We start from the raw sequence: 54,430 nt of genomic DNA on the forward strand, positions 1-54,430 counted from the left end.
AGCACGATCAGGTCGGGCTCTTCCTCGACCAGCAAGAGCAGCGCCTCGTCGCCGTCCTCGGCCAGCACGACGCGGAAACCTTCGGCCTCGAGGTTATAGCGCAGCACCTCGCGCTGCGCGCCCTCGTCCTCGACCACCAGCACGCAGGCATCGCCTCGGCCCATGTCAGGCCCCGGCATCGCGCAGGACGCTTTCGCCCTTGGGGCGGTTGTCCTCGGGCAGCTCGCCCGTGGCCAGATAGATCACCTGTTCGGCGATGCCGGTGGCATGATCGCCCATGCGCTCGATGTTCTTGGCGATGAAATGCAGGTGCATGCAGGCGGAGATGTGGCGCGGATCCTCCATCATGTGGGTGAGGAATTCGCGAAACAGCGCGTTATACATCTGGTCCACCTCGAGGTCGCGCTTGCGCACGTCGTCGGCCAGCGCCGCGTCGCGCTGGATGTAGCTGTCGAGCGCATCCTTCATCATCGCCTCGACCGTGCCCGACATGCGCCTGAGCGCGATGCCTGCGCCCTCGATCGGCGGCAGGTCGGCCAGCACGGTGCTGCGCTTGGCGATGTTCTTGGCGTAATCGCCCACGCGTTCCAGGATGCCGGCGATCTTGATCACCGACAGCACCATGCGCAGGTCGGTGGCGCGCGGGGCGCGCAGCGCGATCAGCCGCGCCGCGCCCTCGTTGATCTGCAACTCCAGCGCGTCGATGCCCTTGTCGCGGCGGCGAACATCCGCAGCCAGTTCCTCGTCACGGCCGTCCAGCGCGCTGGCCGCGTCATGGATGGCGCTTTCGACCATGCCGCCCATCTTGACGACCTGGGCCTGCACGGCCTCGAGGTCGCGGTCGAAGGCGGACAGGATGTGGCGTTCGTTGTTCATGTCTGGTCCTTTCCGGCCTAACCGATGCGGCCCGAGATGTAGCTTTCGGTGCGCGGGTCGCGCGGGCGGGTGAAGATGTCGTCGGTGTCGCCGTATTCCACCAGATTGCCGAGATGGAAGAAGGCGGTCTTCTGGCTGACGCGCGCCGCCTGCTGCATGGAATGGGTGACGATCACCACCGAGAATTCCGTGCGCAGCTGGTCGATCAGCTCCTCGACCTGGCCGGTGGCGATGGGATCAAGTGCCGAGCAGGGCTCGTCCATGAGCAGCACCTCGGGCTGGGTCGCCACGGCGCGGGCGATGCACAGCCGCTGCTGCTGGCCGCCCGACAGCCCGGTGCCGGGGTCCGAGAGCCGGTCCTTGACCTCGTTCCACAGCGCCGCGCCGCGCAATGACCGCTCGACGATCTCATCGAGCTCGGTGCGGTTGCGGGCCAGGCCGTGGATGCGCGGGCCGTAGGCCACATTGTCATAGATCGACTTCGGGAAGGGGTTGGGTTTTTGAAACACCATGCCGACCTTGGCGCGCAGCTGCACCGGGTCCACGCGCCGGTCATAGATGTCCTCGCCGTCCAGCGTGATCAGCCCGTCCACGCGGCAGATGTCGATGGTGTCGTTCATGCGGTTGATACAGCGCAGGAAGGTGGACTTGCCGCAGCCCGAGGGGCCGATGAAGGCGGTCACGGTCTTGTCGAGAATCTCGATGTTCACGTCCCTGACGGCGTGTTTCTCGCCGTAATGGACCTGCACATCGCGGGCCGAGATCTTGCTTTCGGTCGAGTTCACGGCAGGCTCCTGCTTGTTCGTCCTGTTCATGTCGGGTCTTTCCGGCGGCGCTACCAGCGGCGTTCGAACCTGCGGCGCAAGAACACCGCCAGCAGGTTCATGCACATCAGCAGCACCAGCAGCACGATGATCGCCCCCGAGGCGCGCTCGATGAAGGCGGGGTCGGCGCGCTGCGTCCAGTTGTAGACCTGGACCGGCAGCGCCGTGGCCGGATCGAACAGGCCCTGCGGCGGCGCGGCGGGGAAGTTCTTGACGAAGGCCACCATGCCGATCAGCAGAAGCGGCGCGGTTTCCCCCAGGGCCTGCGCCAGGCCAAGGATCACCCCGGTCAGGATGCCGGGCGTGGCCAGCGGCAGGACGTGGTGGAACACCGCCTGCATCCTCGAGGCCCCCACCCCCAGCGCCGCGTCGCGGATCGAGGGCGGAACCGCCTTCAACGCCGCGCGGGCCGGGATGATGATGCGCGGCAGGGTCATCAGCACCAGCACCAGCCCGCCGACGATCGGCGCCGACTGCGGCAGGCCGGCGAAGTTGATGAAGGCGGCCAGGCCGAGGATGCCGAAGACGATCGAGGGCACCGCGGCGAGGTTCGAGATGTTCACCTCGATGATGTCGGTCCAGCGGTTCTTGGGGGCGAATTCCTCGAGATAGATCGCGGCGCCGATGCCGATCGGCACCGCCAGCAAAAGCACCACCAGCATCATGTAGAGCGAGCCGAGGATGGCGATGCCGACGCCGGCCGCCTCGGGGCGCTGATCAGAGGCGTCGGGGCTGGTCAGGAAGGCCGGATTCCAGCGCATGGCCAGCATGCCCTCGGCCTTCAGCGCCTCGGCAAGGGCCAGCTGCGCCGGCGAGGTATTGCTGTCGCGCGCCGCCGATTCCATCGTCACCCGGCCCTTGAAATAGCCGTCCACCCGGCCGTTCACCAATACGCGGACGCCGATGGTCTGGCCGACCAGCCCGGGATCGGCCAGAACCTTGCGGCGCAGCTGCGCCGGCGCCTCCTTCGAGATCAGGCCGGTGACATCCTTCTCGGTCAGGCCCTCGACCGCGATGCCCTTCTGCACGATGACCGCCGCAAGCGACTGCGTCAGGATCTTGCCATAGGTCAGGGTCAGGACCTTCTTCATCTGTTCGGGGTCGCGCTGGCCGCCCGGGTCAAGCTGCGCCGCATCCAGCGTCACCGGCAGCTCCAGGAATGTCTGGCGGAATGCGCCGATGCCGCCGGTCAGGATGGTGGCCAGAAGCGCCAGCAGCATCAGCATCGAGACCACGATGGCGGCCAGCCCATAGGCGCGGAACCGCGCCTCGGCGGCATTGCGCCGGCGGGTGCGGGCGTCGGGCACCAGAAGCGAGCCGGTGGCCTGCGCCGGACGGGCGGCCGCGGCGGATGCGTCGGTCATTCGTATTGCTCCCGGTATTTGCGCACGACGTAGAGGGCGATGACATTCAGCCCCAGGGTCAGGATGAACAGCGTCAGGCCCAGGGCAAAGGCCACCAGCGTTTCGGGCGCGGCGAAATCGGTGTCGCCGGTCAGCTGGCTGACGACCTTGACGGTGATCGTGGTCATGGCCTCGAAGGGGTTCAGGCTCATCTGGGCGCTGGCCCCGGCGCCCAGAACCACGATCATCGTTTCGCCGATGGCGCGCGAGGCGGCCAGCAGCACGGCGCCGACGATGCCAGGCAGCGCGGCGGGCAGCACCACCTTGCGCACGGTCTCCGATTGCGTCGAGCCGAGCCCCAGCGCCCCGTCGCGCAAGCTTTGCGGCACGGCATTGATGATGTCGTCCGAAAGCGAGCTGACGAAGGGGATCAGCATGATGCCCATGACCAGCCCCGCCGTCATCACCGACGAGGCCGAGCTGCCCAGGCCCAGCGGCTGGGCGAAATGGTCGCGCAGCAGGGGCCCCACCGTCATCAGCGCGAACAGGCCGTAGACGATGGTCGGGATGCCGGCCAGCACCTCGATCGCCGGCTTGGCGATGCCGCGCAGCCGCGGCGCGGCATATTCGGACATGTAGATCGCGGCGAACAGCCCGATCGGCACCGCGACCGCCAGCGCGATCGCCGAGATGTAGAGCGTGCCCCAGAGCAGCGGCACCATGCCCAGTTGCGAGCCGCCGCCGAAGCGCGGCGACCAGGTGGTGCCAAAGAAGAAGTCCTGCCAGCGATACTGGCGGAAGAAATGCGCGGTCTCGAACAGCATCGACAGCACGATGCCGACGGTGGTCAGGATGGCGATGGCCGAGCACAGGATCAGCAGCGCCCGCACCATGCTTTCGACGCTGTTGCGGGCGCGAAAGCCGGGCGCGGTGCGCGACAGGGCAATGCCCAGCCCGGCCAGCGCCAGCAGCAGCGCCAGCACCGCCGGCAGCGTGCCCTCGGCCCCCGGGCGCAGAAAGCGCCAGAGCGCGATCAGCAGCAGTGCCGGCAGCGCCGTCAGCAGCGCCGCGTTCCAGCCGTAATAGCCGGGACGCGAATGCAGCCGCCTTGCGTCGCCCCCGGCCAGCGCGAGGGCGCGGGCGCGGGTGACAAGATAGCCGGCCGCGGCCAGGGCCAGAACGGTCAGCAGGGTCCAGGATAAAGGCATCGGCGCCCTCGCATGTGGTGTCGGGCGGACGCGCGGGACCCCCGCGCGCCCGGAGGTCATCGGCTGATGGTCACTTCATTGGCCACGGCCCGCTGCGTCGCCGCCAGGTCCGGGTCCGAGACCAGGCCATAGGCGGCCAGCGGCCCCCCGGAGCCGGCGATCTGGTCCGAGACGAAGAATTCGGCGAATTCCTTCAGGCCGGGGACCAGGCCGAAATGCTGCTGCTTGACATAGATGAACAACGGCCGCGACACCGGATATTCGCCCGAGGCGATGGTTGCGGTCGCCGGCACCACGCCGCCGAAACTGGCGACCTTCAGCTTGTCGGTATTGTTGTCATAAAATGACAGGCCGAAGACGCCGATGCCATGCGGCGCCGACTGGATGCGGGCCAGGGTCTCGGTATAGTCGCCGTCGATGTCGACCGAGCGGCCGTCGCCGCGCAGCATCAGGCAGGCGGCCTCGGCCTTGTCCTCGTCGCCCGTCTCGGCGGCGAAGGCGGCCAGCGCCCCCGAATCCCGGCAGCCCCGGGCGATGACCTTTTCCTCGAAGACCTCGCGGGTGCCGTGCTTGGTGCCGGGAATGAAGGCGAGGATCGGCTGCGCGGGCAGATCCCGGCGGATCTGGTCCCAGGTCAGGTTCGGATTGGCGACCAGCTTGCCGTCCCGAAGCACGCGCGCGGCCAGCGCGTCATACCAGTCGGCGGCGGTGAAGGCGAAATCCTTGCCGGCAAAGGCGCTGGCAAAGACGATGCCCTCATAGCCGATGCGGATCTCGATGACCCCGGTCACCCCGGCGGCGGCGCAGGCGGCCAGTTCACCGTCCTTGATCGGGCGCGAGGCATTGGCGATGTCGACGGTGTTCAGCCCCACCCCCTTGCAGAACTTCTTCAGCCCGGCCGAGGAGCCGCCCGATTCGACCACCGGATAGGGAAAATCCGTGTTGTCGCCGAACAGTTCCGCGACGATCGTCGCATAGGGCAGGACGGTGGATGAGCCCGAAACCTGGATCTGCTCGCGCGCGGTGGCAGAGGTGGCGGCGGTCGCCAGCACGGCCAGCGCCGCAAGCCTGGGTTTGGCGGATCTCATCGGATCTCTCCTGACATTTCCATCTGGCCGCTTTCGACCTCTGCCCTTCCTGGGGCCGGGATGCGACAGTCATGCAAAGCCAATGTAACAGCCGCGCGACATTCGCGGCCAGCCGGAAACTTTCCGCGCGCTCTAGCCGATGCGGCCACGCCGCCCTCCGGTCTGCGCCCGGTCGGCCAACAGGTGGTCAAGGATCACGCAGGCCGCCATGGCCTCGGCGATGGGCACGGCGCGGATGCCGACGCAGGGATCGTGGCGGCCCCTGGTGATCAGGTCGATCTCTTCGCCCCGCTGGTTGATGGTGCGGCGCGGGGTCAGGATCGAACTGGTCGGCTTGACGGCAAAGCGCACAACGATGTCCTGCCCGGTCGAAATGCCGCCCAGAATGCCGCCGGCGTGGTTGGACAGGAAGCGCGGCCCTTCATTGCCCATGCGGATCTCGTCGGCATTCGCGGTGCCGGTCAGGCCGGCAGCACCCATGCCCTCGCCGATCTCGACGCCCTTGACGGCATTGATCGACATCATCGCCGCAGCGAGATCGGTGTCGAGCTTGGCATAGACCGGCGCGCCGAGGCCCGGCGGGCAGCCCTGGATCAGCACCTCGATGGCGGCGCCGACGCTGTCCTGGCCCTTGCGGATCGCGTCGAGATAATCGGCCCATTGCGGCACCGCCGCGGCATCGGGCAAAAAGAACGGGTTGTTGCCGATCTCGGCAGCGTCGAAGCGCGTGCGATCCAGATGCAGATCGCCCATGCGGATCATGTAGCCGGTGATTGCAAGCCCGGGCAGCATGTCGCGCAGCACCGCCCGCGCCACGCCGCCGGCCGCCACCCGCGCCGCGGTTTCCCGCGCGCTGGAGCGGCCGCCGCCGCGATGATCGCGGATGCCGTATTTCAGGTGATAGGCGATGTCGGCATGGCCAGGCCGGAACGCCTGCGCGATCTCGCCGTAATCCTTGCTGCGCTGGTCGGTATTCTCGATCAACAGCTGGATCGGCGTGCCGGTGGTGCGGCCCTCGAAGATGCCGGACAGGATGCGGACCTGGTCGGGTTCCTGGCGCTGGGTGGTGAACTTCGAGCTGCCGGGCCGACGGCGGTCGAGGAACTGCTGGATGAACGCCTCATCAAGCGCCACGCCGGGCGGGCATCCATCCACGGTGGCCCCCAGCGCCGGCCCGTGGCTTTCGCCCCAGGTGGTGAAGGTGAAGATCCGGCCGAAGCTGTTGAAGCTCATGTCGCGCGCCCCTTTTTGCCTGCGATAACCGCAGCGCCCCGGCGGGGCAATCCCCGGCCCCGGGCGAGGGCCGTGAATGTAGCCCGCCGCAGGGGAAAACGAATCGGCCAGACATGAAAAAAACCTTTCTTGTTCAGATGGATGACCGGATTTCACGGCGCTTTCACGGCGCCAGGCGCATATTTCCCCCGCGAGGCAGTCTTGCGCCCCGTCAACAGCAGTTTTGATGACGACAGGAGGAAGCAATGCCCATTGGAACCAACGGCAACGACACCATGGTCGGCACCGCCGCCAGCGAGGTCTTTCTGGCCCTGGCCGGCAATGATTACGTCTATGGCCTGGGTGGCAATGACACCATCGATGGCGGCGCCGGCAACGACTATCTTTCGGGCGGGACCGGCAATGACTCGATCACCGCCGGCAGCGGCACGGATACCGTGCATGGCTGGGAGGACAACGACATCATCCGCTCGAGCGGGGCCGGGCGCTATTACGGCGACAGCGGCAACGACTATATCTATGCCGGGCTGGGCGTGGCCGAGACACTGGACGGCGGCACCGGCACCGACTGGCTGAACACCGCCACCTTTGCCGGCAACTACAATGTCAACCTGACCACCGGGGCAACGAATTTTGCCGGAGAGAGCTTCGTCAACTTCGAGAACCTCTTCTCGGGCGCGGGCAATGACACGCTGACCGGCACGGCCGGCGCCAACTATATCTACGGCATGGACGGCAATGACCGTATCTATGGCATGGCCGGCAACGACTATCTTTATGGCGGGGCCGGCAATGACTATCTGGAGGCCGGAAGCGGCTCGGACACGTTGCGCGGCTGGGACGGCAATGACACGCTGCGCTCCAGCGGCGCCGGGCGCTATTACGGCGACGCCGGCAACGACTATGTCTATGCCGGGTTGGGCGTGGCCGAGACACTGGACGGCGGCGCCGACACCGACTGGCTGAACACCGCCACCTTCGCCGGCGATTACAATGTCAACCTGACTACCGGGGTGACGAACTGGGCGGGCGAGAGCTTTGTCAATTTCGAGAACCTCTTCTCGGGCGCGGGCAATGACACGCTGACCGGCACGGCCGGCGCCAACAACATCTATGGCATGAACGGCAATGACCGCCTCTATGGCATGGCCGGCAACGACTATCTGTTTGGCGGGGCCGGCAATGACTATCTGGAGGCCGGGAGCGGCTCGGACACGTTGCGCGGCTGGGACGGCAATGACACGCTGCGCTCCAGCGGCGCCGGGCGCTATTACGGCGACGCCGGCAACGACTATGTCTATGCCGGGTTGGGCGTGGCCGAGACACTGGACGGCGGCGCCGACACCGACTGGCTGAACACCGCCACCTTCGCCGGCGATTACAATGTCAACCTGACTACCGGGGTGACGAACTGGGCGGGCGAGAGCTTTGTCAATTTCGAGCATCTCTACTCCGGGGCCGGCAATGACAGGCTGTATGGCTCGGCGGTGGCCAATTACATCTTCGGCAATGACGGCAACGACTACATCCTGGGCGGCGCCGGCAATGACACGCTGCGCGGCTGGGTTGGCAACGATGTGCTGATCGGCGGATCCGGCAACGATCTGCTGACGGGCGACAACGGCAATGACACCCTGATCGGCGGCAGCGGCGCGGACAATCTGATGGGCATGGCGGGCGCCGACATGTTCAGCTTTGCCTCGGTGCTGGATTCCACCGTCGGCCCGGGTATCGACGTGATCAACGGCTTTGATGGCGCGGGCATTGCCTTTGGCGACCGCATCAATCTTGCCGCGATCGACGCCAACCTGCTGGCGGCCGGGAACCAGGCCTTTGTCTTTACCGGGCAGCTGCCCGGCGGGGCGGGCACCGTCTGGCTCAGCAATATCGGCACCGAAACCGTGCTGCGGGCCAATATCGACGGGGATGCGGCGGCCGAGATGACCATCCGCATCGCCGACGGCGCGACCGTCGCCGGCCAGTATGTCGCGGCAGATTTCCTGCTGTGACCCCCTGCCATCGGCGTGCCCCCCGCGGGGCGCGCCTTCGCGACCCCGGCCGGGGGGCCATCCGGCCATTTCGCAGGAACGCTTCTGCTGGCCGCCGCGCAGGCCGCGATACCAGGGTTGCGCGGGCGCGCCAGGCCCAGCCATTTTCAGTCGGGGGCGGTGTCGTTTCGGCGACGCCGCCCCGATTTCATCCCGGGCGCGGCGGCCCCTCGCCCGCGCCATTCCGCGCCATTCCTTGCGAAATCCGGCGCATGGCCTTAAATGGGCCTTTCCCTTTGACCTTGCACGGCTTCGAAGCCGGGGAACCGCGCCATGTCCGATCTGCAGACGCCCTATTACCTGATCGACCTTGCCGCCCTGCGGGTCAACATGGAGCGCATCCGCCAGCTGCGCGAGCGCTCGGGGGTGAAATGCCTGCTGGCGCTGAAATGCTTTGCCAGCTGGTCGGCCTTCGATTTCATGCGCCCGTTCATGGATGGCACCACCTCGTCCTCGCTGTTCGAGCTGCGGCTGGGACATGAGGAATTCGGCGGCGAGACGCATGCCTATTCCGTCGGCTGGGCCGATCACGAGATCGACGAGGCGCTGGGTTACTGCGACAAGATCATCTTCAACAGCCTGGGCCAACTGGACCGTTTCGGGGCCAGGGCGGCTGCGCGCGGCATCCGGATGGGGCTGCGGCTGAACCCGCGCTTTTCGACCAGCGGATTCGATCTGGCGGATCCGGCGCGGCCCTTCTCGCGCCTGGGGGAATGGGATCTGCCGCGGCTGGAATCGGCGCTGGACCGCATCTCGGGGGTGATGATCCATTATAATTGCGAGAACGGCGATTTCGACCTGTTCGACGCGCAGCTGTCCCGGATCGAGGCCGAGTTCGGCGGCTTCATCGGCAAGCTCGACTGGGTCAGCCTGGGCGGCGGCATCCATTTCACCGGCGAGGGCTATCCGCTGGAGCGCCTGGCCGCGCGGCTGAAGGATTTCCAGGCGAGATTCGGGGTGCAGCTGTTTCTTGAGCCGGGCGAGGCCAGCATCACCCGCTCGACCACGCTGGAGGTCACGGTGCTGGACCTGATCCATCACGGCAAGGACGTGGCCATCGTGGACGCCAGCATCGAGGCGCATATGCTGGATCTGCTGATCTATCGCGAGACGGCGAAGCTGCCGCAGGAGGGCGATCATGCCTGGCAGATCGCCGGCAAGACCTGCCTGGCCGGGGACATCTTCGGCGAGGGGCGCTTTCGCCGGCCGCTGCAGGTGGGCGACCGGCTGAGCATCGCCGATGCCGGCGGCTATACCATGGTCAAGAAGAACTGGTTCAACGGCGTCGCCATGCCCGCCATCGCCATCCGGGACGAGGATGGAACGATCCGCGAGGTTCGCCGGTTCACCTATGACGACTACAAGTCCAGCCTGTCCTGACCCCGACCGGACCAGCCAACCCATCCCCCGCCCTTGAAAAGGAGACTGAATTGGCCAAGAACGTGCTCATCATCGGCGCCGGCGGCGTCGCCCAGGTGGTCGCGCACAAGGTGGCGCAGAATGCCCGGGAATTCGGATCGCTGCATATCGCCAGCCGCACTGTCGCCAAGGCCGAGCAGATCATCGCGAGCATTCGTGACAAGGGCCACAAGGTCGAATTCGCCGCGCATCCGCTGGATGCGATGGACAGCGCGGCGGTGGCGGCGCTGATCCGCAGGCTTGACGCGGGGATCGTCATCAACGTCGGCTCGGCCTTCGTGAACATGACCGTGCTGCAGGGCTGCATCGAAACCGGCGCCGCCTATCTGGACACCGCCATCCACGAGGACCCGGCCAAGGTCTGCGAGCCGCCGCCGTGGTATGCCAATTACGAATGGACGCGCCGCGAGGATTGCGCGAAGGCCGGTGTCACCGCGATTCTGGGCGTGGGTTTCGATCCCGGCGTGGTCAATGCCTTTGCCCGCCTGGCCGAGGACGAGTATTTCGACCGCATCGATTCGATCGACATCGTGGACATCAACGCCGGCAGCCACGGCCGCTGGTTCGCCACCAATTTCGACCCCGAGATCAATTTCCGCGAGTTCACCGGCACGGTCTATAGCTGGCAGGGTGGCGAATGGCGCACGAACCGCATGTTCGAGGTCGGGCGCGAATGGAACCTGCCGGTGGTCGGCAAGCGCACCGCCTATCTCTCGGGCCATGACGAGGTGCACAGCCTGGCCGCGCGCTACCCGCAGGCCGATGTGCGCTTCTGGATGGGTTTCGGCGAGCATTATATCAATGTCTTTACCGTGCTGCAGAACCTGGGCCTGCTGTCGGAAAGGCCGGTGACCACCGCCGAGGGGCTGGAGGTCGTGCCGCTGAAGGTGGTCAAGGCGGTGCTGCCCGACCCGGCGAGCCTTGCCCCCGACTATGAGGGCAAGACCTGCATCGGCGATCTGGTCAAGGGCACGCTGCGCGGCAAGCCGGGCGAGATCTTTGTCTATAACGTCGCCGATCACAAGGCCGCCTATGAGGAGGTGGGCAGCCAGGGGATCAGCTATACCGCCGGCGTGCCTCCGGTCGCGGCGGCGATCCTGGTCGCGCGCGGCCTTTGGGACGTGAAGCGGATGGTGAACGTCGAGGACCTGCCGGCGCGCCCCTTCCTGGAACTGCTGGGCACGCTGGGCCTGCCCACCCGCGTCATCGACGCCACGGGCGATCACCCGCTGTAACCCGCCCCCCGCTGCGGGCGGGGGGCCGCGCCCCCTGCCCGTGGCGGACGTTGCTTGCCCGCTTGCGGCAACGGGCGCGAATCGCGCCGATAATGGCTGCGCCTTTCGCATCGAGACAGGAGCAAGCCATGCCGAACAAAGCCACCGTCAGGGGCGTCCTTGTGGACGCGACCCTCGCCCCGATCGCCGAGGGCAAGATCATCGCCACGCTGCAGGGCTCGGACGTGTTCGACGGCGGCATCAGGGTGGTGACGCAGAAGGTGGAGGCGACCACCAACGCCCAGGGCGAATGGGCCATGGAACTGATCGTCAACGCCGAGGGCGACGGCGCCGGCACCACCTGGAGCATCGAGGGCTACAACCAGTATGTGGCCAAGGTCTTCGAAGTGAAGTCGCTGTTCATCGCCACCTCGCTGGACACCACGCTGGGCGAGTTGGAAAAGACCAGCGCCCTGAACCTGCGCGCGGCCCGCGAGGGCGGTCTGGCGCGGCTGATCATGACCGACGACCATGCCGAATATGCCGCCCTGCCCGACAGCCAGCGCCGCGACAGCGACATCGTGCTGGTGCGGGGAATCTGACATGGCGCTGAACATCCTGAACGACATCGACGCCCGGCTGTTCCAGGGCATCTCGCGCGCCTATCAGGGCGGGCGGCGCGTCAGCCTGCTGGCCGCGGACGGCAGCGAGCTGGTCGCGGGCGAGCAGCCCTCGGCCCCGGTCATCGGCGAGCAGCCGGCGATCCTGCCCGCCGGTGCCGCGATCGGCAACAGCATCAGCCTGCATCTGGGCGCGGCCTCGGGGGTTCCGGCGCCGACGGCAAGCTGGGACCTGACGCGCGACGGCATCAGCATCCGCGACCAGGTCGACGAGTTCCTGGCGCTGGAACTGACCGAGCCCGGCCGCCATGTGCTCTCCGTCACCTGGACCAATGACATCGGCGAGCCGGTGGCGGCGGTCCCGACGGAACTGCTGGTCGTGGTCGAGGCGCCCGCGCCTGCCATCGACTACGCCGCGGTGACCCTGGCCTATTTCGATGCGAACACGCCCTTCGAGGGCAGTGCCGGCGACGTGACCGCGATCAACGCACTGGGCAGCGGCGGCTGGCGACTGGCCAAGACCGGCACCGGCGCCCCGATCCAGCGCAGCGACGCGGGCTTCGTGCTGGCCGACGGCGCCTTTCTGCAAAGCCAGGTCCTGTCCGCTCTGCCGGCCAGCGACGGGCATTTCGTGGTCGCGGAACTGACGCTGGACGCCTATGGCTCGGCCCCGGGGCAGATCGTCGAGGGCCAGGGCGACCGCATCCGGCTGCGCAACAATGCCGGCAATCTGCAGGCCATCGGCCAGGTCGGCGCGCTGCCCGTGCATGCGCTTGGCACGGCAAGCTATGGTAGCCGCGTGGTGATCGCGGCGATGATCGACGATGTGGCGGATCTGTTCATCTCGATCGGCGCCAGCGGCAGCGAGACCGCGACCGCGGTGGCCGTGACCGACCCGGTGCTGGGTCGCTTTGCGCTGGGCCGCTATCTGGTCGGGACGCTGCACCGTCTGGCGGTGGTCGGTCGCCCCGAGGGCGGCAACTGGCCGGTGACCATGCAGCAGGTCCACGCGGATTTTCTGCAGGGGGCGTGACGGCCCCCGCACCATCCGTCACCTCGCTCGAGATCATGCCGGTCTATGGCCAGAGCGAGAATCGCCCGATCCCCAGCGCGCTGGCGACGCTTCTGGACAACGCCAGCATCGGTCAGGTCCATTTCACCGCCGGCATGGTGACGGCCAGCGGCGGCGCCATCGGTCCCGAGGGCGCGGGCGTCGCGAGCATCGACCAGAACCAGCCCGCCTCGGGCTTTGCCGATGCGCGCGGTCGCGGCCGGGTGTCTCCGGCATTCGCGCTGCAGCAAAGCCGCGCCGCCGCCTGGCGCGACGCCGGCGAGTCCGCGCGCGGCGTGGTCATCGCCGACCACGGCTTTGGCGGCCGTCGCATCGAGGAATGGCAGCCCGGGGATACCAGCCCGCTGGGGCGCAACCAGCTTTACTGGATGCGCGAGGCGGCACGGCTTGGCGCGGCGCAGGGCATTTCCGTCACCTGCCCGCATGTCCTGCTGTTTCAGGGCACCTCTGCCAAGGACCAGCCGGGGCCGGACTATCGCGCCGCCTTCGAGACCGCCCATGCCGCCACCGTGGCCCAGGCCACGGCGCTGTTCGGCACCGCCCCGCGGCTGATCGTGGTCGCCAATGGCGCCGACGTGAACTCGACCGGCGATCTTTATGCCATTCCCACGGTGCAATATCGCCTGGCGCTGGACCATGAGGGCATCGTCGCGACCTGGCAGCGGCTGTATCCGATCCACGACCGCAACGTGCATATCGCGGATCGCGCACAGATCCTGATCGGCGAAACCTGTGCCTGGGCCGCCGCCGAGGTCGAGGCCGGGCGCAGCTGGAACATCACCTATCAGGTCGCCAAGAGCGGAAGCAGCGTCGTGGTCAGCTTTGCCCTGCGTCCGGGCGAGACCCTGCTGGAGCGCACGGATCTTTACGACAGTTTCGGGGGGGCCGCGACCTGCCCGCATTACGGCTTCGAGGCCGATGGCGGCATCACCGCCGCGGTGGCGGATCCGGCGGGCAATACGGTGACGCTGACCCTGGCCTCGGCCGGTGCGCAATGGTTGCGGCTGGCGCATCAGGTGCAGGACTGTTCGGCCCTGACCGACGCGGGCGGCCAGACCATGTCGGCGCATCGCAGCACGCTGTTCGGCAGCCTGAGCCGCGCCAGCCGCTTTGTCGCGAACGAGACGCTGTGGCGCCCGGTGCCGGGTTTCCGCGGCAGTTTCAGCGGCGAGCAGTTCATCCCCGATGCCGGCGGCTGAGCTGCCCCCCGGGGCGCCGCCGCGCTGCATCAGATGTCAGGGAAAGTGGTAGCGGAGGAGGGATTTGAACCCCCGACACAAGGATTATGATTCCTCTGCTCTAACCAGCTGAGCTACTCCGCCACGGGTGCGCTGGGATTTACGGCGCATGCCGCAGGGCGTCAAGGGGGGCAGCCGGGATTTCGCGCAGTTTTTTCCGCCTGCCCGCACGGACCGGGCCGATGCGGCGGGGTTGCGGGCTATGCGCTTGAAACTGCCCGCAGATCCCGCGCGGCATCAGGCGGTGGTGATCGCCATGCCGTGCCGACCGGCGAGATCGGTGAAGAATTGCCAGGCGACCCGGCCCGAGCGCGATCCGCGCGTCGCCTGCCATTCGATCGCCTCGGCGCGCAGCCGGTCCTCGGCGATCTCCAGCCCATGGGCGGCGCAATAGCCCTGGACCATGGCCAGGTATTCGTCCTGCGAACAGGGGTGAAAGCCCAGCCACAACCCGAAACGGTCCGAGAGCGAGACCTTTTCCTCGACCGCCTCGCCGGGATGGATGGCGGTCGAGCGTTCGTTGTCGATCATGTCGCGCGGCATCAGGTGGCGCCGGTTCGAGGTCGCGTAAAGGATGACATTCGACGGCCGTCCGGCGATGCCGCCGTCCAGCACCGCCTTGAGCGACTTGTATTGCGTATCGTCATGGCTGAAGGACAGATCGTCCGAGAACAGCACGAAGCGCCGCTCGGCGGCCCGGCCCAGGATCGCCAGCAGGCGCCCGACCGAACCCAGGTCCTCGCGCGCGATCTCGACCAGCACCAGCGGCAGGCCGGCGCGCACCGCCTCGGCATGCACCGCCTTGACCAGCGAGGACTTGCCCATGCCGCGCGAGCCCCAGAGCAGGGCGTTGTTCGCCGCATGGCCGCGGGCGAATTGCAGCGTATTGGCCAGCAGCGTGTCGCGGGCGCGGTCGATGCCGATCAGCTGTACCAGATCGACGCGGTCCACCCGGGCCACCGGCTCGAGCCGGTCGGGGTCGGGCTGCCAGACATAGGCCGTGGCCTCGGAAAAGCCGGGCAGCGGCGCGGGCGCCGGCGACAGGCGTTCAAGCGCTTCGGCGATGCGGCGCAGCTCAGTTCTGGGCATCGAACTGCTCCTCGAGGTCGCGCTTGCGTTCAATGCGGCGCACGAGGAAGATCGAGATCTCGTAAAGCCCGTAGATCACCGTGAACAGCACCACCTGGCTGATGACATCGGGCGGCGTCACCATCGCCGCCAGCACGAGGATCACCACGATGGCATAGCGCCGGACGCTGGCCAGCCCCTCGGAGGAGACCAGCCCCGCCTTGCCCATCAGCGTCAGCGCCACCGGCAACTGAAACGACAGGCCGAAGGCCAGGATGAACTTGGTGGTCAGCGCCAGATATTCCTCGACCGAGCCCTGGAACACGATGCCCGCCCACATGTCCTTGGCCGCCTGCGCCGCCTCGGAGGCCGGGGCGCCCTCGGGCGGCAGCACCGGCCCCTGCTGGAATCCCAGGAAGAAGTCGAAGGCCCAGGGCAGGATGATGTAATAGGCAAAGGCCGCGCCCAGCACGAACATCACCGGCGAGGCGATCAGGAACGGCAGGAAGGCGTTTCTTTCGCTGCGGTAAAGCCCCGGCGCCACGAAGCGCCACAGCTGATAGCCGACCACCGGGAAGGCCAGAACGAAACCGCCGAAGAAGGCGATGCGCATGGCAACGAAGAACCCTTCCTGCAGCTTCAGCAGGATCAGGCCGCAGGCCTGGTCGCGCTTTTCCAGCGCCTGGCAGATCGGCCGGGTCAGGAAATCGAAGATCGGATTCCAGACGAAATAGCACAGCACCATCGCCACCACGAAGGCCAGCACCGACCAGATCAGCCGGGTGCGCAGTTCCGCAAGATGCTCGATCAGCGGCGCCGAGCTTTCGTCGATGTCATCCGGCTTGGCTTGATTTGTCGCCACGAAGCGGCCTTTCCAGTCAGTCTTGTCCGGCGCGGTCGAGACGGCGCACGGCATGCAGCCGCCGCCGTCCGCCGGCGGTATCCGCGCCCTCGTCCTCCGGCGCCGGATGCGGCGCGGCGATGCCGGGCGCGGTTTCCACGGGCGGCGCGGGGGCGGCAGGGTCGGCGACGGGCGCCTTTTGCGCCGCTTCCTCGCGCGGGTTCAGCGGGTCCCATTTCTCGAAGCGCTCGGTGGCGCGTTCCAGCGCGTCAAGCCCGAGGGCGCGTTTCGAGGTGAGCGCGTTCACATCCTTCAGCGTCCTGGCCGCGTCGTCCAGCCCCGAGGCCTTGGCCGCGTCCTCCATGGCGCTGCTGAACTCGCGCGCCATGGACCGCGCACGCGCGGTGATCCGCCCCAGCGTGTGAAACAGCTTGGGCAGATCCTCGGGTCCGATGACGATCAGCGCCACGACGCCGATCAGCAGCAGCTCGCTCCAGCCGATATCCAGCATGTCCGACCGGCCGGCGGATCAGGGCTTGCCGCTGTCGCCGGGCGTCACGTCGCGCATGGCGCTGTCGGCGTTGACGCGGGCGCGGTCGGCCTCAAGTTGGGCACGCTCGGCCGCGATCTCGGCGCGGGCGCGTTCGATCTCGTCGGCCGGCTTCAGCTCGACCTCCTTGGTTTCGCGCGTGGCGGCGTCGATATCCTCGGCGCCTTCCTTGACGCCCTTCTTGAAGGCGGTGATCCCCTTGCCCACCTCGCCCATCAGGGACGAGACCTTGCCGCGCCCGAACAGGACCAGCACGACGATTGCGATAAGCAAAAGGGCCATGGGTGAAGGTGCGTGCATCTGTTTACCTCCGTGGCAGGGCCGCAGCCTTGCGATAGCATTTGACCGACACGATATAGGTGGTGATCGCCCGCTTCGGAACCCCCAAACGCGCGATGGCGCGCCGGGCAGACGGGTGCTTTCCACCGCCGGCGTTCCAAGCGATAGTCGCGGCCATGGACAGCACCCAGATCATCAGCGCTTTCGTGACTTTTTTCGTCGTCATCGACCCGATCGGGCTGGCGCCGCTGTTCATCGCGCTGACACGCGACATGACGCCGCAACGCCGGCGCCGGATCGGCCACCGCGCGCTGTTCATCGCCGCGGTCCTGCTGACGCTGTTCGGGCTTGCCGGCGAATCGATCCTGGTGGGCATCGGCATCTCGCTGCCGGCCTTCCGCATCTCGGGCGGGGTGCTGCTGTTTCTGACCGCGCTCGACATGCTGTTCGAGCGGCGCACCTCGCGGCGCGAGGGCCAGACCAGTGACGAGGACCCTTCGGTGTTTCCGCTGGCCACGCCGCTTCTGGCCGGTCCGGGGGCGCTGGCGACGATGATCCTGCTGGTGGGCCAGAACGAAAGCCCGGTGCATACGCTGATGATCCACCTGGTCATGCTGGCGGTGCTGGCGATCGTGGCGCTGCTCTTTGCCGTCGCCGGTCCCATCGCGCATGTGCTGGGCCGGACCGGGACCATGGTGGTGACGCGGCTGTTCGGCATGTTGCTGGCGGCGCTTTCGGTGCAGTTCATCATCGACGGGCTCAAGGGCTCGGGGCTGGTGTGATGGGGGATGCATTCATCCGCGTCGCCTATCTGCTGCTGCTGCTGGTGGCGGTGGGCGGCTTTCTGCTGGTCGAGCTGCGCGCCCGCCCCGGCCGCACCCTGCGCATGGCCGCGGCCTGGGGGCTGATCTTTCTGGGCGCGGTGGCGCTGGCCGGGCTCTGGGGCGACATCCGCCAGGCCATCACCCCCGAGGCGCGCATCCTGGACGGCGGGCGCATCGAGGTGCCGCTGGGCAATGACGGCCATTACCACCTGACCGCGCAGGTGAACGGCACGCCGGTGCGTTTCGTCATCGACACCGGCGCCAGCAGCCTGGCGCTGGGCCCGCGTGACGCCGCCCGTATCGGCATCGACCCCGAGAGCCTTGCCTATGCCGGTGAGGCGCGCACCGCCAACGGCGTGGTGGCGACGGCGGCCGTGCGGCTCGATTCGGTAGCCATCGGCCCGATCCGGGACCAGAACGTGCCGGCGGTGGTGCTGCGCGCCGATCTTGAGCAGTCGCTGATGGGCATGTCCTATCTGTCGCGCTTTGCCCGCGTCAGCATCGAGCACGACCGCCTGATCCTGGAACGCTGAGGCGTCACTGCCGGCGTTCCCAGCGGCCGTCGGTCTCGGACCAGTATTCCGCCGCGATGCCCTCGGCCTTCAGCTCGCGCCATTGCGCGCGCGCGCGTTCCAGCGCCGCGGGGTCGTTGCCGTCGAACAGGATGCAGGCGCGTTCCAGCGCCCGGCATTCCCCGCCCGAGACCGCGGCCCCGTCCAGCGCGATCAGGCACAGGGGATCGTTCGCCGCCGCCTCGCCCTCAAGCGTCAGCAGCACCGGCTGGCGCGCGTCATGCGCGCCCCCGGCCAGGCCGTGCGGCACAAAGCCCTCGCCCAGCCAGAGGCTGTCGTCCAGGTCCTGCCGCCGCGCCCGGTCCCTGCCCCGCAGCTCGACCCGCCAGCCCGACTGCAGGCTCTTGCCGATCAGCATCGGCAAGAGCTGCGCCGGACCCGAGCGGGTCAGGTGATAGAACAGGGCCGCGCCCATCAGGCCCCGGTCTCGAAACGATCGCGCACCAGGCGGTCAAGCGCCATCACCCCCCAGCCCGAGGCGCCCTTGGGCGCCAGCGCCGTCTCGCCGGGCGGCAGCGCCACGCCGGCGATGTCAAGATGCACCCAGGGCGTGCCCTCGCGGATGAAACGCTGCAGGAACTGCGCCGCGGTGATCGCGCCCGCCGGGCGGCCGCCGATGTTCTTCATGTCGGCCAGGCGCGATTCCAGCAGCTTGTCATAGGCCGGGGCCAGCGGCATGCGCCAGGCGCCCTCGTCCTCGGCGCGGGCGGCCTCCAGGAACTGCCCGGCAAAGCCGTCGTCGTTCGAGAACACGCCGGCCTTCTCATGGCCCAGGGCGATGACCATGGCGCCGGTCAGCGTCGCGAGGTTCACCATCGCGGCGGGGTTGAAGCGCTCCTGCGCATACCACAGCACATCGGCCAGCACGAGGCGGCCCTCGGCATCGGTGTTGATCACCTCGATCGTGTCGCCCTTCATCGAGCGCACGATGTCGCCGGGACGCTGGGCGCGACCGTCGGGCATGTTCTCGACCAGACCGACCAGGCCCACGACATTGGCGCGCGCGCGCCGCAGCGCCAGGGCGCGCATCACCCCGGCGACGACGCCGGCGCCGGCCATGTCCGAGGTCATCGCCTCCATGCCGTCGGCGGGCTTGATCGAGATGCCGCCGGTGTCGAAGACCACGCCCTTGCCGACCAGCGCCAGCGGCGCCGCGTCGCCCGCGCCGTTCCAGCGCATGATCACGACCTTGGACGGGCTTTCCGAGCCCTGCCCCACGCCCAGCAGCGCGCGCATGCCCAGCTTCGCCAGTTCGGCCTCGTCCAGCACCTCGACATCGAGGCCCAGTTCGCGCATCGCCAGCAGCCGGTCGGCGAAATCGCCGGTGGTCAGCACATTCGCCGGCTCGTTGACCAGATCGCGGGTGAAATACACGCCCTCGGCCACGGCGGCGCCGCGTGCGGCCTCGCGCGCCAGGGCCTCGGGGTCCTGGTGCATGATGCTGACGCGGCCACGGGTGCCAACGGCCGCGGCCTCGGCGTCCTTGCGGGTCTTGTAGGCGGAAAACTCATAGGCGCGCAGCGCAAGGCCCAGCGCCAGTTCGGCAGCGCGCGGGTGGTTGCCGGCCAGCACCGTCAGCTCGGACTTGCCGTGGCCGGCGCCGATGCTGGCGCCGGCGGCGCGCGCCGTGGCGACATCGGCACCGCGCTCCAGCGCCACCAGTTGCAGCGCCTCGGCCTTCAGCCCGGCCGGAAAGGCCAGTTCCAGCGCCTTGCCGGGCTTCACCGCCTTCCAGGCATCGGAGTCCAGCGCGCGCACCGCCGCCTCGCGTGCCGCGCGCGGCAGACCGGTCGGCAGCTTGCCGCTTGCGGACACGAGCAGGGCGATGCGGCCCGTCAGCTCGGCCAGCCCGGCCATGTCGGTAGCGACAAAGGAAATTTCGACCGGATGGGTCATGGTCTGGCCTTTCGTGTTGCACCCTTTGGCGGAAATCTAGCCGCGCCCGGACGGCTTGACCAGTGCCGGGTCTTTCCCAAACCCCCGCCAGCGGCTAATCAATCCCCAGCCGAGCCATCGAAAGCCGCCATGCCCCGCATCGACCGCTACATCCTGTCGCAGTTCATGACCCTGTTCGGGTTCTTTGCGCTGGTGCTGGTCTCGGTCTACTGGATCAACCGCGCGGTGTCGCTGTTCGAGCAGCTGATCTCGGACGGGCAGACGGCGCTGGTGGTGCTGGAGTTCACCGCGCTGACGCTGCCGGTGGTGATCTCGGTGGTGCTGCCGATCGCGGCCTTTGTCGCCAGCGCCTATGGCACCAACCGCCTGGCGGGGGAATCGGAACTGGTGGCGATGCAGGCCGCGGGCATGTCGCCCTGGCGGCTGGCGCGGCCGGTGCTGGTCTTTGGCATCCTGGTCGGGCTGATGGTGGCGCTGCTGGTGCATTCCATCGTGCCCATGGCGCGCGCGCGGCTGACCGACCGCCAGGCCGAGATCGCGCAGAACGTGACCGCGCAATTCCTGCGCGCCGGCAGCTTTCAATATCCGGCGCGCGGGGTCACGCTGTTCATCCGCGACATTGCCGCGGACGGGCGGCTGCTGGATTTCTTCCTTGAGGACGCGCGCAAGCCGGGCGACGAGATGACCTATACCGCGACCGAGGCGCTGCTGGTCAGGACCGATGCCGGCCCGCGCCTGGTGCTGATGCAGGGCATGGTGCAGAACCTGCGCCACGCCGACGGCCGCCAAAGCCTGTCGGTCACGCGCTTTTCCGAACTGGCCTATGACCTCGGCGGGCTGATCGACGCCGATGCGACGCGCCAGCGCGACCTGCGCGCCTATCCGACGCTGCGGCTGCTGGACCCCGACCCGGAACTGCTGGAACTGACCGGCGCCACCCGCGACAAGGCCCTGGCCGAGGCGCATGAGCGCCTGGCCCGGCCGCTGCAGGCGCCGGTCGCGGCGATGCTGGGCTTTGCCATGCTGCTTCTGGGCGGGTTCAGCCGCTTTGGCGTCTGGCGGCAGGTGATCTGGGCGGTAGTGGCGCTGATCGTCGTGCAATTCCTGGCCACCGCCGCGGAGAACCAGGTCGCGGGCGATGCCTCGCGCTGGCCGCTGATCTATCTTTCACCCGCGGTCGGGGCGGCGATCGCAGCCATGGTGCTGTGGCTGGCGGCAAGGCCCAGACGGGCGCGCGCGGGCGCGGGCGGGGGGGCGGCATGATCCTGTCGGCCTATGTCGCGCGCCGCTTCCTGCGCATGTTCCTGCTGGTCGCGGCGATCTTTGCCGCCATCCTGTTCCTGATCGACATCGTCGAGCAGATCCGCCGCTTTGCCGATGAGGACATCGGCCTTTCCGGCGCCGCGCTGCTGTCGCTGCTCAACATCACCGCCAGCTTCTATTCCATCTTGCCGCTGATCACCGTGCTGGCGGGAATCGCGCTGTTTCTGGGCCTGGCGCGCAGTTCCGAACTGGTGGCGATCCGCGCCTCGGGGCGTTCGGGGTTGCGGGTGCTGGCGGCGCCGGCGCTGAGCGCGGCGCTGCTGGGGGCGCTGGCGGTGGCGGTGCTGAACCCGATGGTGGCCGCGACAACCAAGCGCTATGACGATGCGGTGGCCAGCCTGAAAAGCGGCGCCGGCCAGACGGTCAGCGTCGGTGCCAATGCCGTGTGGATGCGCCAGGCGCTGCCCGACCCGGCCGACGCCGTGGATGCGGGCAGCGGCCAGGTGGTGATCCGCGCCAACCGCGCCAGCCCGGACGCGACCACGCTTTACGGCGCGACCTTCACCGTCTTTGCCCCCGGGCTTGGCCCGACGCGCCGCATCGACGCCGCAAAGGCGCATCTGACCGAAGGGGCCTGGGTGCTGAGCGACACCAAGGAATGGCCGCTGACGCAACCCAATCCCGAGGTCATGGCCCAGTCCGCGCCGCGGCTGGAACTGCCCACCGACCTGACCGCGGCCCGCATCCGCGACAGTTTCGGCCGGCCCGAGGCGATCCCGGTCTGGCAATTGCCGGAATTCATCCGCGGGCTGGAGCGCGCCGGCTTTTCGGCCCGCCGGCACCAGGTCTGGTTCCAGATGGAGCTGGCGCGGCCGCTGCTGCTGGCGGCGATGGTCGCCATCGCCGCCGCCTTCACCATGCGTCACATGCGTGGACGCCGGGTCGGGCTGCTGGTGCTTGCCGCCTTTGGCTGCGGCATCGGCCTGTTCTTCCTGCGCAACCTGGCGCAGGTGCTGGGCGACAGCGGCGGCATCACGCCGGTGCTGGCGGGCTGGGCGCCGCCAATCGTGGCGCTGCTCTTTGCGCTTGGGGCGCTGCTGCGCCTGGAGGACGGATGATGGTTGCACGAACCCGAAGGCTTGCCGCCGGGGTTGCCACGGCGCTGCTGGCGGCGGCGCTGCTGGCGGCGGCGCTGCCCGGCGCGGTGCTGGCGCAAAGCCTGACACCCGAGGGCCAGACCCTGCCTGCCCAGGGCTCGGCCGATGTGTTCCTGCGCCGCACCGCGCGACCGGCACTGGCACCGACGCAGGGCCAGGACGACGACATCCGCCCCTCGGACGGCACGGAACTGTTGGGCACGCCCCGGGTCGCGGAGGGGCGCGACGCGCTGCGCATCTCGCCCTCTGCGGATGCCGCCTCCCCGGGCAGCCCGGCCACGCTGCTGGCCGACCAGGTGGTGCTGGACGCGGGCAAGACGCTGACCGCCTCGGGCGGGGTGGTGATCTGGTATCAGGGCACACGGCTGGTCGCCTCGCGGGTGATCTACGACACCGAAAGCGGCTCGGCGGTGATCGAGGGGCCGATCCATCTGACCCAGCCGGCGCTGGCCGGCACGGCGCAGGAAACCATCCTGATCGCCGACAGCGCGGAACTGGCGCCGAACCTGCAGGACGGCATCCTGCGCGGCGCCCGGCTGGTGCTGGCGCGCGAGATGCAGATGGCCGCGCGCCAGATGCGCCGCAGCGAGGCCGGCGCCGTCACCCGGCTGGACAATGTCGTGGCCTCGAGCTGCCAGATCTGCGCCGAGGACCCGATCCCCTTGTGGGAGATCCGCGCCCGCGCCATCACCCATGACGCCCGCACCCGCCAGCTGCATTTCGACCGCCCGCAGCTGCGCGCCCTCGGGGTGCCGATCATCAGCCTGCCCTGGCTGACCGCCCCCGACCCCGGCGTCGAGCGCATGACCGGCTTCCTGCGCCCCGAGTTCCGCACCACCTCGGGGCTGGGCTTCGGCATCAAGCTACCCTATTTCATCACCCTGGGCGATCACGCCGACCTGACCGCAACGCCCTATGTCGCCGCCAGCCGCACGCGGACGCTGGAGCTGCGCTATCGCCAGGCCTTCCGCAACGGCGCCATGGAATGGAACGGCGCCCTGTCGCGCGACGACATCGAAAGCGGGCGCACGCGCGGCTATCTGTTCGGCGCCGCGCGGTTCGAACTGCCGCGCGGCTATCAGCTGGGGCTGCAGGTGCAGATGGCCAGCAACCGCGCCTATCTGCTGGATTACGACATCACCACAGCCGACCGGCTGTGGAGCGGCGTGACGCTGGAACGCGTGCGCCGCGACCGCATGCTGACCGCGCGCATCGGCAATTACGAATCGCTGCGCGACGACGAGCCGGACGAGCTGACCCCCTCGCTGGTGGCGGATGCGCGCTGGCAGCGGCGCTGGCAGCCCTCGGGCCTTGGCGGCATCGCGCAGCTGGAATGGTCGCTGCACGGGCACCGCCGCTCCTCGGGGCAGGACCTGCTTGGGCGCGACATGGCGCGCGGCTCGGTCGGTTTCGGCTGGCGCCGGCAAGAGGTGCTGGCGGGCGGGCTGGTCGGCGCCCTGCAGGGCCGCATCGACGCCGACATCTATCGCATCAACCAGGACAGCCGCTTCGAGGACTGGGTGGTGCGCGCCAATCCGGTGCTGGCGGCGGCGCTCTACTGGCCGTTCGCCCGCCACGAGGGCGGCGTCACCCATGTCATCGAGCCGGTGCTGCAGCTGATCTGGTCGCCCGAGCGCGACCCCGAGGACGAGGTGCCGAACGAGGACAGCCGCCTGATCGAATTCGACGAGGGCAACCTGTTCGCGCTGAACCGCTTTCCCGGCTGGGACGCGCGGGAATCGGGACTGCGCGCCAATCTGGGCATCGGCTGGACGCGCATCGACCCGGCGGGCTGGTCCATCGGCCTGACCGCCGGCCGGGTGCTGCGCAGCGAGCCGGACCTGGCCTTTGGCGACAGCGGCCCGCTGGGCGGCAAGCGCTCGGACTGGCTGCTGGCGGCGCATTACGCCGGTGCCAACGGGCTGGCCATTGCCAACCGCGCGCTGTTTGACGACAGTTTCTCGATCAGCCGCGACGAATTGCGCCTGGGCTGGTTCCGGCCCGGGCTGCAGGTCTCGGCCGGCTATCTGTGGCTTGATTCGGACCGGCGCGAGACTCGCGAAAGCGATGTGTCGGAACTGACCGCGACCGCTGGCTGGCAGGTCTCGGACGGCTGGTGGGCCAGCGCCGAGACGCGCTACGACTTCAACGCCGACCGGGCGCAGATGGCGCAGCTGGGGCTGCAATACCGCAACGAATGCGTGACACTCGAGATGTCGGTGCAGCGCCGCTTCACCTCCTCGGCCGAGCTTCGCTCGGACACCAGCTTCGATCTTGGCATCCGGCTGGGCGGTTTCGGCAAGCGGAAAGCCGGTCCGGGAACGGTGGCGCGCCGCGCGTGCCTGCGCTAAGGTCCGGCGAAACGATGCGGCGAGGGAAGTGATGCGCGCTATTCTTCTGGGGGCGGCCATGGCCGCGATTCTGGCCGGAACCGGACCGTCGGCGGCGCTGGCGCAAGGCAATCCCTTTCAGCCGCTGGTCTATGTGAACGATGCGGCCGTCACCCGCTTTGAACTGGACCAGCGCATGCGCTTCATGCAACTGCTGCGCGCGCCGCAGACCGACGCCGCCTCGGTCGAGCGCTCGCTGATCGACGACCGGCTGCGCAGCGCCGCCGCGCGGCAGATGGGCATCACCGCCACGCAGGAACAGATCGACGCCGGGCTGGCAGAATTCGCCAGCCGCGGCAACATGGCCGTCGAGGATTTCGTGGCCGAACTGGGCCGCGCCGGCATCGAGCGCCAGGCGTTTCGCGATTTCGTGGTCTCGGGCGTGGTCTGGCGCGAGGTGGTGCGCCAGCGCGTGGTGCCGCAGGTGCGCGTCACCGATGCCGAGGTCGACCAGGAAATGCGCCGCATCATCGAGACGCCGCAGGTCACCCATGTCGCGCTGTCGGAACTGATCATCCCCGCCCCCCCGGGGCAGGAGGACCAGGCGATGGAACTGGCGGAATCGCTGGCAGCCGACATCCGCTCCGAGGCCGATTTCGCCGCCGCCGCCCGGCGCCATTCCGCCACCCCCTCGGCCGATGCCGGCGGGCGCCTGCCCTGGACGCCGCTGGCGAACCTGCCCCCGGCGCTGCGGCCGCTGCTGCTGGCGATGAAGCCGGGCCAGGTCAGCCAGCCCCTGACCGTGCAGGGCGCGGTGGTGCTGTTCTTCCTGCGCGACACCCGCGGCAGCCTGCGCCCGGGAGCCGGCGAACAGGTGCTGGACTATGTGCGCTTCCGCCTCGCCAGCGAGGCCGAGGCCCGGCGCGTCGCCGCGCTTTCCGACAGCTGCGCCGATCTTTTCGTGCATGCGCGCGGCCTGCCCGCCGAGCAGATCCAGCGCCAGACCCTGCCGCAGGGCCGCATCCCGACCGGCGACGCGCTGCGCCTTGCCACGCTCGATGACAACGAAATCAGCATCGTCACCTATGGCGGCGCGGTCGATCTGCTGATGCTGTGCAGCCGCAAGCCGGCGCTGCTGGCCGCCGAGACGGCACCCGCCCCCGAGGCCGCCCCGGTGCCCGCCGGCAGCGTGCCGCCTCCGCCCGACCCCAATGCGCTGCCCGACCGTGAACAGGTCCGGCGCGAGTTGTTCAACCGCAAGATCAACCTCGCCGCGGATGCCTATCTGGCCGAGCTTCGCGCCGATGCCATCATCCGGCGGCCATAAGCCGGGGTCGCACCGCGCGCCAATGGACAGGACAGCATGCGCAATCCCCTTCCCATCATCCTGACCTGCGGCGAGCCCGCCGGCATCGGGCCGGAACTGGCGCCGCTGGCGCTGGGTGCGGGCGTGCCGCTGGTCTATCTGGGCGATCCGCGGCACCTGCCGGCGGGCACCGCCTGGACCGAGGTCGCCTCGCCCGCCGATGCCCTGCCCACGGACCGGCTGGCGGTGTTGCGTCACGACTTTCCCGCCCCGGCCCGGCCCGGCCGGCCCGATCCGGCCAATGCCGCCACCGTCGTCGCGGTCATCGCGCGCGCCGCCCGGCTGGCGCTGGCCGGCCAGGCGGGCGGCATCTGCACCCTGCCGATCAGCAAGGAGGCGCTGAAGCGTGGCGCCGGCTTTGCCTTTCCCGGCCATACCGAGTATCTGGCGCATCTGGCCGGCGATGTGCCGGTGGCGATGATGCTGGCCTCGACCAATGCCGAGCCGCCCTGCCGGGTGGTGCCGGTCACCATCCACATCGCGCTGAGCGAGGTGCCGGCGGCGCTGACCCCCGCCGCGCTCGAGGCGGCGATCCGCATCACCGATGCCGCGCTGCGCCGCGATTTCGGCCTGGCCGCGCCGCGGCTGGCGATCGCCGGCCTGAACCCCCACGCGGGCGAGGGCGGCAGCATGGGCGATGAGGAACTGCGCTGGATCGCACCCCTGGTCGCGCGCCTGCGGTCCGAGGGCCTTGCGCTGAGCGGCCCGCTGCCCGCCGACACCATGTTCCACCCTGCCGCGCGCCGCCGCTACGACGCGGCGATCTGCGCCTATCACGACCAGGCGCTGATCCCGATCAAGACGCTGGATTTCGCGGGCGGGGTGAATGTGACGCTGGGCCTGCCCTTCGTGCGCACCTCGCCCGACCATGGCACCGCCTTCGACATCGCCGGCAAGGGGCTGGCCGATCCGGCCAGCACGATCGCGGCGCTGCGCATGGCCTGGGACATGGCAGGCCGGCGATGAGCGCTATCGACGGCCTGCCGCCGCTGCGCGAGGTGATCGCCCGCCACGACCTGCGGGCGAAAAAGCAGCTTGGGCAGAATTTCCTGCTGGACCTGAACCTGACCGCCAAGATCGCGCGCGCCGCGGGCGATCTGTCGGGCTGCGACGTGATCGAGGTCGGCCCCGGCCCCGGCGGCCTGACCCGCGGGCTGCTGGCCGAGGGCGCGCGCCGGGTGCTGGCGATCGAGAAGGACGCGCGCGCCCTGCCGGCGCTGGCCGAGATCGCCGCGGCCTATCCGGGGCGGCTGCAGGTGGTCCATGGCGACGCGCTCGAGGTCGATCCGCTGGCGCATCTGGTGCCGCCGATCCGCATCGTGGCGAACCTGCCCTATAATGTCGGCACCGAACTGCTGATCCGCTGGCTGACGCCCGCCGCCTGGCCACCCTTCTGGCAGTCGCTGACGCTGATGTTCCAGAAAGAGGTGGCCGAGCGCATCGTGGCGCGGCCCGGCGGCAAGGCCTATGGCCGGCTGGCGGTGCTGGCGCGATGGCGCTCGGAGGCAAGGATCGTGATGACGCTGCCGCCCGAGGCCTTTGTCCCCGCGCCCAAGATCCATTCCGCGGTGGTGCATCTGACCGCCCTGCCCGCGCCGCGCTATCCGGCCGATCCGGCGCTGCTGGGCCGCGTCGTAGCGGCGGGCTTCAACCAGCGGCGCAAGATGCTGCGTGCCTCGCTGAAGGGGCTGCATCCGCGGATCGAGGATCTGCTGCTTGAGGCCGGGATCGCCCCGACCGCCCGGGCCGAAGAGATCGCGCTTGAGCAGTTCTGCGCGCTGGCGCGGGGACTGGCCGCCGCGCCGCGCTGAGGGCTGTCACTCGCCGGTGACCTTGTCCGGCGCCGGGGCGTCGCTGCCCTCGGCCGGCTTCTTGCGGCTGCGCGGGGCGGCGCCGGTGGCGGCGCGCGTGCGGCGACGCGGCGCCGGGGCTGCATCGGCCTCGGCCGTCTCGGCGGGCTGCGGCGCGGCCTCTGCCGCCTCGGCGGGCTGCGGCGCGGCCTCTGCCGCCTCGACGGGCTGCGGTGCGGCCTCGGCGGCAATGGCCGGCTCGGCCGGCGGCGGCGTCACCGGCGCGGGTTCGCGCAGGGCGCTTTCGGGCGTGGCGACCGGACCCGTGGCCTCGTCCGCGGAAATCACCGGCGGCAGGCCGCCCTCGGTCCGGGGCTCGGCGCGGTCCTGGCCGCGGGCATGCGGCTGGCGGTCCTCGCGGCGCTCGTCCCGGCGATGGTCGCGGCGGTCCTCGCGCGGTTCATGGCGCCCGCCCTGCGGCGGGCCGGCGCTGTCGCCATTGCCATTGCCCTCGTCGCGGGTGTCGTCGTCGCGCTGGAACGGCTGGCTCTGCTGGCGCTCGGCCTGCTCGCGCTGCGCCTCGCCCAGCATGCGGGTGTAATGTTCGGCATGCTGCAGAAAGCTCTGCTCGGCAACGCGGTCGTTCGAGAGCTGCGCGTCGCGGGCGAGCGTCAGGTATTTCTCGATGATCTGCTGGGGCGTGCCCCGCACCTTGCCCTCGGGGCCCGAGGAATCGAAGACACGGTTGACGACATTGCCCAAGGTGCGCTGGCGGTTAGACTTGTTGCGCGAACGGGATTTGGATGATCTCATCAGCTTGTATGTCAGTTTCTGCCGGGATATCGGGCCGGCTGAGGTTGGGGTCAGAGCCGCGGCGGAACGCGCCGTGGGAGGTTGCGCCTGGCGCGTTTCCCACATGGCCTGCTGGATTCTGAGCAATGTTGACCCGTGCGTGGGCGGCGAGCCCCCGTCACATCTGCGAATAAACATGCTGCAGCGCCGCTTACAAGCGGAAATTTCGCCGCAACCGGCAAAACCTGCCGATCTCTGCCGGTTCAGCCCGGCTTGCGCGCCCAGACGACGCGATCGCGCCCGTCCAGATCGGCCAGGATGCGGGGATCGGCCAGGCCGGCTTGGCGCATCAGCGCCGCCACCGCCTGCCCCTGGCTCGGGCCGATCTCGACCATCAGCCGGCCCTTCGGCGCCAGATGCGCCGGGGCGCCCATGGCGATGGCGCGATAGGCCGAAAGCCCGTCGGCGCCATCGGTCAGGGCCTGCACCGGTTCCCAGTCGCGGACCTCGGGTGCCAGAGCGGGCATCTCGGCCAGGGCGATATAGGGCGGATTCGACACGATCAGGTCGAAACTGCCGGTAACCGCCTGGAACCAGTCCGACTGCAGGAACTCGGCCCGGACGCCGATGGCGGCCGCGTTCTGGCGCGCCACCACCAGCGCCGCGGCCGAGATGTCGGTGGCCATGCCCCGCGCCGCCGGGCGCTCCGCCAGCAGCGAGATCAGGATGGCGCCAGTGCCGGTGCCAAGGTCCAGCACCGCGGCAAAGGGCTCGGCCAGCGCCGCCTCGACCAGGGTTTCGGTGTCCGGGCGCGGGTCAAGCGTATCCCGGGTCACGCGGAATTCATGCTTCCAGAAGGCGCGGCGGCCAAGGATCTGGCTGACCGGCTGGCGCGCCGCCCGGGCGGCCAGCGCCGCGCCATAGGCGCGCAGCGCGGCGGGCGGCAGCGGCGCGGCAAGGGCGGTGCCCAACTGGTGGCGCGCCAGCCCCAGCGCATGCGCCATGAGCAGCCGGGCATCATTCGCGGCATCGGGCACGCCGGCGGCCGCAAGCCGCGCGGCGCCGGCGCGCAGCGCCTCGGCCCCGGTCATCTCAGCCCTCCTGCGCGGCCAGGCGCGCGGCCTGGTCATGGGCCAGAAGCGCATCGACGATCTCGACCAGATCGCCCGCCATGATGCGGTCAAGCGCGTAAAGCGTCAGCCCGATGCGATGGTCGGTCATCCGCCCTTGCGGGAAATTATAGGTGCGGATGCGTTCCGACCGGTCGCCCGAACCCACCTGCGAGCGGCGGTCCGCGGCACGTTCGGCATCGGCGCGCGAGCGTTCCAGATCGTAAAGCCGCGCGCGCAGCACCGCCATGGCATTGGCACGGTTCTGGTGCTGGGATTTCTCGCTGCTGGTCACCACGATGCCGGTCGGAAGGTGGGTGATGCGCACCGCCGAATCGGTGGTGTTCACATGCTGCCCGCCAGCACCCGAGGCGCGCATGGTGTCGATGCGGATGTCGCCGGCGGGGATGTCGATATCGACCTCCTCGGCCTCGGGCAGCACGGCGACGGTGGCGGCGCTGGTGTGGATGCGCCCGCCCGATTCGGTTTCCGGTACGCGCTGTACCCGATGCACGCCGGATTCGTATTTCATCCGGGCAAAGACACCCTCGCCGGCGATCCGCGCCACCGCCTCGCGCACGCCGCCCAGGTCGGATTCGGCCAGTTCAAGCATCTGGAAATCCCAGCCCTGCGATTCGGCAAAGCGGCGATACATCGACAGCAGATCGCCTGCGAACAGCGCCGCCTCCTCGCCGCCGGTGCCGGGGCGGATCTCGAGGATGGCGGGGCGTGCATCCGCCGCATCGCGCGGCAGCAGGGCGACGCGCAGGGCATGCTCCAGATCCGGCAGGGCGGCGCGCAGCCGCGCCAGCTCGTCCTCGGCCAGTTCGCGCATTTCGGGGTCGGCCAGCATGGCCTGCGCCTCGGCGATGCCATCCAGCGCGTCGCGCCATTCGGCGATCTGGACCACGACCGGCTTCAGCTCGGCATATTCGCGGCCGATGGCGGCGATTTCCTCGGGCGCCGGGCCATCGTTCAGCCGCGCTTCGAGATATTCGAAACGCTCGACGATGCGGGAAAGGCGATCCTGCGGCAGCATGGCCGGGGAATTAGCCGCTGCGCCGGCGGGCGGCAAGGTGGAACCGCGCCGCGACTGACCTGGATCAACGCGCCGTCCGGCCGATTGGCGCAGAATCGCCATGACGCGCGAGCCACGAACCTGTCACCGACGGAGGAACCAGAAGTGAGTTTCGTCCCCCTGCTGACCGCCACGAGCCTGGCCCTGGCCGCATTGCCGGCCATGGCGCAGGACGCAGCCATCGATAGCAGTGCGCTGCGCGACGAGGCCAGGGCCGTGCTCGAGGCGATCCCCGCCGAGATCACCGCCATCAAGAAGACCGAGGACAATCCCGAGGGCATCGCCCTGACCGCCGAGAAGATCGACCTGGGCCGGGTACTGTTCTTTGACCCGCGCATGTCGCGCTCGGGGTTGATCTCGTGCCAGACCTGCCACAACGTCGGGCTCGGCGGCGTGGACGGCCTGCCGACATCGGTCGGGCATGGCTGGCAACGGGGGCCGAGGAACGCCCCGACCATGCTGAACGCCATCTTCAACGCGGCGCAGTTCTGGGATGGCCGCGCGCCCGACCTGGCCGAGCAGGCCAAGGGTCCGGTGCAGGCCGGCGTCGAGATGAGCAACACGCCCGACGATCTGGTCAAGACGCTGAAATCCATGTCGGAATATGTCGACGCCTTCCAGACCGCCTTCCCCGGCGACAACGACCCGGTGAATTTCGACAATTTCGCGGCCGCGATCGAGCAGTTCGAGGCGACGCTGATCACCCCGCGCGGCGCCTTCGACCGCTTCCTGGCCGGCGATGACGCGGCGATGACCGATCAGGAAAAGCGCGGGTTGCAGGCGTTCATGGATACCGGCTGCATCGCCTGCCATTACGGCATGAACTTCGGCGGGCAGGATTACTATCCTTTCGGGCTGGTGGCCAAACCCGGCGCCGAGGTGCTGCCCGTCGGCGACACCGGCCGCTTCGAGGTCACCAAGACCGTGAACGACGAATATGTCTTCCGCGCCGCGCCGCTGCGCAACGTGGCACTGACCGCGCCCTATTTCCACTCGGGCGTGGTCTGGAACCTGCGCGAGGCGGTGCAGATCATGTCCTCGTCGCAGCTCGGCACCGAACTGGCGGGCGATCAGGTCGATGACATCGTGGCCTTCCTGCAGACGCTGACCGGCGAGCAGCCGCAGATCACCCATCCGATCCTGCCGGTGCGCAGCGACGACACGCCGTTGCCGGCGCCGATGTAACCACGGGATCGGCCCCTGCCGCCCGACATGGAAAGGCCCCCGTCCGGGGGCCTTTCTTTGGTCCGGATCCGGTCGAGATCAGCCAGCCTGGCCGGCCATCGGATGCGGCCCGCGCTGGTTCAGCTCGACCTCCAGCACCACGGGCTTGGTCACGCCGTTCAGCGTCAGATCGCCGGCCACGCCGTTGATGATGCCCGTGCTGGTCGAAAAGCCCAGATGCTTGTAATCGAACACCGCCCGGCTGTGCGACGGATCGAAGTCGAAGGCGACCGGCTCGGCCATGGCACTGGTGGCGCCCAGCAGGGCCAGGACGGCGGCAGGGGCGAAAAGGCGTTTCATGCAGGACTCCCGATCGATTTGGCCATGAATTGAGCCCACAGGGAATGCACCCGAGACAACATGGGTCTCCTTGCAACGGCCTGACAATTTCGGGTGACGGCAGCCAGGGCGGAACCCCGCCCAGACCCGGTTTCGCCTTGCATTCGCGGCATGACTCGCTATAAGGCCGCATCCTTCCGCAAATGCGAAACCGGCGCAGCCTCTCGTGGCGGGGCGCGGAAAGGATGTCCCGCCGTTGAAATGCGCCCTGAAAAAAGGTGAATGCATGCCGCTTTACGAGCATGTGCTGATCGCCCGCCAGGACCTGTCGAACACGCAGGCCGAAGGGCTGATCGAACATTTTTCGACCGTTCTTGCCGACAACGGCGGCAAGGTGGTCGACAACGAATACTGGGGTGTGCGCACCCTGGCCTACAAGATCAACAAGAACCGCAAGGGCCATTACGCCTTCCTGCGTTCGGACGCGCCCTCGGCCGCCGTGCAGGAGATGGAGCGCCTCGCCCGCCTGCATGACGACGTGATGCGCGTGCTGACCGTGCGCGTGGACGAGCACAAGGACGGCCCCTCGATCCAGATGCAGAAGCGCGACGAGCGCGAGCGCGGTGATCGTGGCGACCGCGGGGACCGTGGCGATCGCGGCGGCGACCGGGGTGATCGTGGCGAGCGCCGCGAGCGTCGCGACCGCGACGAGCGGAACTGAGGGAAAGGAACCACAGAAAATGGCGAACAAACCCTTCTTCCGCCGCCGGAAAGTCTGCCCCTTCTCGGGCGACAACGCGCCTGCGATCGACTACAAGGACACGCGGCTGCTGCAGCGCTACATCAGCGAACGCGGCAAGATCGTGCCCTCGCGCATCACCGCCGTCTCGGCCAAGAAGCAGCGTGAACTGGCCCGCGCCATCAAGCGCGCCCGCTTCCTCGCCCTGCTTCCCTATGCCGTGAAGTAAGGAGAGACGAACATGCAAGTCATCCTGCTGGAACGTGTGGCCAAGCTGGGCCAGATGGGCGAGGTCGTCCGCGTCAAGGACGGTTTCGCGCGCAACTTCCTTCTGCCGCAGGGCAAGGCGCTGCGCGCCTCGGACGCCAATATCAAGGCATTCGAGGCCCGCAAGGCCGAACTCGCGACCCGCAACGACGAGAGCCGCGCCGATGCCGAGACGATCGCCGAAAAGCTGAACGGCCAAAGCTTCGTCATCATCCGCTCGGCCTCGGACGCCGGCGCGCTTTACGGTTCGGTCACCCCGCGTGACGCCGCCGATGCCGCCAATGCCGAGGGCTTTGCCGTCGAGCGCCGCCAGGTCGTGCTGACCGCGCCGATCAAGGAGCTGGGCCTGCACGAGGTCCGCGTGCACCTGCACCCGGAAGTCGATGCGACCATCACCCTGAACGTCGCCCGTTCGGCCGAAGAGGCCGAACTGCAGGCCACGGGCAAGTCGATCCGGGAACTGGCCGCCGAGGCCGAAGCCGCCGCCGATTTCGAGATCGCGGAACTCTTCGACGAGATCGGCGCCGCCGGCCGCGACGAGGACGAGGACATCCGCTGAGCCCAAAGCGCAGCGAGACCCGAAAACGCGCCGCAACCCGGCGCGTTTTTTCATGCCTGCGGACCGGCGGCGGCAGACGCGGAACATTCGCCGCCGCCGCGGGTTGATCCCGGACGAGATGCCAGCCCGGAAAGCCGCCAGCGATGCCCGACGCCCCGCACGAACCCCAGGATCCTGCCGACGAAACCGCCGCGCGGCCATGGCTGCTTGCGGCGCTGGCCAGTGCGGCGCTGACCGTGGGCGCGGGGCTGGCGCTGCACCGCGCGGCGGGGCGGCCGGCCACCCCGCGCCCCGATCGCGATGGCAAGCCCCCCGGCCCCTCGCTGCTGCAGGAATTCGAGGCGAATGCCGCGCGCATCGCCGGCGGCCTTGACACGGCGCTGCAGGCGCTGGCCGTCGCCCGTCAGGGCCTGGCCTCCGTGGGCAATGGCGGCGCACTGGGCCGCGACCTTGCCGCGATCTCGGATCTCTTGGCGCGGATGCTGGGCCGGCACCCGACGCCCGAAGGGCCAGCGCGGCGCGGCCCGCCGCCCCTGCCCGACCTGCGCGGCGATCCGCTGCTGCGCGACCCTTGGGACGGGCCCGAGGACAGGTCCGAACCCGGCGGTCCGGCCGACCACGACCCGCGGCTGCACCGCCTCTAGCCAAGGTCCGCAAATGCCGAAGGCCGCCCCGGGAGGCGGCCTTCGCAGTCCTGGCCGGGGCCGGATCAGAGTTGGTCCAACGCCTCGATGGCCTTTTCCAGATCGTCCTTGCTGACCGGCTTTTCGGTGACCTTGGCGCCATCGACGATGTGATCGACGACCTTGTCCTCGAAGATCGGCGCGCGCAGTTGTTGCTGCGCCTGCGGGTTTTGCTGGATGAACTCGAAGAAGGCGCGTTCCTGGCCCGGATACTGACGGGCCTGGCGCAGCACGGCCTGGGTCATTTCCTGCTCGCTGACGGTGATCTCGGCCTTCTGGCCGATCTCGGCCAGCAGCAGGCCCAGACGCACACGGCGCTCGGCCAGCGACTTGTGCTCGTCCGAGGGCTCGATCTCGCCGTGGTTGTGACCGTGTTCCTCGGGATGCTCGTCATGCCAGAGCTGATGCGCGATCTGATGCGATTCGGCCTCGACCAGCGATTCGGGCAGGTCGAACTTGACCAGCGCATCCAGCTTGTCGAGCAGTGCCCGCTTGAGCACCTGGCGCGCGGCGCCCTTGAACTCGGCCTCCATGCGCTCGCGGATCTGGCCTTTCAGCGCTTCCAGGCTGTCGGCGCCGAATTTCTTTGCCAGTTCGTCATCCAGTTCGGCGGGTTTCGGCGCCCTCACCGCCTTGACGGTGGTTTCAAAGACCGCGTCCTTGCCGGCCAGGCCCTGGTGCCCATAGTCCTCGGGGAATTTCACCTCGACCCGGACCTCGTCGCCGACCTTGGCACCGGCCAGCTGGTCCTCGAAGCCGGGAATGAAGCTGTTCGAGCCGAGCACCAGCGGATAATCCTCGGCCGAGCCGCCCTCAAAGGCCTCGCCATCGACCATGCCCTTGAAGTCGATCACGATCTGGTCGCCGTCCTTGGCCTTGCTGCCCTTCTTGCGGTCGTCGAAGGTCTGGGCGTTCTTGGCGAGATTCGCCAGCGCCTCATCCACCTGCTCGTCGCTGGCCACCACCACCAGACGCTCAAGCTCGACGCCGGAGAGGTCGGTCTCGGGGATCGCCGGCAGCGCCTCATAGGCGACGGTGACGACGACATCGTCGCCCTCTTTCCAGTCCTCGCCATTGACCATCTCGATGCGGGGCTGCAGGGCGGGACGGTCGCCCGAGCTTTCCAGATGATCGCGCAGCGCCTTGTCGATGGCCTCCTGCATGGCATCGCCCAGAATGCGCTGGCCGAACTGCTTTTTCAGCAGCGCCATCGGCACCTTGCCCTTGCGGAAGCCCTTCATCTCGACCTCGGGCTGGGCCTCTTTCAGCTTGGCATCCACCTGGGCGGCAAGATCGGCCGCCGGCAGCGTGAATTCATAGCCGCGCTTCAGCCCGTCGTTCTGGGTTTCCTTGACCTGCATTTGTCTTCCTTCATCCATCCATGCCGCGGGCCGGGACTGCGCCCCCCGATGCGGCGCCGCAAGGCGCCCCCCGCCTGTCTCAGCGCGCTAGCTATGGGATTTTGCGCGCCATAGCAAGAACCAAGGCAGTCGCGGGGCCAGGCGCGGCACCCGCAAATCCCGCCCGCAACGCCCGGCATGTTGCCGGGCGCAACACCTAACTTTTGGACAAGTTTCCTTTCCCGCACGGCCGGTGCATAAGACAGATGTTCGGTAAGCGGTTTCCTGTTTCACCACCACGTCAAGCGGTTCTCTGGTTATATGTTTCGATCCTGCCGGGTGGGCAGCAGTCCCTGCTCCCACCCATGACGCCCAGCCAGGCCGGACACATTGCCGGCGCAGCAGGCCACGCACATGCAAAAGGCCGCCTCGCCGGGCGGCCTTTTGGTATTCTTGCCGCGTGGCCTCAGCCGCGGGCGCGCACCACCTGCAATAGTGGCATCACCTCGGACATGTCCGGCCCATGCGCCTGCCCGGTCAGCGCCTTTCTCAGCGGCATGAACAGCCCCTTGCCCTTGCGCCCGGTGGCCGCCTTCACCGCATTGGTGAACTCGGCCCAGGTCGCGTCCGTATAGGGCGGCGGCGGCAGCAGCTTCATCGCGTCAGCGATGAAGCCGGCGTCCTCGGGTTCGATCTGCGGCTCGGCCCCTTGCGAGAAGATCTGCCACCAGCCGCCGAGTTCATCCAGCCTGGTGATGTTCTGCGCGGCGACGCGCCAGAAACGCTCGGCCAGATCGTCGGGCACGCCCAGCGTCCTGATGCGCCCGGCGACCTCGGCGAACGGGCGGTGCTGGTTGGCCTCACGGGTCAGCGGCAGCAGTTCCTCGGAGTCGAATTTCGTGGGCGAGGCGCCGAATTGCGACAGATCGAACCCCTCGGCCAATTCGTCCAGCGACATGCGCAAAGCCATCGGCTGCGAGGACCCCAGCCGCGCCATCATCGACAACAGCGCCTCGGGGGCGATGCCGCTTTCGCGCATTTCGCGGATCGAGAGCGCGCCGAGGCGTTTCGACAGTTCCTCGCCCTGCGCGCCTGTGAGCAGGCTGTGATGGGCGAAATTCGGCGGCGTGCCGCCAATTGCGCGGATGATCTGGATCTGGGTCGCGGTATTGGTGACGTGATCGGCGCCGCGCACGATGTCGGTCACGCCCATATCCACGTCATCGACGACCGAGGCGAAGGTGTAAAGCACCTGCCCGTCGGCGCGGATCAGCACCGGATCCGAGACCGAGGCCGCGTCGATCGAGATATGGTGCAGGATTCCGTCCTGCCATTCGATCCGCTCCTGATCCAGCAGGAAGCGCCAGTAGCCGGCGCGGCCCCCGGCGCGCAGCCTGTCCTTGTCCCCGGCGGACAGTTTCAGCCCGGCACGGTCATAGACCGGGGGCTTGCCCATGTTCAGCTGCTTCTTGCGCTTGAGGTCCAGCTCGGTCGGGGTTTCGAACACTTCATACATGCGCCCCGAGGCGCGCAGTTCATCGGCCACCTCGGCATAGCGGTCGAAACGGTCGGACTGGCGCTCCAGCCGGTCCCAGGTCAGGCCCAGCCATTCCAGATCGCGCTGGATGCCGTCGGCATATTCCTGCTTGCTGCGCTCGCGGTCGGTGTCGTCAAGGCGCAGGATGAAGGTGCCGCCGGTCTTGCGCGCGATCAGATGGTTCATCAGCGCGGTGCGCAGGTTGCCCACATGGATGTGGCCGGTCGGCGAAGGGGCGAAACGGGTGGTGGTCATGGCGGTCTCCTGTCGGCTTCGCTCTTTCACAAAGCGCGGTTTTTGTCCATATCGGGAACAGATGCGAGGTGAGCAGATGCCCGACTGGAAAGACGCCGAAGCCCCCGACTGCGCCCTGATCGAAAGCCTTGCGCGCGCGGCCATCGCCGGCCTGCCGCCGGAATTCGCCGGCCCCGCCGCGGCGGTGGTGCTGCGGGTCGAGGATTTCGCCAGCGAGGAATTTCTCGACGAACTGCAGATCGACGACCCGCTGGAACTGACCGGGCTTTACGACGGCGTGCCGATGACGGAAAAATCCGCCAGCGAGCCGCAGCATTTCCCCGACACGGTCTGGCTGTTTCGCCGCGCCATCCTGGACGAATGGGCCAGCCGCGGCGACGTGACGCTGGGGGCGCTGGTCGCCCATGTCGTGGTGCATGAATTCGCCCATCACTTCGGCTGGTCCGACGCCGACATCGCCGCCATCGACCGCTGGTGGGAGTGATGGCCCAGGCGCCGATCCTGACCGTGACGCTGAACCCGGCGCTGGACATCTCGACCGCGGTGGCGCGGGTGGTGCCGGATGCCAAGCTGCGCTGCGCGGCGCCCGGCTTCGACCCCGGCGGTGGCGGGGTCAATGTCAGCCGCGCCATCCGCATCATGGGCGGCGACAGCATGGCGCTGGTGGCGCTGGGCGGGCGCACCGGCCAGCGCTATGCCGACCTGCTGGCCGCCACCGGGATCCGCGTCCTTGCCCTGCCCGCCCCGGGCGAGACCCGGCAATCCCTGACCGTGGACGACCGCGCCATCGGCCAGCAGTTCCGCTTTGTCATGCCCGGGCCACAATGGTCGGCGCAGGATGTCGCGGCGGCGCTGGCCCTCGCCCTTGGCGCCGCGCCGGCGGGGGGGCTGGTGGTGCTGTCGGGCTCGAACCCGCCAGGCGTGCCGGCGGGCTTTGCCGCGCAGCTGGCCGGGCGGCTGCAGGGCAGCGGCGCGCGGCTGGTCGTGGACACCTCGGGCGAAGCGCTGGCCGGCATCGCCGCCTCGCGCGATCGCCGGGTCGAGATCCTGCGCATGGACGATGCCGAGGCCGAGGGCCTGGCCGGGCGCCCGCTGCATTACCGCGCCGATACCGCGGGCTTTGCCGCCAGCCTGGTCGCCTCGGGCGCCGCGCGCGGGGTGATCGTGGCGCGCGGGCGCGACGGCAATATCATCGCCACCGAAGACGGCATCTGGCACGCCGAGGCGGCACGCGTGCCGGTGCTGAGCAAGGTGGGCGCCGGCGACAGCTTTCTGGCCGGCTTCACCCTGGGCCATGCCCGCGGCTGGCCGGTCACCGATGCGCTGGGGCTGGCGGCGGCGGCGGCCTCGGCCACGGTGCAGACGCCCGCAAGCCAGCTTTGCCGCGCCGAGGATGTCGAGCGGCTGTTCGCCGCCCGCGTCGTCACCCGATTGCAGGTCTGAGGTGCAGGTCTGAGGCCGCGCCTCAGTGCCGGCGCACGACGCTGACGAAATCCAGCACGCTGCCCTCGCCAGGGCGCAGTTCGGACCAGTCGTCGATCTGGAAATCGACCACCAGCGTCGCCGCGGTCGGAAAGCGGCGGAAATCCGGATCCAGCGGCGCCCGCGCCGGCAGCATGGCGGCGAATTCGGCGATGCCCGGGTTGTGGCCGACGATCATCACCGTCGGCGCCGAGGCGGTGCGCAGGATGTCGAGCATCTTTTCCGGCGCGGCGTGATAAAGCCCCGGCTCATAGCGGACATGCGGCCGCACCTCGAGCGGGGTGGCGGCCACCTGGCTCCAGGTCTCGCGCGTGCGCTGCGCGGTCGAGCACAGCACCTCCTCGGGCTCATAGCCGCGGCTGGCCAGCCAGTCGCCCAGCTCGCGCGCCGAACGGCGGCCGCGTTCGTTCAGCGAACGGTCATGGTCGGGCTGGCCAGGATCGTCCCAGGACGATTTCGCGTGGCGGGTCAGAATCAGGCGGCAGTGTCCGAGTGGCGTCATCGAATTGCCTTTTGGGCAGGTTCAGCCCGCCGAGCCTGCCATAGCGCCGGCGGTGCCGGCAAGCCCGAATTGCCGCCCCCCGGACAGGTGCTAAAGCCCGCTGTCGCCCTGGCGCAATCCGCGCGGCTTGACCCGCGGCTCGGTCGAGCGGATCAGCGATCCGGCGCCATGTTCGGTGAACAGTTCCAGCAGCGAGGCATTGGGCACGCGCCCGTCAAGGATGACCACGGCGCGCACCCCGTCCTCGAGCGCCTTCAGCGCCGTCTCGGTCTTGGGGATCATGCCGCCGGCGATGGTTCCCTCGGCGATCATCGTGCGCACCTGCACGGGATGCATCTGCGTCAGCACCTCGCCATGGGCGTTCTTCACCCCCGAAACATCGGTCAGCAGCAGCAGCCGGTCGGCCTTCAGCGCCCCGGCGATGGCGCCGGCGGCGGTGTCGCCATTGACGTTGAAGGTCTCGTTGTCCTCCATGCCGGTGGCGACGGGGGCGATGACCGGGATCAGCCCGGCATTGTAGAGATCGCGGATGATCTGCACGTTCATCTCGACCGGGCGACCGACAAAGCCCAGTTCCGGGTCGTCCGGTTCGCAGACCATCAGATCGTCGTCCTTGCCCGAAATCCCCACCGCGCGGCCCCCCGCGTCGTTGATCGCCTGCACGATGCGCTTGTTGACCAGCCCCGAGAGCACCATCTCGACCACCTCGACGGTCTCGCGGGTGGTGACGCGCTTGCCGCGTACGAAACGGCTTTCGATGCCCAGTCTGCCCAGCAGGTCGTTGATCATCGGCCCGCCGCCATGCACCACCACCGGATGGATGCCGACCTGCCGCATCAGCACGATGTCGCGGGCGAATTCGGCCATGGCGGCATCGTCGCCCATGGCGTTGCCGCCGAATTTGACCACCACGACGGCGCCCGAATAGCGCTGCATGTAGGGCAGCGCTTCGGACAGGGTGCGGGCGGTAGCGGTCCAGTCACGGTTCATGTTCTGCATTCTCATCATTTGGCCCCAGTTCGTCGCGCCGGCCGGCGGGCCGGGCGGTTCAGTTGCTGCCGTCCTGCCCCAGGCCGGCGATGATGGCGCGCAGGGTGGCGATGCCCTGGCCCTTGTCGGAGCTGGTCAGCACCAGTTCCGGATAGGCGGCGGGATGCTTCTGCAGCGCCTCCTGCACCTGCGCGACCGTGGCGGCCATGGCCTGCGGGCCGATCTTGTCGGCCTTGGTCAGCACCACCTGGAAGGGCACCGCGGCGCGGTCCAGGAGGCGCATGATCTCATGGTCGACATCCTTGACGCCATGACGCGAATCGATCAGCGCAAAGGCCCGGCGCAGCGTCTGCCGCCCGGCCAGATAGTTCTTCAGCAGCGCCTGCCATTTCGCCACCACCGCCACCGGCGCCCGGGCAAAGCCATAGCCGGGCAGGTCCACCAGATAGGACTGCGCGCCCAGGCTGAAATAGTTGATCTCCTGGGTGCGGCCCGGGGTGTTCGAGGCCCGCGCCAGGCCGTTGCGCCCGGTCAGCGCGTTGATCAGGCTGGACTTGCCCACGTTCGAGCGGCCGGCAAAGCAGACCTCGGGCCGGTCGGCGGGCGGCAGCCCGTCCATGGCGACCACACCCTTGAGAAAATCGACCGGGCCGGCGAACAGCTTGCGTGCGGCCTCGGCGGTCTCGGCCTCGGGTTCGGGGGCGATTGGAAAGGCGACTTTCATGCGCGGATCTCGTCATTGAGGGCGATCTGGCCGCCGGTGACCACCTCGGCATAGATGCCGAACCGATGATTGCCGTAAAGCGTCGTCAGTTCCGCCGGCATGTCGCCATCCATGCGGCCGCTGGCGGTGTCGGCGCTGGTCGCGGCGCAGCGGCCGATCGCTTCGGTCACGCGCAGCTCGACCCCGCCCACGCTCAGGATGCGGCCGATCATCTCACGCTCGGCATGGGGCTGCCAGCCGTCGACCCAGAGATTGGCACGCCAGCGCGCGATGCCCAGGTCCCGGCCAAGACGCGACTCGAGGTCGCGCAGGCTGCTCAGCGACAGGATCGAGAGCCAGGGCTGCGCCACATCCGTCCAGCCGGTGGGGCCGCGCACCAGCCGCGTCGCCGGCGGCAGATCGTCGGGCCAAAGCGGCGCAACCCAGTCGATCAGCCGCGCGCCCTCGGTCTCGGGGTCGAAGTGCAGATCGGGCCGGTCGGGATGGCAAAGCCGGATCGGCCCCGCCTCCGTGCCCTCGCCCCAGCCCCCGCAAACGGCTTGCAGCGTGGCCGAGGCCACGCCGCGCAGGAAGCAGGATTTCGGCAGCCAGCGGTCGGGGTCGCCCGCCCCTCCGGCATGTGGCTCGCCTGCGGCGGTCAGGATCGCCCAGACGCGGTCGCCCGGCAGCCGGCGCGCCGCCTGCAGCGACACGCGGGCCATGTCCTCGCCCCCCAGCGACTTGATCGGGTGGCGACGGATCCGGGCGATCCGGGCGGTCATTTCCCGCCCTTGTCCTTGGCATTGCCCCCGGCCTTGGGGCGCGACGGCAGGCTTGAACGGATATTGCCGAACAGGTCGGGCCGGTGGCCGTGCATCGACATGATCGTATACTGCTGGATGATGGTGATGGTGTTGTTGGTGATCCAGTAAAGCACCAGCCCCGAGGCAAAGCCGCCCAGCATGAACATGAAGATCCAGGGCATCCAGGCAAAGATCATCTTCTGCGCCGGATCGGCGGGGGCCGGATTCAGCTTCTGCTGCATCCACATCGAGATGCCAAGCACGATCGCCAGCACCGGCAGGGTAAAGCTGTGCAGGAAGCTGCCCTGCCCCGGCGCCGCCCAGGGCAGCATGCCGAAGAGGTTCCACAGGCTGGACGGATCGGGCGCCGAAAGGTCGCGGATCCAGCCGACCCAGGGGGCGTGGCGCAATTCGATGGTGACGAAGATCACCTTGTAGAGCGAGAAAAAGATCGGGATCTGCAGCAGCACGGGCAGGCAGCCGGCGGCCGGGTTCACCTTCTCGCGCTTGTAAAGCTCCATGACTTCTTTTTGATACTTCACCCGGTCGTCGCCGGTGCGCGCCTTCAACTCCTCCATCTGCGGCTGCATTTCCTTCATGCGCGCCATCGAGACATAGGATTTGCGCGCCAGCGGAAAGACCAGCAGCTTCAGGATGAAGGTCAGGGCGATGATCGACCAGCCCATGTTGCCGATCATGCCGTGCAGCCAGTGCAGCAGGCGGAAGATCGGCTTGGTCAGGAAATAGAACCAGCCCCAGTCGATCGAATCGACGAAACGGTCGATGCCGGGGTTTTCCTGATAGCCGTTGATGACCTCCCAGACCTTGGCGCCGGCGAACAGGTAGCTGGCGCTGGTGCCGGTGGCGCCCGGCGCCACGGTCTGCACCGGCATGCGGGTCTCGGTCTGGTAGATGTCGGCGCCGGGGGCGTATTTCACCACCGCGGTGAAGGGCGTGCCCGGGGTCGGGGCCAGCGTGGTCATCCAGTATTTGTCGGTGAAGCCGATCCAGCCGTTTTCCTTGACCTCGATCAGGCTGGCCGGACCCTCGCCCGCCACCGGGTCCAGGTCGGGCAGGCTCTTGTATTTCTTTTCCAGCAGGCTGCCGTCGGTCATGCCGACCACGCCCTCGTGCAGAACGAAGAAGTTCTGGGTGTCGGGGCGGCCGTGGCGGGCAAGGATGCCGTAGGGCGCCGCCGCGAAGGGCGCCGCGGCGGTGTTTTCCAGCGACTGGGTGACGGTGAACAGGAACTTGTCGTCCAGCTCATAGGTGCGGCGAAAGATCTGGCCGGCGCCATTGTCCCAGCGCAGCGTGACCGGCTTGCCCGGGGCCAGCGCATCGCCCGATTCCACCTGCCAGATCGTCGCCGGGCCTGGCACCAGCGCCGGGTCGGTGCCGGCGGCGGGCATCCAGCCATAGACCGCGTAATAGGGCTTCTGGACCACGGCATGCAGATCGCCCCCGGGGGCGGTGGCGCTGCCCTCGGCTTTCAGCACCGTCTGCGCGGTGGGCGACAGCAGGCGCACGAAGGGCGAGTTCTCGTCCAGGGTCTCGCGAAAGCCGGTCAGTTCCAGATCGTCGATGCGCCCGCCGGCCAGCGAGATCGAACCGGCAAGCGAGGGCGACTCGATCCTGATCCGGCCGGCTGCGGCCGAGGGGTCGGCGCTGGCGGCCGCCGCCTGGTCCAGCACCGGGGCGCTGCCGGGCTCTGCCGTGCTGCCGGGCGCGGTCTGGCTGGTGCTGAGCTCGCTGCCCTGGCCGGGCGCCGCCTCGGGTGCGGGCGCGGGCTCGGGTACGAAGAAGATCGACCAGACGAGCATGACGAGTGCCGAAAGCACCATCGCCAGGATGAGATTGCGGTTGTTGTCTTGCATTCCGGTTCTGCCCCTCGTCGTCACCCGGCCTTCGGGTCACCGGGCCGCTTCAACAGAAGCGACCGGCAAAGGTCAAGGGAATTTGCCCGCAACGCCCCGGATCGCGGGCAGCGGCCAGGGGCCGCGGCGCCCGCGCGGGGTTCAGGCCCGGCGGCGGGCCGGCAGGCCGCGCGCGGGGCCGGGACCAAGCGTCTGCAGGAAATCATCCACCCCGGCGGCCGAAAGCGGCGGCGCCACCGCCGGACCCTGCAGCCCGTGAAGGCCGATCTGCGCCAGGAAGGCCGCCTCTTCTGCCGTCTCGACGCCGCTGGCCAGGGTGGACATGGCCAGATGCTGGGCAAGCGCCAGCACCGCAAGGATCATGCGCTGCTGATCGGCGCGCTGATGGCAGTCCTGCACGAATTCCCGCCCGATCCGGACCTTGCCGATCGCCTGGCCCTTCAGTTCGTCCAGCCCGGCGCCGGCGCTGCCGAACTGGCCCAGCGCGATATGGCAGCCCGCCGCCGCAAGCCGCTGCAGGTTGGCCTTGACGGCGCGGCTGGCGGCGCCGGGAACGGCGGCGATCTCGATCTCCAACCGGGCGGGGACAAGCTCTTGCCGGTCCAGTTCCCACAGGATGGCGGGCACGATGTCAGGAGAGGCCAGCACCGGCGCGGCCAGACCCAGCGACAGCATCGGCACATGCCGCCCCATCCGGTCCCAGGCGGCAAGACAGCCCAGGCCACGGCGCAGCGCCCCCTCGGCCAGGCCGACCGGCCAGACGGCGTCCAGGCCGCAGCCCGGCGGCAGCAATTGCAGCGCCAGCACCGCCCCGGTATCGCAGCAGATCTGCGGCTGGAAACGCAATTCCCCGTCCCCGGACAGGCCGGGCGCCGCGCATGGCGCCGCGGGCGGCATGTCGACGGCATGGATCAGCGTCTGCGTGGCCTCGGCCCGGTCCATGACCGCACTGCCGAAGGCCAGCAGATCCCCGGCCTCGCGATCGCCGCCCGGGTCCCGGACCAACACCACACGCAGGCGCGGGCAGACGCGCAACCCGCCGGGATCGATACCCTCGTCGCGCAGCGACTGCAGCAGCCTTGCCACCTCGGGCAGAAGGCCCGGGCCGGGCAGAAGGCCGCGAATGTCGGCGCCGGCGGCCGCGCGCGGCTGCGGCTGCAGGCACAGGTCCTGCACCAGCCGCAGGGTCAGCAGATCAAGCAGCCGTTCGAACTGTGCCGCGCCGATGCCGGCCCGCAGGCCGGGCCCGTCCAGCACCCGCAGCACCATTGCCAGACGGCCGCGGCCGCCGCCCCTGCCCCCGCCGTCCCGCCTTGCCAGCCCGGCCAGCCGTGCCAGCGCCGTTGCCATCCCGTAAGACATGGTCAGACCCGAATCATGTTGCCCGGGTCGCAGCCTGGCACGGCAAGCCTTTGCGTTCGGTTAATGTTCGCGCAGATCCGGCACCTGCGCCGCGGCCTGCCCCGCCAGTTCCGGCGCCAGCGAGGTGAAGTCGAACAGCTTCGGATCCGGCAGATGCGAGGGGCGCACGTTCATCAGCGCCCGGAACATGACCTGGCGGCGGCCGGGGCTGCGCGCCTCCCATTCGTTCAGCAGCTTCTTGACCTGCATGCGCTGCAGCCCGTCCTGGCTGCCGCACAGATCGCAGGGGATCACCGGATAGTTCATGGCGCGGGCGAAACGCTCGCAATCGGCCTCGGCCACGAAGGCCAGCGGGCGCAAGAGGTTCAGGTCGCCATCCTCATTCAGAAGCTTCGGCGGCATCGAGGCCAGGCGGCCGCCATGGAACAGGTTCATGAAGAAGGTTTCCAGGATGTCGTCGCGGTGGTGGCCCAGCACCACGGCCTGACAGCCCTCTTCGCGGGCGATGCGATACAGGTTGCCACGGCGCAGGCGCGAGCACAGGCTGCAATAGGTGCGGCCCTCGGGCACCTTGTCCTTCACGATGGAATAGGTGTCCTGATATTCGATGCGATGGGCGACCTCGCGCTCGGTCAGGAATTCGGGCAGCACCGTCGCCGGAAAGCCCGGCTGGCCCTGATCGAGGTTGCAGGCCAGCAGTTCCACTGGCAGCAGCCCGCGCCATTTCAGCTCATGCAGCACGGCAAGCAGCGTATAGCTGTCCTTGCCGCCCGAGAGGCAGACCAGCCAGCGCTGGCCGGGGCGGATCATGTCATAGGTCTCGATCGCGGCACGGGTCTCGCGCACCAGGCGCTTCCTCAGCTTGCGAAACTCGGTCGAGTCCGGCGCACCGCGAAACAGCGGGTGGATGTCCCCGGCCGCATCGAGATCCTCACTGTCGCTGGCGATGTCGTCACGCATCGGTTCATCCTCGAGGGCGCAGTCGCGCCGTGATTGGCAAGATGGGCCGCGTCAGTCCCGCGGCCCTGGTCCGGGCACCGGATCATGGCCGTGCCCGCCCCAGGGATGGCAGCGGCAGATGCGCCGCGCCGCCAGCCAGCCGCCGCGGATGCCGCCATGGCGCTCCAGCGCCTCGAGCGCATAGGCCGAGCAGGTCGGCTGAAAGCGGCAGCCATGCCCGACCCAGGGGCTGAGAAGCAGCCGATAGCCGCGCACCGGCAACGCGAGGATGCGGGCCAGCGGGCTCATGTCGCATGCACCCGCGCCAGGGCGGTGGCCAGATCGGCGCACATCTGCGCAAAATCGCGCGCGATCGTGGCCTCGGGCCGGCCGACCAGCACATAGTCCCAACCCGGACGCGCCAGACCCGGCATGACCTCGCGCGCCAGGGCGCGCAGCCGGCGCTTGGCGCGGTTGCGGGTCACGGCATTGCCGAGCTTCTTCGAACAGGTATAGCCGATGCGGAAACCCTGGGCAGAATCGGCGGCTGGTTCGTTCTCGCCGCGCCGGCGCGCCTGCAGCAGAAAGCCGGGCATGCCCTGACGCCGCGCCGCGGCCGCGCGCAGGAAATCCGCGCGCTTGCGCAGAACCTGGCCAGAAAAGCCGCAAGCCGCCCTGTCCGGAGCGTTCCGGTCAGCGGCGGCAATATCCGTGGCCCTGTCCATGCCGGTCAAGCCCACGCCCTGCGGCGCGGCTTATGCGCTGAGCGACTTGCGGCCCTTGGCGCGGCGGGCGTTGAGCACGCGGCGACCGCCCTTGGTCGCCATGCGCGCGCGAAAACCGTGGCGGCGGGCGCGAACCAGGTTCGACGGCTGGTAGGTGCGTTTCGACATCTTTCAACTCCGGGTCGGGGCCCATCAGGGTATGGGCAATAAGCCCACGCAAGACGCGCCGGTCATTCGAGGCCCGCTGGATAGTCGCGCGCGCCGCGCAAGTCAACCACGTTCGGCGTCTTTCGCATCCGCGGCACCGGCGCGGGAACCAAGTCCTTCTCGCGCAGGTTTGAACTGCGGGATTCGCACCATTATGTGTTGGCGCAGGCGCCGGGACGAGGGAAAGATACAGCGCACCATGTCTCTGAATACCCTTTCCGGTCGATTCGCACTGCTGACCGGCATCTTCGTGCTGCTGGCCGAACTGCTGATCCTTTTGCCGTTGATCGCGAATTACCGCCTGGATTTCCTGGAATCGCGGCTTGAGCGCGCGCAGATCGCCAGCCTTGCGCTGCTGGCGACGGACGAATCGCTGGCCGCCGACCTGGAATCGGAACTGCTGGAGAATGCCGGCGTCTACAACGTCGTGCTGCGCAGGAATGACGTGCGCCAGCTGGTGCTGTCCTCGCCGATCCCGGGGCCGGTCTCGGCCAGCTTCGACCTGCGCGAGCAGCCGTTCTGGACCTCGATCCGCGATGCGATGCTGCAGCTGGCGGATCCGGTGAACCGGGTGATCCGGGTGATCGGCGAGCCGGTGAACCAGGCCGGGCAGCTGATCGAGATCACCACCGACACCCGCTCGCTCCGCGAGGCGATGATCGAATACGGGCTGCGGCTGCTGCTGATCTCGGTCGCCTTTTCGGTGCTGACGGCCCTGCTGCTGAACATCGCGGCGCAGCGCCTGCTGCTGGTGCCGATCCGGCGCGTCATCAGCCACATGACCGCCTATGCCAGCGCCCCCGAGGACGTGCGCGCCATCATCACCCCCGATGCCCGCCTGGCCGAGCTGAACGCCGCCGAGACCGCACTGGCCGCCATGCAGCGCACGGTAACCTCGGCGCTGAAGCAGCAGGCGCGGCTGGCGCAGCTGGGCCAGGCGGTGGCGCGCATCAGCCACGATCTGCGCAACATCCTGACCACGGCGCAGATCTTTGCCGACCGGCTGGAGGGCAGCGCCGATCCGGCCGTGCGCCGCGCCGCGCCCAAGCTGGTGAACTCGATCAGCCGCGCGGTCACCCTGTGCGAGACGACGCTGGCCTTCGGCACCGCCAGCGAGCCGGCGCCCTCGCTGTCGCGCTTCAACCTCTTGGCGCTGGTCACCGAGGTCGCCGAGGGCGAGAGCCTTGCCGCCGAGCATCCCGACGGCGCCCCGCGGATCGAGATCCTGACCGATGTCCCGCCCGGCCTTGCCATCCGCGCCGACCGCGACCAGCTGTTTCGGGTGCTGTCCAACCTGGTGCGCAACGCCCGTCAGGCCATCGAGGCCACGCGCCAGCCCGGCACCATCGAGATCGGCGCCGGCGAGGACGAAGCGGAATGGTGGATCCGCATCGGCGACACCGGCCCCGGCCTGCCGCAGAAGGCGCGCGACCACCTGTTCCAGCCGTTCTCGGGCGGCTCGCGCAAGGGCGGCACCGGCCTTGGCCTCGCCATCGCCCAGGACCTGGTGCGCAACCACGGCGGCCGGCTGGAGTTGCTGCGCAGCGACGGCGAGGGCACGCAGTTCATCCTGCACCTGCCGCGCGAACTGGCCGGCATCGCCGCGCCGCCGGACCTGCCGCGCGGCTGATCGCCTGCCGCCGACGCCCCCGGGCCGACGAGGATTGCGCCATTGCGCCCTTGCATTCCGGCCGCAACCCGGGGGCCGGCGCGCCGAGGAGGCGACTCTCCGGCGGCGCGGCCCGCATGGCCCGACGGCATGGCCGGGGCGCGCAGCGATGACCGGCACCGGCCCGCACGCGCCGGCATCCGGGCAAGAGCGGTGGCCCGCGAGCCCGGCGGATGCCACCCCGGTCCGGACGGCGTGAAAAACTTTCCGGGCAGGCTCATTTTGGCCTTGCACCCCCCCGGCCCTGTCTCTAGATAACCGCCTCACAGCGGACCCGTAGCTCAGCTGGATAGAGCACCAGACTACGAATCTGGGGGTCGGGCGTTCGAATCGCTCCGGGTCCGCCATTTATCTCATTGAAGTTGCTGGATAATTGCTTTCCTTTCTTGGCTTTGCCGAGGTTGGTTTGCAACTTCTGTTGCCGGCCTGTTCTCAAGGGACCTGTTCTCAAGGGCAGGATCGCCGCCTTGGACAGCGCTGGGGTCGTGGCCAGATATTCTTCCTGATTGCGTGTGCCCGGTGACAGCGCGGATTTGCGCGAAGCCGTTGCCCGCCTCTGACAGCCAGCGTGACGGCTGTTCCCCGCAGGTCGTTGAAGCGCAGATATTCGGCCTGCTTCGCCTTCGTCAGATCGGCATGTCCCCTGGGCCGCAGGCCTCAGCCCCGGGGCATCGGCAATCGACAGACCGCATCCGCTGCGTCAGGATCGGGCAGCGCTTCGGCATCGGCAGGGATGGCGACGAAGGTCTCCGTGAGGCCGAGGTCGCGCAACTGCCAGGGCACGCCGCCGCCGAACTGGACATGGCCCATGCCCATGATGCCGATGGCCAGCCGATCCGGCGCCGCCGCCAGCATCCGGGCGAGTCGCTCGGCGAAGGCGCGGTCCCAGACCTCCTGCGCGCCGACGAAGCGATCGAAGGCCGGATCGTCGGGCGATTGCGCCTTGCGGTCGGGGCGCGCGCCGCCGGTCAGTTCGAAGATCAGGCGGCGATAGGCGGCAGGCGAGGGGGCGGGGCGGCTCAGCCCCTCTCTGAGGGTCTCGGGCGCGGCATCCCAGCCGCCGGCACCCACGGCGCGGACCAGATCGCGATGCACGTTCAGCCCGACCATCGGCACGCCCGCCTCGCGGCAGAAGCGGAACAGCGGCAGATAGAGCCCGGCGTCGAAGCCCCAGCACGCGGTCCAGCCGACGCGGGTCAGGAAATCGGCCTCGGACAGCCCGCCCCCGACCCATTCGGCAAGGATCGGATCGACGCGGGCGGGAAACATCTCGAAGCCCAGCGCCACGGGCCGCCGGCCGGCCAGCGCTGCGGCCATGTGCAGCTGCCAGCGGTGGTGGTCGGCGCGGTCGTGGCGCTCTCCCAGCAAAACGATACGGGCGCGGGCGGCGCGCTCGATCACCCGGACATGCGAAAGTGCCTCGCCGCGGGCCAGCCAGACCGGGCCGCTCATGCCAGGCAATCCGAGGTCACGACCAGCCCGTTCGGCACGCCCTGCAGGTCCAGCGCGATGCGCCGGCCCGGCCCGGACTGCCAGCCAGACAGCGTGCCGCCCTTCAGATGCAGGTGAAAATCCGCGGTCATCACGTTCAGAAAGCCCCGGGCGGGCCGCAGCGCCTCGATCCGGCCCGACCAGCCCTGCCGCAGTGTGCCATTGTCGAAGCTGATCCGCACCATGCAGCCCCGGTCATGCGCGATCTGGAAGGGCGCATGCACGGGGTCGGTGGGCGCCAGTTCCTGCGGCGCGGCCGAGGGGGCCTCGGGCACTTCGGGCGGTGCGGGGTGGCGGGGATGATCGGCGAGCGGGGCGGTGAAGGCCGCCACCCCCTCCATGCCGGTGACCGAAAACTGCAGCGCGCCCCCGGCATCCAGAAACTCCAGCCGCGGATAAACCTTGCCGCCCATCAGCGAATGCGTGTCCAGAACGACCCCGGCGATGCGCGCGGGGTCGATCGCCGCGTCGTGGCAGGCGCCGGTCAGATGCAGGCGACCGTTTTCGGCGGTCACCGCCTCGACCGGGCCGATGCGCTCATGCGTGACGCCGGCGCCGCGGCCGATGACCATCAGGCGACCCATGCGCGGCAGCCTTGCCAGCAGGTCGGGTGCACCGAGGCCGGCGATGGCCTCGCGGATCGGGGCGTGGGAGTCGTCGCAAGTGGTGTTGTTCATCGGATTGCCCTTCGTTCGAGCGGTCTCATGCAGTTTCGCGCGTCTCGTCGCCCTCGCCCAGCCGCAGCACGCGGTCGGCGGACAGGCCGGCGGGCTTGCGATGCGCGGTGACGATCAGGCTGGTCGCGGGCAGTTCCTGACGCAGCCAGCGCAGCAGATCGGCCTCGGCAGCGGCATCGAGCGCCGAAGTCGCCTCGTCGAGGATCAGCCAGTCGGGCCGGTTCAGCACGGCGCGGGCAAGGCCGATGCGCTGCCGCTCGCCCATCGACAGCCCGCCAAGCCCGGCGCCCGCGGTCAGGCGATGCGCCAGTCCGGCGCGGCGGATGACGGCCTGCAGGCGCGCCGCGTCCTGCGCCTCGGGGGCATCGGGATAGCTGACGGCGGCCAGCAGCGCGTCATCCATCACCGGCGCCCCGGCCGGCAGCAGCAAAAAGCGCCCGGCAGGCCGGTCGATGCACCCCCGGCCCCAGCGCCACAGCCCGGTGATGGCGCAAAGCAGCGTGGTCTTGCCTTGCCCCGAGGCGCCCTCGATCAGCAGCACCTGCCCCGGCGCGAGGTCGAGATCGGGCACCGGGTCCAGCCAGCGCCCGGCGGGCGTGGCAAGCTGCAGCCCGCGCAACCGCAGCACCCCGTCATCCGAGACGCCGCGCATGACGCCCTGCAGGGCGGCGCCGGCGGGCTCGGGGCGGCGGGTCTGGCGCAGCATGGCGTCCAGACGCTCGCACACGGCGGCAAAGCGGGCGAGGTCGTCATAATGGAACACGAAAAAGCTCAGCGTCGTCGTCACCTGCACGAAGGCGCTGGCCAGTTGCATCAGCCCGCCCAGCGTCACCGCCCCGGCGAAATAGGCCGGCAGCGCGAAGAAGGTCGGCACCCGCAGCACCGTGCGCTGATAGGGGGCGGTGAACAGGCCCAGCACCAGTTCCGACCACATCACCCGGCGCCAGTTGCCGGCCACGGCGTCGAAACGGCGCGACAGCTTGCGGGTCTCGGCCGCCTCGCCGGCGGATTGCGCGATCGGGTCGGCATGGTCGCGCATGCGGATCAGCGCATGGCGGAAATCGGCCTCGACCTTTTCCTGCTGGAAATAGCGCTGCTTCAGCGGCCGGCCCAGCAGATGCGCGAATAGGGTCGACACGGCGACATAGACCGGCGCCAGCCAGACCATGTAATGGGGAATGGCGATCTCGGTGCCCAGCAGGGTCAGGCGCAGCACGAATGCCGCCGCCGCCCACAGCGCCACGAAATAGGACACCAGCCCGACCGCGCTGGTGATCAGGTCGATGGTGAAGCGCAGCAGGTATTCGACGAAATTGCGGCAATCCTCGGCAATGCGCTGATCGGGGTTCTCGATCGGCTCGGTGCCATAGCCGGGGCGCAACGTCCAGAAGGCGCGGTTGCCGACCCATTGCGCCAGCGCCACCTCGGTCAGCTGCGCGCGCCATTCGATCAGCAGCAGCTTGCGCAGCCAGTCGGCGGCAAGGAAGGCCGCGGACTGGCCGGCGACGATCAGGGCAAAGAGCCCGACCTGATGCAGGGCGGCACCGGCGTCCATGTTTTCCAGGGCATCGAAGAAATCCTTGCTCCAGCGGATCATGCGCACCGACAGCCAGACGCCGGCAAAGCCAAGGCCGAGGATGACCGCCATGACCCCCAGCCGCTGCCAGCGGCGCGGGCCGGCCGTGGCGATCCGCGCCAGCCGCCCGACCCGTCCCAGCAACACCCGCACCGCTCAGAACCGGTAATCGAGCGAGGCGGTGAACACGCGGCCCGCGCCGGTCTGCAGCTCGATCGGGTTCGCGGCCGCCACCGCATCCGAGGCCGTGCGGTCGTAATCCGCCGCCGAGGCCTCGAAATAGCGCCGGTCGAACAGGTTGGTGACCCCGAGGTTCAGCACGGCATTCTCCGCAAATTCCCAGCGGGCGAAGGCGTCGATCACGCCATAGCCCGAGGGCCGGAAATTGCTGTCCGATTCGACGTATTTCACCCGCGAGGCAAAGCGGCCGCTGACATCCAGCGTCAGCCCCGGTTGCGGCGTGTCCCAACTGGCCCCCAAGACGGCGGTCAGCGGCGGCAGCGTGGCCGGCGTCTTGTCCGCGTCCGGATCGGCACGCTGGCTGCCCTTCTGCCAGGCCAGCGAGCCGGTCAGGCGCAACCTGTCGCTGACCTCATAGGCGCCTTCCAGTTCCAGCCCCCAGATATGGCGTTCGGACAGGTTGCGGTAGGTATAGATCGAGGTGCCGGGCAGGTTGTAGAGGCTCTGGATGAAATCGTCGTAATCGGCGCTGAACAGGGTCGCGCTGACATGGCCGCGCGCGGTCTGCCGGCGCAGGCCCAGTTCGATGCTTTTCACCGATTCCGGTTTCAGGTCCGGGGCCGGGATCAGGTCGAAGAACGCGCCGGGCACCGAGGTGTAAAGCTGCTGGGCGGTGGGCATCTTGAAACCCTCGCCGTAACGGCCCCAGACCTGCCAGCCCTCGCCAAAACGATAGAGAAGGCCGAGACTTTTCAGCAGCGCGTCGTCCTTGCGCAGCCGCGGTTCGGACCCCGGCACCGCCTGATAATCGGCATTCGGGCGCGGGGTGATGCGATAGGTGGCGAAACGCAGCCCCGGGGTGATCTCCAGCGCGCCATCGAGCAGCGTGATGCGGTCCTGCACATAGACATCGGCGCGCCGGATATCGGCATCGGCAAAGTTGAAACCGCCGGCGCGGGTCTCGGTCACGGTGCCGGCGGTCAGGTCGCGGGCCAGGTCGCGGCGGGCGTAATCGATGCTGGTGCGGTCGCCGTCAAAGCCCCAGGTCACCAGATGTGCCGCCCCTGCGGTCTCAAAACGCGAGGTCGCCTGGATGTCCAGTTCCAGAAAATCCTCGTCATAATCCAGATAGTCGCGGGTCACCACCTGATGCCCGGCGGCCGAGGTGGCCCATTTCTCGCCCGAGCGCGCATAGCCGTTGGGCACATGGGCCAGCGTCGTGCGCAACTCGTCGATGAAGCGGCCATCCGGCGTCCAGACATGCTCGAT

General features: G+C 68.9%; 55 protein-coding genes and 2 tRNA genes (2 of these 57 running past the window's edge). 23 read left to right on the forward strand and 34 right to left on the reverse strand.

Annotated features, from left to right (window positions below):
* From phoB to aroC, 7 genes are all read right to left on the reverse strand, one after another.
* A protein-coding gene (gene phoB, locus WMK75_RS02650) for a phosphate regulon transcriptional regulator PhoB (protein ID WP_347266109.1) crosses the window boundary here: on the reverse strand, window positions 1-164 show its beginning. The gene continues 526 nt to the left of window position 1, outside the view; the window shows 164 of its 690 coding nt (coding positions 1-164); it begins with the start codon at window positions 162-164; the stop codon falls past the left edge of the window.
* Window position 165: 1 nt separating this feature from the next.
* On the reverse strand, window positions 166-876 hold the full coding sequence (gene phoU / locus WMK75_RS02655; RefSeq protein WP_347266110.1) for a phosphate signaling complex protein PhoU: 711 nt from the start codon (window positions 874-876) through the stop codon (window positions 166-168).
* A gap of 17 nt (window positions 877-893) precedes the next feature.
* A complete protein-coding gene (pstB, locus tag WMK75_RS02660; protein ID WP_347266111.1) occupies window positions 894-1,691 on the reverse strand; it encodes a phosphate ABC transporter ATP-binding protein PstB in 798 nt (265 codons plus the stop codon).
* 20 nt (window positions 1,692-1,711) lie between these two features.
* Window positions 1,712-3,064, reverse strand: a complete 1,353-nt coding sequence (gene pstA, locus WMK75_RS02665) for a phosphate ABC transporter permease PstA (protein WP_347266112.1) — start codon at window positions 3,062-3,064, stop codon at window positions 1,712-1,714.
* Window positions 3,061-4,251: a phosphate ABC transporter permease subunit PstC gene (pstC, locus tag WMK75_RS02670; protein WP_347266113.1), complete on the reverse strand. Its 1,191-nt coding sequence runs from the start codon at window positions 4,249-4,251 to the stop codon at window positions 3,061-3,063. Before pstC ends, pstA begins: the two co-directional genes overlap by 4 nt.
* Before the next feature lie 56 nt (window positions 4,252-4,307).
* Window positions 4,308-5,339, reverse strand: coding sequence for a substrate-binding domain-containing protein (locus WMK75_RS02675; RefSeq protein ID WP_347266114.1), 1,032 nt, complete (start codon window positions 5,337-5,339; stop codon window positions 4,308-4,310).
* Window positions 5,340-5,471: 132 nt separating this feature from the next.
* Complete coding sequence (gene aroC / locus WMK75_RS02680; protein WP_347266115.1) at window positions 5,472-6,572, reverse strand: chorismate synthase; 1,101 nt, start codon at window positions 6,570-6,572, stop codon at window positions 5,472-5,474.
* 245 nt (window positions 6,573-6,817) lie between these two features.
* On the opposite strand from aroC, the gene WMK75_RS02685 reads away from it, so the two are divergent.
* The 6 genes from WMK75_RS02685 to WMK75_RS02710 all read left to right on the forward strand — a co-directional run bounded on the left by WMK75_RS02685 (window position 6,818) and on the right by WMK75_RS02710 (window position 14,144).
* Window positions 6,818-8,581 (forward strand): calcium-binding protein, encoded by a 1,764-nt coding sequence (locus WMK75_RS02685; RefSeq protein ID WP_347266116.1) that lies wholly within the window; start codon window positions 6,818-6,820, stop codon window positions 8,579-8,581.
* A 312-nt stretch (window positions 8,582-8,893) separates the two neighbouring features.
* A complete protein-coding gene (locus WMK75_RS02690; protein WP_347266117.1) occupies window positions 8,894-10,000 on the forward strand; it encodes a carboxynorspermidine decarboxylase in 1,107 nt (368 codons plus the stop codon).
* Between the two features lie 50 nt (window positions 10,001-10,050).
* Window positions 10,051-11,274, forward strand: coding sequence for a saccharopine dehydrogenase family protein (locus tag WMK75_RS02695; protein ID WP_347266118.1), 1,224 nt, complete (start codon window positions 10,051-10,053; stop codon window positions 11,272-11,274).
* A gap of 128 nt (window positions 11,275-11,402) precedes the next feature.
* Window positions 11,403-11,855 carry a hypothetical protein gene (locus WMK75_RS02700; protein WP_347266119.1) on the forward strand — a complete coding sequence of 151 codons (453 nt, stop codon included), beginning with the start codon at window positions 11,403-11,405 and terminating at the stop codon, window positions 11,853-11,855.
* 1 nt (window position 11,856) lies between these two features.
* The gene (locus tag WMK75_RS02705; RefSeq protein ID WP_347266120.1) at window positions 11,857-12,906 is read left to right on the forward strand and encodes a hypothetical protein; all 1,050 of its coding nucleotides are present in this window, start codon (window positions 11,857-11,859) and stop codon (window positions 12,904-12,906) included.
* Window positions 12,903-14,144: a hypothetical protein gene (locus tag WMK75_RS02710; protein ID WP_347266121.1), complete on the forward strand. Its 1,242-nt coding sequence runs from the start codon at window positions 12,903-12,905 to the stop codon at window positions 14,142-14,144. The genes WMK75_RS02705 and WMK75_RS02710 overlap by 4 nt, the downstream gene beginning before the upstream one ends.
* Before the next feature lie 46 nt (window positions 14,145-14,190).
* Here WMK75_RS02710 and WMK75_RS02715 read toward each other — a convergent pair.
* The 5 genes from WMK75_RS02715 to WMK75_RS02735 form a co-directional block, all read right to left on the reverse strand.
* Window positions 14,191-14,267: transfer RNA gene (locus tag WMK75_RS02715), tRNA-Met, on the reverse strand.
* Window positions 14,268-14,420: 153 nt separating this feature from the next.
* Window positions 14,421-15,272, reverse strand: coding sequence for an ATP-binding protein (locus WMK75_RS02720; RefSeq protein WP_347266122.1), 852 nt, complete (start codon window positions 15,270-15,272; stop codon window positions 14,421-14,423).
* Window positions 15,259-16,113 (reverse strand): twin-arginine translocase subunit TatC, encoded by an 855-nt coding sequence (tatC, locus tag WMK75_RS02725; protein WP_347266123.1) that lies wholly within the window; start codon window positions 16,111-16,113, stop codon window positions 15,259-15,261. Before tatC ends, WMK75_RS02720 begins: the two co-directional genes overlap by 14 nt.
* A gap of 16 nt (window positions 16,114-16,129) precedes the next feature.
* Window positions 16,130-16,603: a Sec-independent protein translocase protein TatB gene (tatB, locus tag WMK75_RS02730; RefSeq protein WP_347266124.1), complete on the reverse strand. Its 474-nt coding sequence runs from the start codon at window positions 16,601-16,603 to the stop codon at window positions 16,130-16,132.
* Window positions 16,604-16,621: 18 nt separating this feature from the next.
* Entirely contained in the window at window positions 16,622-16,942 is a 321-nt protein-coding gene (locus WMK75_RS02735) for a twin-arginine translocase TatA/TatE family subunit (protein ID WP_347266125.1), read from the reverse strand.
* A gap of 155 nt (window positions 16,943-17,097) precedes the next feature.
* On the opposite strand from WMK75_RS02735, the gene WMK75_RS02740 reads away from it, so the two are divergent.
* A complete protein-coding gene (locus WMK75_RS02740) occupies window positions 17,098-17,703 on the forward strand; it encodes a MarC family protein (protein ID WP_347266126.1) in 606 nt (201 codons plus the stop codon).
* On the forward strand, window positions 17,703-18,278 hold the full coding sequence (locus WMK75_RS02745; protein WP_347266127.1) for a TIGR02281 family clan AA aspartic protease: 576 nt from the start codon (window positions 17,703-17,705) through the stop codon (window positions 18,276-18,278). The genes WMK75_RS02740 and WMK75_RS02745 overlap by 1 nt, the downstream gene beginning before the upstream one ends.
* 4 nt (window positions 18,279-18,282) lie before the next feature.
* Here WMK75_RS02745 and WMK75_RS02750 read toward each other — a convergent pair whose 3' ends face one another.
* Together WMK75_RS02750 and WMK75_RS02755 are read right to left on the reverse strand one after the other, a co-directional pair.
* Entirely contained in the window at window positions 18,283-18,732 is a 450-nt protein-coding gene (locus WMK75_RS02750; protein WP_347266128.1) for a DNA polymerase III subunit chi, read from the reverse strand.
* Complete coding sequence (locus tag WMK75_RS02755; RefSeq protein WP_347266129.1) at window positions 18,732-20,213, reverse strand: leucyl aminopeptidase; 1,482 nt, start codon at window positions 20,211-20,213, stop codon at window positions 18,732-18,734. Before WMK75_RS02755 ends, WMK75_RS02750 begins: the two co-directional genes overlap by 1 nt.
* A gap of 129 nt (window positions 20,214-20,342) precedes the next feature.
* Here WMK75_RS02755 and lptF point away from each other — a divergent pair, with 129 nt between their 5' ends.
* From lptF to rsmA, 6 genes are read left to right on the forward strand one after another with little or no spacing between them, the layout of a single operon-like run.
* Entirely contained in the window at window positions 20,343-21,476 is a 1,134-nt protein-coding gene (gene lptF, locus WMK75_RS02760) for an LPS export ABC transporter permease LptF (RefSeq protein WP_347266130.1), read from the forward strand.
* Window positions 21,473-22,594: an LPS export ABC transporter permease LptG gene (lptG, locus tag WMK75_RS02765; protein WP_347266131.1), complete on the forward strand. Its 1,122-nt coding sequence runs from the start codon at window positions 21,473-21,475 to the stop codon at window positions 22,592-22,594. Before lptF ends, lptG begins: the two co-directional genes overlap by 4 nt.
* Window positions 22,591-24,984 carry an LPS assembly protein LptD gene (lptD, locus tag WMK75_RS02770; protein ID WP_347266132.1) on the forward strand — a complete coding sequence of 798 codons (2,394 nt, stop codon included), beginning with the start codon at window positions 22,591-22,593 and terminating at the stop codon, window positions 24,982-24,984. Before lptG ends, lptD begins: the two co-directional genes overlap by 4 nt.
* Before the next feature lie 31 nt (window positions 24,985-25,015).
* Window positions 25,016-26,290 carry a peptidylprolyl isomerase gene (locus WMK75_RS02775; protein WP_347266133.1) on the forward strand — a complete coding sequence of 425 codons (1,275 nt, stop codon included), beginning with the start codon at window positions 25,016-25,018 and terminating at the stop codon, window positions 26,288-26,290.
* A 36-nt stretch (window positions 26,291-26,326) separates the two neighbouring features.
* Complete coding sequence (gene pdxA, locus WMK75_RS02780) at window positions 26,327-27,295, forward strand: 4-hydroxythreonine-4-phosphate dehydrogenase PdxA (RefSeq protein ID WP_347266134.1); 969 nt, start codon at window positions 26,327-26,329, stop codon at window positions 27,293-27,295.
* The gene (gene rsmA, locus WMK75_RS02785; protein WP_347266135.1) at window positions 27,292-28,140 is read left to right on the forward strand and encodes a 16S rRNA (adenine(1518)-N(6)/adenine(1519)-N(6))-dimethyltransferase RsmA; all 849 of its coding nucleotides are present in this window, start codon (window positions 27,292-27,294) and stop codon (window positions 28,138-28,140) included. Before pdxA ends, rsmA begins: the two co-directional genes overlap by 4 nt.
* Before the next feature lie 6 nt (window positions 28,141-28,146).
* Here rsmA and WMK75_RS02790 read toward each other — a convergent pair whose 3' ends face one another.
* The 3 genes from WMK75_RS02790 to prfA form a co-directional block, all read right to left on the reverse strand.
* Complete coding sequence (locus WMK75_RS02790; protein WP_347266136.1) at window positions 28,147-28,932, reverse strand: DUF4167 domain-containing protein; 786 nt, start codon at window positions 28,930-28,932, stop codon at window positions 28,147-28,149.
* A 242-nt stretch (window positions 28,933-29,174) separates the two neighbouring features.
* Window positions 29,175-30,002 (reverse strand): peptide chain release factor N(5)-glutamine methyltransferase, encoded by an 828-nt coding sequence (prmC, locus tag WMK75_RS02795; protein WP_347266137.1) that lies wholly within the window; start codon window positions 30,000-30,002, stop codon window positions 29,175-29,177.
* Window position 30,003: 1 nt separating this feature from the next.
* Window positions 30,004-31,059: a peptide chain release factor 1 gene (gene prfA / locus WMK75_RS02800; RefSeq protein ID WP_347266138.1), complete on the reverse strand. Its 1,056-nt coding sequence runs from the start codon at window positions 31,057-31,059 to the stop codon at window positions 30,004-30,006.
* Window positions 31,060-31,203: 144 nt separating this feature from the next.
* Between prfA and WMK75_RS02805 the strand changes: the two genes are divergently transcribed.
* Entirely contained in the window at window positions 31,204-32,283 is a 1,080-nt protein-coding gene (locus WMK75_RS02805; protein WP_347266139.1) for a cytochrome-c peroxidase, read from the forward strand.
* Window positions 32,284-32,361: 78 nt separating this feature from the next.
* Here WMK75_RS02805 and WMK75_RS02810 read toward each other — a convergent pair whose 3' ends face one another.
* Window positions 32,362-32,622: a YceI family protein gene (locus WMK75_RS02810; protein WP_347266140.1), complete on the reverse strand. Its 261-nt coding sequence runs from the start codon at window positions 32,620-32,622 to the stop codon at window positions 32,362-32,364.
* Window positions 32,623-32,887: 265 nt separating this feature from the next.
* Here WMK75_RS02810 and rpsF point away from each other — a divergent pair, with 265 nt between their 5' ends.
* The 4 genes from rpsF (at window position 32,888) to WMK75_RS02830 (ending at window position 34,810) form a co-directional block, all read left to right on the forward strand.
* On the forward strand, window positions 32,888-33,322 hold the full coding sequence (rpsF, locus tag WMK75_RS02815) for a 30S ribosomal protein S6 (RefSeq protein WP_347266141.1): 435 nt from the start codon (window positions 32,888-32,890) through the stop codon (window positions 33,320-33,322).
* 19 nt (window positions 33,323-33,341) lie between these two features.
* Window positions 33,342-33,569: a 30S ribosomal protein S18 gene (gene rpsR / locus WMK75_RS02820; RefSeq protein WP_011747229.1), complete on the forward strand. Its 228-nt coding sequence runs from the start codon at window positions 33,342-33,344 to the stop codon at window positions 33,567-33,569.
* Window positions 33,570-33,581: 12 nt separating this feature from the next.
* Window positions 33,582-34,166, forward strand: a complete 585-nt coding sequence (rplI, locus tag WMK75_RS02825) for a 50S ribosomal protein L9 (RefSeq protein WP_347266142.1) — start codon at window positions 33,582-33,584, stop codon at window positions 34,164-34,166.
* Window positions 34,167-34,309: 143 nt separating this feature from the next.
* Window positions 34,310-34,810, forward strand: coding sequence for a hypothetical protein (locus tag WMK75_RS02830; protein ID WP_347266143.1), 501 nt, complete (start codon window positions 34,310-34,312; stop codon window positions 34,808-34,810).
* 65 nt (window positions 34,811-34,875) lie between these two features.
* Here the strand turns inward: WMK75_RS02830 and tig are convergent, their stop codons facing one another.
* Window positions 34,876-36,210, reverse strand: coding sequence for a trigger factor (gene tig / locus WMK75_RS02835; RefSeq protein ID WP_347266144.1), 1,335 nt, complete (start codon window positions 36,208-36,210; stop codon window positions 34,876-34,878).
* A gap of 445 nt (window positions 36,211-36,655) precedes the next feature.
* Window positions 36,656-37,981, reverse strand: coding sequence for a glutamate--tRNA ligase (gltX, locus tag WMK75_RS02840; RefSeq protein WP_347266145.1), 1,326 nt, complete (start codon window positions 37,979-37,981; stop codon window positions 36,656-36,658).
* A 76-nt stretch (window positions 37,982-38,057) separates the two neighbouring features.
* Between gltX and WMK75_RS02845 the strand changes: the two genes are divergently transcribed.
* Both WMK75_RS02845 and WMK75_RS02850 read left to right on the forward strand, forming a co-directional pair.
* Window positions 38,058-38,465: a metallopeptidase family protein gene (locus WMK75_RS02845; protein ID WP_347266146.1), complete on the forward strand. Its 408-nt coding sequence runs from the start codon at window positions 38,058-38,060 to the stop codon at window positions 38,463-38,465.
* The gene (locus WMK75_RS02850) at window positions 38,465-39,424 is read left to right on the forward strand and encodes a 1-phosphofructokinase family hexose kinase (protein ID WP_347266147.1); all 960 of its coding nucleotides are present in this window, start codon (window positions 38,465-38,467) and stop codon (window positions 39,422-39,424) included. Before WMK75_RS02845 ends, WMK75_RS02850 begins: the two co-directional genes overlap by 1 nt.
* A 22-nt stretch (window positions 39,425-39,446) precedes the next feature.
* On the opposite strand, the gene WMK75_RS02855 is transcribed toward WMK75_RS02850, so the two are convergent.
* From WMK75_RS02855 to rpmH, 10 genes are all read right to left on the reverse strand, one after another.
* Entirely contained in the window at window positions 39,447-39,965 is a 519-nt protein-coding gene (locus WMK75_RS02855) for a histidine phosphatase family protein (protein ID WP_347266148.1), read from the reverse strand.
* Window positions 39,966-40,055: 90 nt separating this feature from the next.
* Window positions 40,056-40,955, reverse strand: a complete 900-nt coding sequence (argB, locus tag WMK75_RS02860) for an acetylglutamate kinase (RefSeq protein WP_347266177.1) — start codon at window positions 40,953-40,955, stop codon at window positions 40,056-40,058.
* A 58-nt stretch (window positions 40,956-41,013) separates the two neighbouring features.
* Window positions 41,014-41,679 carry a ribosome biogenesis GTP-binding protein YihA/YsxC gene (yihA, locus tag WMK75_RS02865; RefSeq protein ID WP_347266149.1) on the reverse strand — a complete coding sequence of 222 codons (666 nt, stop codon included), beginning with the start codon at window positions 41,677-41,679 and terminating at the stop codon, window positions 41,014-41,016.
* Window positions 41,676-42,440, reverse strand: a complete 765-nt coding sequence (locus tag WMK75_RS02870; protein WP_347266150.1) for an MOSC domain-containing protein — start codon at window positions 42,438-42,440, stop codon at window positions 41,676-41,678. The genes yihA and WMK75_RS02870 overlap by 4 nt, the downstream gene beginning before the upstream one ends.
* A complete protein-coding gene (yidC, locus tag WMK75_RS02875) occupies window positions 42,437-44,335 on the reverse strand; it encodes a membrane protein insertase YidC (protein WP_347266151.1) in 1,899 nt (632 codons plus the stop codon). The genes WMK75_RS02870 and yidC overlap by 4 nt, the downstream gene beginning before the upstream one ends.
* Window positions 44,336-44,476: 141 nt before the next feature.
* Window positions 44,477-45,697 (reverse strand): EAL domain-containing protein, encoded by a 1,221-nt coding sequence (locus tag WMK75_RS02880; RefSeq protein WP_347266152.1) that lies wholly within the window; start codon window positions 45,695-45,697, stop codon window positions 44,477-44,479.
* Between the two features lie 60 nt (window positions 45,698-45,757).
* Window positions 45,758-46,657, reverse strand: a complete 900-nt coding sequence (gene ttcA / locus WMK75_RS02885; RefSeq protein WP_347266153.1) for a tRNA 2-thiocytidine(32) synthetase TtcA — start codon at window positions 46,655-46,657, stop codon at window positions 45,758-45,760.
* 51 nt (window positions 46,658-46,708) lie between these two features.
* Window positions 46,709-46,945, reverse strand: a complete 237-nt coding sequence (gene yidD / locus WMK75_RS02890; RefSeq protein WP_347266154.1) for a membrane protein insertion efficiency factor YidD — start codon at window positions 46,943-46,945, stop codon at window positions 46,709-46,711.
* On the reverse strand, window positions 46,942-47,361 hold the full coding sequence (gene rnpA / locus WMK75_RS02895; protein WP_347266178.1) for a ribonuclease P protein component: 420 nt from the start codon (window positions 47,359-47,361) through the stop codon (window positions 46,942-46,944). The genes yidD and rnpA overlap by 4 nt, the downstream gene beginning before the upstream one ends.
* A gap of 30 nt (window positions 47,362-47,391) precedes the next feature.
* Window positions 47,392-47,529, reverse strand: coding sequence for a 50S ribosomal protein L34 (gene rpmH / locus WMK75_RS02900; RefSeq protein ID WP_017998233.1), 138 nt, complete (start codon window positions 47,527-47,529; stop codon window positions 47,392-47,394).
* Between the two features lie 238 nt (window positions 47,530-47,767).
* Between rpmH and WMK75_RS02905 the strand changes: the two genes are divergently transcribed.
* Together WMK75_RS02905 and WMK75_RS02910 are read left to right on the forward strand one after the other, a co-directional pair.
* Window positions 47,768-49,198: a HAMP domain-containing sensor histidine kinase gene (locus tag WMK75_RS02905; protein WP_347266155.1), complete on the forward strand. Its 1,431-nt coding sequence runs from the start codon at window positions 47,768-47,770 to the stop codon at window positions 49,196-49,198.
* Window positions 49,199-49,507: 309 nt separating this feature from the next.
* Window positions 49,508-49,584, forward strand: a tRNA-Arg gene (locus WMK75_RS02910).
* Between the two features lie 310 nt (window positions 49,585-49,894).
* Here WMK75_RS02910 and WMK75_RS02915 read toward each other — a convergent pair.
* The 4 genes in view from WMK75_RS02915 to WMK75_RS02930 are tightly spaced (at most 25 nt apart) and all read right to left on the reverse strand, a layout consistent with a single transcriptional unit that may run on beyond the window.
* Complete coding sequence (locus WMK75_RS02915; protein WP_347266156.1) at window positions 49,895-50,689, reverse strand: ChaN family lipoprotein; 795 nt, start codon at window positions 50,687-50,689, stop codon at window positions 49,895-49,897.
* The gene (locus WMK75_RS02920) at window positions 50,686-51,405 is read right to left on the reverse strand and encodes a hypothetical protein (RefSeq protein ID WP_347266157.1); all 720 of its coding nucleotides are present in this window, start codon (window positions 51,403-51,405) and stop codon (window positions 50,686-50,688) included. Before WMK75_RS02920 ends, WMK75_RS02915 begins: the two co-directional genes overlap by 4 nt.
* A 25-nt stretch (window positions 51,406-51,430) precedes the next feature.
* Entirely contained in the window at window positions 51,431-53,125 is a 1,695-nt protein-coding gene (locus WMK75_RS02925; RefSeq protein ID WP_347266158.1) for an SbmA/BacA-like family transporter, read from the reverse strand.
* 12 nt (window positions 53,126-53,137) lie between these two features.
* Window positions 53,138-54,430, reverse strand: the 3' portion of a protein-coding gene (locus tag WMK75_RS02930; protein ID WP_347266159.1) for a TonB-dependent hemoglobin/transferrin/lactoferrin family receptor. The gene runs 861 nt beyond the window's last position; 1,293 of the gene's 2,154 nt are visible here — the last part of the coding sequence; its start codon lies beyond the right edge, outside the window — the gene reads right to left on this strand; it ends in the stop codon at window positions 53,138-53,140.

This window comes from Paracoccus sp. (in: a-proteobacteria) (assembly GCF_039808215.1).
GTDB lineage: Bacteria > Pseudomonadota > Alphaproteobacteria > Rhodobacterales > Rhodobacteraceae > Paracoccus.

Excerpts from the sequence above, each read along its gene's own strand:
- tatB (WP_347266124.1), bottom strand. The coding sequence starts at position 16,603 with ATGCTGGATATCGGCTGGAGCGAGCTGCTGCTGATCGGCGTCGTGGCG.
- aroC (WP_347266115.1), bottom strand. The coding sequence starts at position 6,572 with ATGAGCTTCAACAGCTTCGGCCGGATCTTCACCTTCACCACCTGGGGC.
- rnpA (WP_347266178.1), bottom strand. The coding sequence starts at position 47,361 with ATGGACAGGGCCACGGATATTGCCGCCGCTGACCGGAACGCTCCGGAC.
- WMK75_RS02830 (WP_347266143.1), top strand. The coding sequence starts at position 34,310 with ATGCCCGACGCCCCGCACGAACCCCAGGATCCTGCCGACGAAACCGCC.
- lptG (WP_347266131.1), top strand. The coding sequence starts at position 21,473 with ATGATCCTGTCGGCCTATGTCGCGCGCCGCTTCCTGCGCATGTTCCTG.
- WMK75_RS02700 (WP_347266119.1), top strand. The coding sequence starts at position 11,403 with ATGCCGAACAAAGCCACCGTCAGGGGCGTCCTTGTGGACGCGACCCTC.
- yihA (WP_347266149.1), bottom strand. The coding sequence starts at position 41,679 with ATGAAAGTCGCCTTTCCAATCGCCCCCGAACCCGAGGCCGAGACCGCC.
- WMK75_RS02755 (WP_347266129.1), bottom strand. The coding sequence starts at position 20,213 with ATGACCCATCCGGTCGAAATTTCCTTTGTCGCTACCGACATGGCCGGG.
- WMK75_RS02735 (WP_347266125.1), bottom strand. The coding sequence starts at position 16,942 with ATGCACGCACCTTCACCCATGGCCCTTTTGCTTATCGCAATCGTCGTG.
- pstB (WP_347266111.1), bottom strand. The coding sequence starts at position 1,691 with ATGAACAGGACGAACAAGCAGGAGCCTGCCGTGAACTCGACCGAAAGC.
- rpmH (WP_017998233.1), bottom strand. The coding sequence starts at position 47,529 with ATGTCGAAACGCACCTACCAGCCGTCGAACCTGGTTCGCGCCCGCCGC.
- pstA (WP_347266112.1), bottom strand. The coding sequence starts at position 3,064 with ATGACCGACGCATCCGCCGCGGCCGCCCGTCCGGCGCAGGCCACCGGC.
- WMK75_RS02740 (WP_347266126.1), top strand. The coding sequence starts at position 17,098 with ATGGACAGCACCCAGATCATCAGCGCTTTCGTGACTTTTTTCGTCGTC.
- WMK75_RS02705 (WP_347266120.1), top strand. The coding sequence starts at position 11,857 with ATGGCGCTGAACATCCTGAACGACATCGACGCCCGGCTGTTCCAGGGC.
- lptD (WP_347266132.1), top strand. The coding sequence starts at position 22,591 with ATGATGGTTGCACGAACCCGAAGGCTTGCCGCCGGGGTTGCCACGGCG.
- WMK75_RS02905 (WP_347266155.1), top strand. The coding sequence starts at position 47,768 with ATGTCTCTGAATACCCTTTCCGGTCGATTCGCACTGCTGACCGGCATC.
- ttcA (WP_347266153.1), bottom strand. The coding sequence starts at position 46,657 with ATGCGTGACGACATCGCCAGCGACAGTGAGGATCTCGATGCGGCCGGG.
- WMK75_RS02685 (WP_347266116.1), top strand. The coding sequence starts at position 6,818 with ATGCCCATTGGAACCAACGGCAACGACACCATGGTCGGCACCGCCGCC.
- WMK75_RS02690 (WP_347266117.1), top strand. The coding sequence starts at position 8,894 with ATGTCCGATCTGCAGACGCCCTATTACCTGATCGACCTTGCCGCCCTG.
- WMK75_RS02675 (WP_347266114.1), bottom strand. The coding sequence starts at position 5,339 with ATGAGATCCGCCAAACCCAGGCTTGCGGCGCTGGCCGTGCTGGCGACC.
- WMK75_RS02855 (WP_347266148.1), bottom strand. The coding sequence starts at position 39,965 with ATGACGCCACTCGGACACTGCCGCCTGATTCTGACCCGCCACGCGAAA.
- WMK75_RS02790 (WP_347266136.1), bottom strand. The coding sequence starts at position 28,932 with ATGAGATCATCCAAATCCCGTTCGCGCAACAAGTCTAACCGCCAGCGC.
- phoU (WP_347266110.1), bottom strand. The coding sequence starts at position 876 with ATGAACAACGAACGCCACATCCTGTCCGCCTTCGACCGCGACCTCGAG.
- WMK75_RS02845 (WP_347266146.1), top strand. The coding sequence starts at position 38,058 with ATGCCCGACTGGAAAGACGCCGAAGCCCCCGACTGCGCCCTGATCGAA.
- WMK75_RS02850 (WP_347266147.1), top strand. The coding sequence starts at position 38,465 with ATGGCCCAGGCGCCGATCCTGACCGTGACGCTGAACCCGGCGCTGGAC.
- lptF (WP_347266130.1), top strand. The coding sequence starts at position 20,343 with ATGCCCCGCATCGACCGCTACATCCTGTCGCAGTTCATGACCCTGTTC.
- rpsR (WP_011747229.1), top strand. The coding sequence starts at position 33,342 with ATGGCGAACAAACCCTTCTTCCGCCGCCGGAAAGTCTGCCCCTTCTCG.
- WMK75_RS02880 (WP_347266152.1), bottom strand. The coding sequence starts at position 45,697 with ATGTCTTACGGGATGGCAACGGCGCTGGCACGGCTGGCCGGGCTGGCA.
- prmC (WP_347266137.1), bottom strand. The coding sequence starts at position 30,002 with ATGACCGGGGCCGAGGCGCTGCGCGCCGGCGCCGCGCGGCTTGCGGCC.
- WMK75_RS02810 (WP_347266140.1), bottom strand. The coding sequence starts at position 32,622 with ATGAAACGCCTTTTCGCCCCTGCCGCCGTCCTGGCCCTGCTGGGCGCC.
- pdxA (WP_347266134.1), top strand. The coding sequence starts at position 26,327 with ATGCGCAATCCCCTTCCCATCATCCTGACCTGCGGCGAGCCCGCCGGC.
- yidD (WP_347266154.1), bottom strand. The coding sequence starts at position 46,945 with ATGAGCCCGCTGGCCCGCATCCTCGCGTTGCCGGTGCGCGGCTATCGG.
- WMK75_RS02920 (WP_347266157.1), bottom strand. The coding sequence starts at position 51,405 with ATGAACAACACCACTTGCGACGACTCCCACGCCCCGATCCGCGAGGCC.
- WMK75_RS02745 (WP_347266127.1), top strand. The coding sequence starts at position 17,703 with ATGGGGGATGCATTCATCCGCGTCGCCTATCTGCTGCTGCTGCTGGTG.
- WMK75_RS02915 (WP_347266156.1), bottom strand. The coding sequence starts at position 50,689 with ATGAGCGGCCCGGTCTGGCTGGCCCGCGGCGAGGCACTTTCGCATGTC.
- pstC (WP_347266113.1), bottom strand. The coding sequence starts at position 4,251 with ATGCCTTTATCCTGGACCCTGCTGACCGTTCTGGCCCTGGCCGCGGCC.
- rsmA (WP_347266135.1), top strand. The coding sequence starts at position 27,292 with ATGAGCGCTATCGACGGCCTGCCGCCGCTGCGCGAGGTGATCGCCCGC.
- tig (WP_347266144.1), bottom strand. The coding sequence starts at position 36,210 with ATGCAGGTCAAGGAAACCCAGAACGACGGGCTGAAGCGCGGCTATGAA.
- WMK75_RS02775 (WP_347266133.1), top strand. The coding sequence starts at position 25,016 with ATGCGCGCTATTCTTCTGGGGGCGGCCATGGCCGCGATTCTGGCCGGA.
- argB (WP_347266177.1), bottom strand. The coding sequence starts at position 40,955 with ATGAACCGTGACTGGACCGCTACCGCCCGCACCCTGTCCGAAGCGCTG.
- gltX (WP_347266145.1), bottom strand. The coding sequence starts at position 37,981 with ATGACCACCACCCGTTTCGCCCCTTCGCCGACCGGCCACATCCATGTG.
- WMK75_RS02720 (WP_347266122.1), bottom strand. The coding sequence starts at position 15,272 with ATGCCCAGAACTGAGCTGCGCCGCATCGCCGAAGCGCTTGAACGCCTG.
- WMK75_RS02870 (WP_347266150.1), bottom strand. The coding sequence starts at position 42,440 with ATGACCGCCCGGATCGCCCGGATCCGTCGCCACCCGATCAAGTCGCTG.
- WMK75_RS02750 (WP_347266128.1), bottom strand. The coding sequence starts at position 18,732 with ATGGGCGCGGCCCTGTTCTATCACCTGACCCGCTCGGGTCCGGCGCAG.
- rpsF (WP_347266141.1), top strand. The coding sequence starts at position 32,888 with ATGCCGCTTTACGAGCATGTGCTGATCGCCCGCCAGGACCTGTCGAAC.
- rplI (WP_347266142.1), top strand. The coding sequence starts at position 33,582 with ATGCAAGTCATCCTGCTGGAACGTGTGGCCAAGCTGGGCCAGATGGGC.
- yidC (WP_347266151.1), bottom strand. The coding sequence starts at position 44,335 with ATGCAAGACAACAACCGCAATCTCATCCTGGCGATGGTGCTTTCGGCA.
- prfA (WP_347266138.1), bottom strand. The coding sequence starts at position 31,059 with ATGCTGCCGCAGGATCGCCTTTCCCGCATCGTCGAGCGTTTCGAATAT.